This is a genomic window from Sphaerisporangium sp. B11E5 (genome assembly GCF_039871875.1).
Classification (GTDB): Bacteria; Actinomycetota; Actinomycetes; order Streptosporangiales; family Streptosporangiaceae; genus Sphaerisporangium.
The window spans coordinates 111445-160959 of record NZ_JBDPMD010000013.1; the positions used below are offsets into that span (position 1 = coordinate 111445).

Below are 49515 nucleotides of genomic sequence, written 5' to 3' on the forward strand. Positions count from 1 at the left end.
CCTCCACGGTGAGCACGACGCGGTCGCCGTCCTGCCAGACGGCCACGCGGATCAGCCCGCCGTCCGGCGAGTACTTGAAGGCGTTCTCCAGGAGCTGGCCGAGCAGGATGTCGGTGGCGAGTGTGTCGCCGTCCACCGGCGGCAGGCCGGGCGGGATGTCCACCTCGACCCGGTGCTTGTCCGACAGTGCGGGCATGCCGAGGGTGGCGGCCCGCACCCGTTCCCCGAGGTCGAAGCTCTCCACGCGGACCTTCAGCTCCTTGGCCCCGGCCCGCGCGCCGAGCAGCAGGTGGTCCATGAGCCGGCCCAGTGAGCGGGACCGCTCGGCGATGGTGCGCACCGCCGAGCGCCGCTCGACGTCCGACATCTTGTCCCAGCGGGCGTCCAGCGTGCTGGCGAAGCCCTGCACGACGGTGATCGGGGTGCGCAGCTCGTGGCTGGTCGTGGCGAGGAAGAGATCCTTGGCCTCCTCCAGCTCCTTGGCCCGCGTCACGTCGCGGAAGTCGACCACCACCTCGGCGGTCTCGACGATCTCGGCGCTCACGACGTCGAGCCAGCGGCCGGACGGCAACTGGGTGGTGAGCTTCTCGCCCGGCGCGGGCAGCGGGAACGGCGGGCGCCCGCCGATGACCTCGGCGGCGGGCAGGCCGGTCAGCTCCTCGGCGGCGGGGTTCCACTGGCGCACCGAGCCGGACTCGTCCAGCACCGCGATGCCGTCGGCGCTGGCGTCCACGACCGCGCGCTCGTGCGCCCGCTGCCGCACGGCGTCCTGGTAGGCCATGGCGTTGCCGAGCGCGATGCCGGCGTGCCCGGCGAGCAGTTCGAGCAGCTCCAGCTCGATGTGCCCGGCCTTGTGCTGGGCGAACAACGCGTACAGCGCACCGTACGGCCGCCCGCCCACCGCCGCGACGCCGAGGGCGATGGTGTGCAGGCCGGGCAGCTCCGACCAGATCAGCTCGTCCAGCATGGCCTGGTCGCCGGTCTCGAGCAGCACGGTCTTGCCGGTGCGCAGCAGCTTGCCCACCAGGCTGGTGCGCAGGTCGGCGGTGGCGCCGCGCAGGTCGCCCGGCAGGCCGTGCGTGCTGACCAGCCGCAGGCGGTCGTCCTCGATCAGCACGAAACCCCCGGCGTCGGCCCCGGTGAGCTCGGTCAGGCTCTCGGCGATGCGGTCGAGGACGTGCGGCAGCTCCAGCTCGGCGTTGATGTCCGCCACGACGTCGGTGAGCCGCCGCACCAGGCGGGCCCGGCGGGCGCCGCGTTCCCGCGCGGCGCGGTCGTCGTCGACCGGGTGGTAGACGCTGACGTACCCGAGCAGTGCCCCGCCGTCGGAGCGCAGGGCGCTGATGTCCACCCCGACGTCGAACAGAGCGCCGTCCTTGCGGAGCCGTTTGGTGCGCAACGAGACCGGGCCGCCGGTGCGGGCACGCTCCAGCACCGCGTTGAGCTCGGCCATCAGCTCGTCGGGGACGATCGGCGCCCGCCGTCCGGTCAGCTCAGCGGCGTGCCAGCCGAACAGGCGCTCGGCGGCGGGGTTCCACGACAGGACGGCGAGGTCGCGGTCGAGCGCCACGACGGCGCTGGCCGAACTGGCGACGACGGCGCGAGCGAGACCGTCGTCGGCGTTCGCCACGTTCTGCTCGCTGTCGTCGCTCATGACCTCCATCGTGCCTGTTTTCCGTCGCCGTCTCGCCAGGTTTCGTTGTGCGAATCTTCGCATTCCTCACGCTGATCACCCCGGGACGGCCACCGGGAAGGGCGGCGACATGCCGTCGGACGGCCGACGGCCGTCCACGGCCTCCGCTCCGCTACGCTGCCGGTAGCGGGGACCGGAAGGGGTGGTCATGACGGCGGGCGACCTTGAGGCCCTGGTGCGGCTGACCACCCCCGGCTACGTGGGCGAGACCCCGCCCGAGGTCGCGTTCGGCATGACCGACACCCCCGTGGGACGGCTGGCGCTGGCCGTGACGGCGCGCGGCCTGGTCGCGTGCAGCTACGAGGACGAGCACGTCGTCTTCGCCCGGGTCACGCGGGCCCTCGGCAACTTCATCGGGCCCGACCCCCGCCGGCTGGACCCGGTGCGGCGCGAGCTCGACGCGTACTTCTCCGGCCGGCTGCGCACGTTCACCGTCCCGGTGGACCTGCGGCTGGCCCCGCCGTTCGCCCGCACGGTGCTGCAGATGACCATGGCGATCCCGTTCGGCGGCCTCACCACCTACCCCGAGATCGCCGAGCGCATGGGCCGGCCGCAGGCGCTGCGCGCCATCGGCAACGCGCTGACGGCCGACCCTGTCTGCGTGATCGTGCCCTGTCACCGGGTCATCGAGGCGCCTGGTCGTCTTGGGGGGTACGCCGGCGGTCCCGCGGCGAAGGAGTTGCTGCTCCGCCTGGAAGGAGCCGTGTGAGGAACGTCACCAGCGCGGCGACGAGGAACGCCGCCAGCGCCGCGTTCATCCAGGGCTGACGCTCGAACCCGATCGCCTCACGCACCTGCGCCCACGCGGTGTCCCACCCGTCGACCGTCGGCGTCGCCGTGACCAGCCAGTACGCGACGAAACCCAGCACCCAGGGAACGATCATCGCCCACCGGGCGGGCGCGCCGGCCGAGGTGTCCCAGCGGGCGGCGCCGCCGAGCACGAAGTAGTCCACGGCGAGCACCGCGAACATCGGCACGAACACCGCGCCGATCAGGCCGAGGAACGCGCCGTAGGAGTTCACGTCGGCGAACAGGGCGATCACCGTGGTCAGAGCGCCGACCGCGGCGGAAAGCACCCGCCGGTCCACGCGCGGCATCAGGTTCTGCAGCGACATCGCGGTGGAGTAGACGTTGGCGAACGACTGATCGGTCTCGCGCAGCACCAGCACGCCGAAGAACAACCCGCCGAGCGGCACCGCGACGAACGCCTCCCACACCCGGTCGGGGTCGTTCCCCACCACGGCGAGCGCCAGGATGCCGAGCACCAGGCACGCCACCTGGGCGATCGTGTAGCCGGTGACCACCCCGCCGAACGCCGCCCGGCCGGACCGCGAATGGCGGGCGTAGTCGGCGGCGACCGGGACCCACGAGACCGACAGCGCGATCACGTAGTCCACCGCGGGCGCGAAGGAGTGCCAGCTCCCGGCACCGAGGCTCGGCGCCTGCCGCACCAGCGCGACCGTGAGCCAGATCATCGCGATCACCACGCCCGCGGTGACGAAGCGGCGCAGCAGGCGGATCACACCGAGCGGCCGGATGGTCAGCGCGACGGTCAGCGCCCCCGCCGCGACCACCCACGCCTGGTACGGCACCGCGTCCCCGAAGATCGCCTGTGCCCCGTTGGCGATCACCCACAGCTCGAAGGCCCCCCAGCCGAACATCTGCACGATGTTGAGCACGGTCGGCACATAGGACAGCCGCGCCCCGAACAGCCCGCGCAGCAGCACCATCGCCGGCGCCCCCGTCCGCGCGCCGGGCACGGCCGCCAGCCCGACCATCACCGTCCCGATGAGGCTCCCGGCCACGGCCGCGAGCACCGCCGCCCCCAGCCCGAGGGGAGCCCCGCCGAGCGGGTCGAGCAGCAGGAGGGCCCCGGAGAACCCGAGAAGGCTCACTCCGAGGTTCGCCCAGAACGCCCCTTGGTCGAACGCCCCGAGTGTCTTCGGGGGAGCCTCGTCAAGGGTCAGCGGAGCCTCGTCGACGGCAGGCGACATCACACACTCCCTACGCCGGCATTATCCGGACAGGTTCATGCGGTCGGCGGCGCGCCTGATGAAGGAGCCGCCCTCTCAGCCCGGTTTCGCCCGAGCTCCCGCGTTGGACTTCGTGTCGAGTTGGGAGGTCATCCCCCGCTCGCGCCCCAATGATGCCCTATTCGCCTGCGATCAGCTACCGGCAGGCAGGCATCCGGCACCCGGTGGGCCCCGGCCGGCTCAGGGGCGGCGGGCCCAGATCGAACCGTCGCGGCCGGAAGGTGCCGCGCCGACCGCCCAGATGGCACCGCCGCTCTCCAACTGGAGAGCGAGGTCACGGACGGACGCCTTCCGGTTCGGCGGAGCCGGGAAGGAGCCCGGCTCGACACTGTCGGGGCCGATGTGCAGGTACCTGCTGCCTCCGCCCTTGGCGTCGTAGACGATCCAGGCCCCGCCTCTGCCGTCGGGCTCCGCCTGGGCCCGCGGCTGGATGCCCGGTTCACCGCGGACCTCGAAGCCGAAGCTGCCCAGATAGCCGGTCAGCAGCAAAGTCTCACCGCAGAAGGAGCGCTTCGCGCCGCCGCAGGGCCAGGCGACCCAGCCGACGGCCATCACCCGGGCGGTCTCACCGTCGACCGCGACATCGGTGAGCTCCGAGATCTGGCCCGGGTGCGCGGACGGGACCGCCGGAAGCGCGACCGCGCGCCAGGCCGTGCCGGTCCAGCGGGCCAGAGCCGCCTTGCCGCGCACCGAGCCCGCCGCCCACTTGCCGTCGAGTCCTTTGACCACGATCGGCGTGCGCACCTTGCGCCACACCGACCCGGCCAGGCGCCGCAGCGTGGACTTCGCCTTCCACCCGGCCTTGCCGCCCGGCGGGAACGTGGTGGCGTTCTCGATGACCCACAGGTTCTCACCGATGGAATACGCCCGGTCCACCCGGCCGTGGTGCCATCGCTTGACCTGCCAGCGCTTGCCGTCCCACCGGGCGTAGCGTGACGCGCCGAACGCCCAGACCCTGGTGTCGGACGCCGACGTCAGCCGCTTGACCCGGAAGCCCGGCCCGGTCACACGCTTGAAGGCGGACCGGCCGCCCTTCAACAGGAGCGACTCGGTGCCGTTTGGTCCGCGCCTCGTCCCGGCGACCCAGACCGCCCCACCCGGCGTCACCGTCACCGCGTCGTAGGCGTCGCGGCGGTCGTGATGGACGACATTCCACTGACCGGCCGGCGCCACGGCGTCGGCGGTGGCGGGCCCCGCGCTGACGACAAGGGCGACGGCTGCGGCGGTGCCGCGAAGCAATAGTCCCATAAAAGGTAAGACGCGCCTTTCACGGAAAAGTTGGCATGCCGGCGACCATGAGTTTGACGAGTTTTTACCGGATCTTAACGTCTGTCCGTCAGGCGACGAAGGGATGCCCCCCGTGTTCGGCCACCATCGGACGGCCCGCGGCGGACCAGGAGAGCATGCCGCCGGCGACGTTGACGGCCTCGCGGCCGATGTGGTTGAGCCAGGCGGTGGCGTTGGCGGATCGGCCGCCCACCTTGCAGATGACGTAGACGGGAACGCCGGCGGGGAGCTCGTCCACACGCTGCTGCAGCGTGCCCAGGGGGATGTGGACGGCGGTGGGGGCGTGGCCGGCCTGCCACTCGTCGGGCTCGCGTACGTCGAGCAGGAAGACGTCGTCCGGCACCTGGCGGGCCTCGATCTCTGGCACGTTCATGTACACCATTGTCGCCGGTTCCCGGCACGGGCGGCGCGCGGGCACGCAGCGGCCGAAGGGCTACTTGAGCAGGCGGGACATGCGGCGGTCGGCCAGGGGCTTGCCGCCGGTCTGGCAGGTGGGGCAGTACTGCAGGGAGGAGTCGGCGAAGGAGACCTCTCTGATCGTGTCGCCGCAGACGTCGCAGGCCTCGCCGGTGCGGCCGTGGACCCGCAGGCCGGAGCGCTTCTCGGCCTTGAGATCCTTGGCGGCCATGCCGCGGGAGCGCTCGGTCGCGTCGCGCAGCGTCGTGACGATGGCCTCGTGCAGGCGCGCCGTCTCGTCCTCGGTCAGCGAGCCGGCGATCTTGAAGGGGGACATGCGCGCGGCGTGCAGCACCTCGTCGGAGTAGGCGTTGCCGATGCCCGCGATCACCTTCTGGTCGCGCAGCAGGCCCTTGACCTGGGTGCGGCTGCCGCCCAGGATGGCGCCGAGCGCCTCGGCGGTGAAGTCGGACGCCAGGGGGTCGGGGCCGAGGCTCGCGATGCCGGGGACGTCGGAAGGGTCGCGCGCGACGTACACGGCGAGGCGCTTCTGGGTGCCCGCCTCGGTGAGCTCGAAGCCGGGGGCGAGGCCCTCGTCGTCCGGCGCCAGGCGCACCCGCACCGCCAGGGGGCTCTTGCCGGGGCGCACCGGCTTGGCGCCGGTCAGGTCGTCGCGCCAGCGCAGCCAGCCGCCCCTGGCCAGGTGGGTGACGAAGTGCAGGCCGTCGCAGTCGAGGTCGAGGAACTTGCCGTACCTGGCCACGCCGGTCACCGTCAGCCCGCCGAGCGACGACACGGGCGGGTCCACCGTCTTCAGCGCCTGGAAGGCGACCACCTCGACCACCGCGATCTGGCGGCCCACGGCCCGCTCGCGGAGGAACTCCGCGAGCGACTCCACTTCGGGAAGCTCCGGCATGGCCTCACCCTAACCGCCGCGCGGGCGTGCCGCCCCCGCCGATCAGGCCTTCAGCGCGGCGGCGCCGAACGACACGGCGAACCGGCGGCACCAGATCGTCACGCTGGTGAGCTCGCCGAGGTCGGCGTCCGCCGGGATCGCGTAGTTGGCGTCGCCCTTGTTGCCCTTGAGGTCGCCGAGCTCCACCCAGGCGCCGTCGTCGAAGAGCCGCCACCCGGCCGTGCCCTCCTTGACCGGCTGGTCGCTGAGCCACACCCGCAGGTCCGGGCCGTCGGAGGTGTCGAGGTTCTCGATGCGCAGCACCCGCCGGCCGTCGGCGAGCTTCAGCACCTTCGCCGTACCCGAGGTGGCGTGCTCGTGCGAGATGAACCTCCCCGTGGCGATCACCTCGGGCCCGGCGGGCTCGGCGGCCGGCGCGGACGCATCGCCCTCGGCGGAGGGGTCGCCGTCGGCGGAGGGGTCGCCGTCGGCGGAGGGTGCCACCGCGGCGGCTGTCGGCACCGGCTCGGCCACGTGGACGGTCGTGAACAACCGCCAGGGCTGGAACAGGTAAAGGGCGCCGGCGAGGGCCAGCGCGAGCACGACGGCGGCCCCCCAGGTCACCGGGTGACGCGCGATTCTCCTGACGTCCATCCTGAGCCGCGTGCGCCCCTGACCCGGGACGCCCGCTCCCTCCCTCCGCGAGGCGCGAGCCGTACGTTCTCAAGAAGAGCACGTGACGGCCCGCGACCGGCTGGAGACGCGATTACGGAGTCCTTACGATGCCCGCGGGGCTACTTGCTGAGGACGTCCTTCGGCACGGGCTTGTCCGCGGCCAGGGAGTCGAACAGCCGCAGGGCGCGCTGGGTGTCCCACTTGACCACGGCCGCGCCGTTGACGGTGGGCAGGGACCCGATGGGCACCGCCGTGGTGACCGGGTCGCCGCTCATCGCGAGCCCGAGGGACAACAGGTCGAAGGCGCCGGTGCCGGGGTCAACCGCGACCGAGTCGGTGGCGCTGACGGCCAGCGGGACCGACCGGAACGGGTTGGCGAGCACGCCGGGGCTCGCGGCCTTCTTGACCACCGCGGAGAAGAACTGCCGCTGCCGCTGGGTGCGGTCGAAGTCCGGGATGTTGCCGGTCTTGCGGGTGCGCACGTACCCGAGGGCCGTGCCGCCGTCCATGTCCTGGCAGCCCTTCTTCAGGTTGATGCCGGCCTTGGGGTCGTCGATGTTCTGCTTGACGCAGATGTTCACGCCGCCGACCGCGTCGACGATGCCGACGAACCCCCCGAAGCCGATCTCCATGTAGTGGTCGAGCCGGATGCCGGTGACCTTCTCCACGGTCCTCGCCAGCAGCTTGGGCCCGCCGAAGGAGTAAGCGGCGTTGAGCTTGTCGCTGCCGTGCCCGTCGATCGGCACGTAGGAGTCGCGGGGCAGGCTGACCAGGGTGGGACGGCCGTCGCCGGCCGGCACGTGCAGCAGCATCATCGTGTCGGTGCGCTTGCCTGCCGTCTTGCCGGTGGCGAGCTTCCTGCGCTGCGCGGCCGTGAGGCCCGCCCGGGTGTCCGAGCCGACCAGCAGCCAGTCCTCGCCGGGCGTGGCGGCGGGACGGCCGTCGTAGTCGGTGAGCGCGTCGATGGTGCGCAGCCGCGAGTTGATCCAGAAGAAGCCGCCGACGCCGAGCACGATCAGCAGCACCACCAGGACCGCGACCCCCCGCAGCACGATGCGGCCGGTGCGGCGCGGCCTGCGGGGTCCTCCGCCGCGTACGGGCTGGTCGGGCGGCCGGGGCCCCCCGCCGCCGGGCAGCGGCCGCACCGGGGACCCGCCCGAACGCGGCTTGCCGTACACCCGGGACCTGCCGCGCGCCCCGTCGTCCCCCGGGGAGGCGAACGGCGGCGCCTCGTCCGGCAGGACACCCCGCACGGTGGGGTCCGCCCCGATGTCGCCGTGCCCCCGCCCGGAGCCCGCGGGCGCCCGGTACGCCGGCTGCCCGGCGGCGTAGGCGTCGCCCCGCCCGCCGGGGGGAACGGCCCACGGATCCGGGGCGCCCCCGCCCGCCGGGCGCCGCACCGCCCGGGTCGCTTCGCCGGCACCCACCTCGTCGGGCGTCCCCGGCCGATCTCCCGCCATATCGTCCACCTTGTCGTTCATCGTCCGGCGCCGGAGCCCCCCGTGCCGCGAACCCGTGCTTCGAAGCTACGCCGTGCCCCTGGTCCACGGGGCGCCGTCACCACAGTTTTCTCATGTAAAAGTACGCAGAGTCACACTAAGTCACCAACATTGCGCCCCCGGGAAACAATCACGTACCCCACGACCGTTACCGTTGACGACGACCTCTAGTGAAAGGACAGTCGTGTCCGCCTCGGACCCGTGGAGTACCCGCCCGTGCACAGGCACGGGTTCGATTCAACCGGGGGCGGCAGACCGGTGACCAGCATTCTCGGCCTGCCGGCCGTGTTACTCCTCACTCTCGCGACCGGATACTTCGTCGCCCAGGAGTTCGCGTACGTCGCCGCCGACCGCTCCGCGCTCAAGGAACAGGCCGCGGCAGGCGACACCGCCGCGGAACGCGCCCTGCGGGTCACCGGCCGCCTCTCCTTCATGCTCTCCGGAGCGCAGCTCGGTATCACCGTCACCACGCTGCTCGTCGGCTTCGTGACCGGGCCAGCGCTCACGCCCCTGATCAGCCCGCTCCTGTCGGGCGCCGGCGTGCCCGAGGCCGCGATCCGCGGCCTGGCGGTGGCACTCGGCCTGGTGATCGCCACGACCGTCCAGATGGTGCTCGGCGAGCTGGCCCCCAAGAACCTCGGCATCGCCCGGCCCGAGGCCCTCGCCAAGTGGCTGTCCCGTTCGACACTGGTGTACCTGACGGTGGCGGGACCGGTGATCCGCCTGTTCGACACGGCGGCCACCCGGCTGCTGCGCCGGGTCGGCGTCGAGCCGGTCGAGGAGATCGAGCACGGCGCCACGCCCGAGGAGCTCTCCCGCATCATCGCCGAGTCCGAGGCCTCGGGCGCGCTGTCGCAGCGGCTGTCGGACCTGCTGGAGCGCGCACTGGAGTTCGGCGACCGCACCGCGGAGGACGTCATGGTCCCGCGGCCCCGCGTGGTCTCGCTGCGCGCCGGGCGCCCCGCGTCCGACCTGCTGGAGGCCGTACGCACGGCCGGCCACTCGCAGTACCCCGTGCTCGGCCCGGACGGCGACGTCGTCGGGGTGACGGGCCTGCGCGAATGGATGCGCGCCCCCTCCCACGACGTGCCGATCGAGCGCATCAGCGTCGCGCCGCCGCTGGTCCCCACCTCGCTGCCGCTGCCGGAGCTGCGCGAGCGCATCCGCGCGGCCGGGGGCGCACTGGCCTGCGTGATCGACGAGTACGGCGGCCTGGCCGGCGTGGCCACCATGGAGGACCTCGCCGAGGAACTGGTCGGCGAGCTGATGGACGAGAACGACCCCGACGCCGCGGCCGCGGTGGAGCAGGGCGATGGAACGTGGGACGTGCCCGGCACGTTGCGGCTCGACGAGGTCGAGCGCGCGACCGGCCTGCGGCTGCCCGAGAGCGAGGACTACGAGACCGTGGCCGGGCTGGTCATGGCCAGGCTCGGCCGGCTGGCCGAGCCCGGCGACGAGATGACGGTGCCGCTGGTGCCGGACCACCACCTGCTGGACGAGGAGGACGGGCGGGACGACACCGGCGTCGTGCTCACCGTCCTCGAGGTGCAGCGCCGGGTGCCCGCCCGGGTGCGGCTGACACGACGGGTCGCCGACCCGGTGGTCACCGGGGGTGACGTCCGATGAACACCGCGGCCGCCCTGTTGCTGGGCGTGGTGCTGCTGATCGGCAACGGCCTGTTCGTCGCCGCCGAGTTCGCCGTGGTGTCCGCGAGGAGGCACCGCCTCGAGGAGGCCGCCGCAGGCGGCGGGCCGGTCGCCCGCGCCGCCGGGCGGGCGGCGCTGCGCAACGGCCGTGAGCTGTCGCTCATGCTGGCCGGGGCGCAGCTCGGCATCACGCTGTGCTCCCTCGGCCTCGCCATGGTCACCGAGCCCGCCATCGAGCACCTGCTCGAGCCGGTCTTCGGCTGGGTCGGCCTGCACGAGTCGGTGCGGGTCCCCGTGGCGTACGTGATCGCGCTGGCCGTCATCACGTTCCTGCACATGGTCGCCGGGGAGATGGCGCCGAAGTCGTGGGCGCTGACCCACCCCGAGCGGGCCGCGATGGGGCTGGCGCTGCCGTTCCGCACGTTCACGTGGGTCGTCCGGCCGCTGCTCGCCGCACTCAACGGCATCACCAACGCCCTGCTGCGGCTGTTCGGCGTGCACGCCAGGGACGAGCTGGCGACCACCCGCACGCCGCCCCAGCTCGCCATGCTGGTCGGGGAGTCGGCGCGCATGGGCCTGCTGGACCGGCACGAGCACGATCTGCTCATCCGGGCGCTGCGCGTGCAGTCCCAGCCCGTCGAGCGCCTGATGGTGCCGATCGCCCGCGCCGCCGCGGTGCCCGTGGGCGCGTCCAGCGCGGAGATCACCGACGCCGCCGCGCGCAGCGGCCACCTGCGCCTGGTGGTCAACGGCGGGCGGCCGGAGGACGCGCGGGGCGTGCTGCACGTCCGCGGCGCCGTCGTCGAGCCGGGCAGGACGGCGGAGGAGCTGATGATCCCCGCGCCGCGGCTCGCGGCCTCCACGACGATCCCTGAGGCGGTGGCCCGGCTGCAGGACGCCCGGGCGCATCTGGGGTTCGTCACCGACACGCGGGATCGGGTGACCGGGCTGGTCAGCCTCAGTGACCTGATCGGCGAACTGCTGGACACGCGGGCGCCGGAGAGCGTGCAAGCGGCCGGCAAGTGAGCTGAAAGTCCGGCCCACTAAACATGCGGCACGAGTGAAGCGGCCGAGAGCCAAGAGGGAGAAAGATCTTCGAGAGACCGGCGGCGGGAGGGGGTGAACCACTCGGCCGCCGGGAGACCGTGTGGGCGAGGAGGGATTTGAACCCTCACATCCTTTCGGACACACGGACCTGAACCGTGCGCGTCTGCCGTTCCGCCACTCGCCCCTTTTTGAGTGCGTGGAAAGGCTAGCACGGATCCGTGCATGCCACCGAACCCGGATACGATCCTCCTAGACGATGGAGGAAGGGAGGTACCCGGTGGGAGTCCTTCAGCGCTTCGAGCGACGGCTCGAAGGCTTGGTTGAGGGGGCCTTTGCGCGGGCGTTCAAGTCTGACCTTCAGCCGGTCGAGGTCGCCAGCGCGGTGCAGCGAGAGATGGACGAACGCGCCGCGATCGTCGCCCAGGGCCGCACTCTTGTGCCCAACGACTTCGTGGTGGAGCTGTCGCCGACCGACAGTGAGCGGTTGGAGGTGTACGCCGACAGCATCAGCCACGAGCTCGCCAACCTCGCCAGGGAGTACGCCAAGGAGCAGGGGTACTCGTTCGTGGGACCTGTCCGGGTTCGCTTCGAGACCGCCGACGACCTCGCGGTCGGGCTGTTCCGCATCCGCTCGGGGGTCATCCGGGGCGCCACGGTCGAGCAGGACGAGATCCGGCAGCCCGTGAGCGACCACGTCCCGGGCAGGCCGAGCGCGTTCGGCGGCCGCCCGCGCCTGCTGGTGTCCACACAGGACGACCCGCAGGGGCAGCGGTCCTACGAGCTGACCACACCCGTCACGCTCCTCGGCCGGGGCACCGACTGCGATCTGCGGCTGGTGGACCCCGGCGTCTCACGGCACCACGCCGAGCTCAGGGTCGAGGGCGACAACGTCTCCCTCGTCGATCTCGGTTCCACGAACGGCACCTTCGTCAACGGCCAGCCGGTGCGCAGGATCGAGCTCCAGGACGGCACACGTGTCACCCTGGGGCGCACGACCCTGGTGTTCCGGCGCGATTAAGGGTAGACAGACGGTCCATGTCCGAGCTCACGCTGCTGCTCATCCGGCTCGCGTTCCTCGCGGTGCTGTGGTTCTTTGTCATTGCCGCGGTCGGCGTGATCAGGACAGACTTGTTCGGATCACGGCAGCCCGCGCCGGTGGCGGCGCGCAAGCCGGCCAAACCCGCACGTCAACCGGCCAAGCCCAAGAAGGGGGAGCCGCGCCAACTGGTCGTTACCGGTGGTCCCCTGCAAGGAACCATCATCAACCTCTCGGAGACGCCAATCACTATCGGTCGGGCGAATGACGCCACGCTGGTACTCAGCGACGATTACGCTTCGAGCCGGCACGCCCGGCTGTTCCCGCAAGACGGTCAGTGGATCGTGGAAGACCTCGGCTCGACCAACGGCACATATCTCGACCGCTCCAAAGTCACCCGCCCGACGCCGGTGCATCTCGGTGTTCCGATTCGCATCGGCAAAACCGTCATCGAATTGCGCAAATGACAATCGCACTCCGCTACGCCGCCCGCTCGGACGTCGGCCTCCTCCGCGAAGGGAACGAGGACTCGGCGTACGCGAGCCCGCGCCTGCTCGCCGTCGCAGACGGCATGGGTGGGCACGCTCATGGTGAGGTGGCCAGTTCGGTCGCCATCACCGCCATGTCGTCCCTGGACCGGGACGCTTTCGGGGGGGACCTGCTCAGCGCCATCGAGGCAGCGGTGCGCGAAGCCAATCGCAAACTGCACGAGATGGTAGGCCGTGACCCCAGCCTCAAGGGCATGGGCACGACCCTCACGGCCATGCTGTGGTCGGGCACCCGCGTCGCTCTCGTCCACGTCGGCGACTCCCGCGCCTACCTCCTTCGCAACGGCGAGCTCTACCAGATCACCCACGACCACACCTTGGTGCAGTCGCTGGTTGACGACGGCAGGATCACGCAGGAGGAGGCCGCGAGCCATCCTCAGCGTTCCATCCTGCTGAGGGCGCTCGACGGCAGCGGCGAGGTCGACCCCGACCTCTCGCTGCGTGAGGCGCAGATCAACGACCGCTACCTGTTGTGCTCCGACGGGCTGTCCAGCGTGGTGAGCGCGGAGACGCTCCACCACACGCTGACCACGGTGGACGAGCCCGAGACGGTGGTACGCCAGCTCATCGACCTCGCCAACCGGGGCGGGGGCCCCGACAACATCACCTGCATCGTCGCCGACGTCGTGGAGATCGAGGAGGGGCAGGTCGTGGCGGGAGACGCCGCGGTGGTGGGGGCCGCCGGCTCCAACCGCCTGCGATCACAGCCTCCCGACACCCCGGCGGGGCGGGCCTCCACGATCACCGCACCGCAGCCGGTGATCGTGGACGTGGACACCGGTGAAGAACCCGTGGGCGGCCCGGCGGCGAGCGCCGTGGCCGCCCCGCGGCGTGTCAGGCGCCGGCGCCTGTGGCCGGTCGCGGTGACCGCGATCGTGCTGATGGCCGTGGTGGTGGGGGGCGGGGGGTACTACGGCTACCGGTGGACGCAGAGTCAGTACTACGTAGGCGCGCAGGGAGACGAGCTAGTGTTGTTCCGAGGGGTGGACACGAGCCTCGGACCGATCCAACTGAATTCCGTCGCGCAGAGCACGGGCCTCTCTCTGTCCTCCATCCCCGAGCCCGAGCGTGAGCAGGTACGGCGCGGCATCCCCGTCCCCAACCTCCAGGCAGGACAGATCAAGATCAACGACCTGAAGGCCAAATCGACCGCCGGCGGCGACCAGCCGTCACAGCCGACGGCCTCCCCCAGCGCCACGAGGTCCTCGTAAGTGAGTGCCGTCGACGTCGCGGCCGTGCCCATGACCGCCAAACGGCGGGGGGCGCAGCTCGTCATGCTCGCCTTCGCCGTCGCGATCGTCATGGTCGCCTACGCCAACGTCGGGCTCGGCAAGGACGGCCAGGTGCCCGCGGGCATGCTGGTCTACGGCCTCGGTCTCGGCGGGCTGATGCTGGCCGCCTATCTCGTGCTGGCCAAGTTCGCCCCCTGGGCCGACCCCCTGATCCTCCCGCTGGTGACGCTGGTCAACGGCATCGGCCTCGTCATGATCTACCGCCTGGAGCTCGACACCGATCTGGCCTCCGCCGGCAACCAGCTCTTCTGGACCGCCCTCGGCGTCGTCATGTTCTCCGTCACGCTGATCGTGCTGCGCGACCACCGCGCGCTGCAGCGCATGACGTACACCGCCGGCTTCGTCGGCCTCGGGCTGCTGGTCCTCCCTCTCGTGCCCCTGCTGGGCAAGGAGATCAACGGCGCCCGCATCTGGATCGGCATCGGCGGCTTCACCATCCAGCCGGGCGAGTTCGCCAAGCTGGCCCTGGTCGTGTTCTTCGCCGGCTACCTCGTGGCCAAGCGGGACGTGCTGGCCCTCGCCGGCCGCCGTCTGCTCTTCATCGACCTGCCCCGCGCCCGCGACCTCGGCCCTGTGCTGATCACCTGGGTGGTCAGCGTCGGCGTGCTGATCCTGGAGAAGGACCTCGGCACCTCGCTGCTGCTGTTCGGCGCCTTCATCGCGATGTTGTACATCGCCACGCAGCGCACCTCGTGGGTGCTGATCGGCCTGCTGCTGTTCCTCGGCGGCGCGTTCGTCGCCGGGCAACTGTTCAGCCACGTGGGCGCCCGCTTCAAGGTCTACCTCAACCCGAGCGACCCCGCGCTCTACGACCTCGAGTTCGGCGGCAGCTTCCAGCTCATGCAGGGCCTGTTCGGCATGGGGTCGGGCGGCATCCTCGGCACCGGCCTCGGCCAGGGCCACCCCGAGCTGATCCCGCTGTCGTTCTCCGACTTCATCTTCGCCGCCACCGGCGAGGAGCTGGGGCTCACCGGCCTCATGGCGCTGCTCATGGTGTACGCCCTCATCGTGGAGCGCGGCCTGCGCACCTCCGTGGCCGCCCGTGACCCGTTCAGCAAGCTTCTCGCGGGCGGACTGTCGTTCACCTTGGCGTGGCAGGTCTTCATCATCGTCGGCGGCGTGACCAACCTGATCCCGCTGACCGGCCTCGTCACGCCGTTCATGTCACAGGGCGGCTCGGCGCTGCTGGCCAACTGGATCATCATCGCGTTGCTGGTCCGCATGTCGGACGCCGCCCGCCGCCCGCCGCCGCAGGCGATCCAGGACGAGGGGCTCACCCAGGTGTTCCAGCGATGAACAACACCGTCAAGCGCATGGCCGTGGCCTGCCTGCTAATGTTCGGCCTGCTGATGGTCAACATCAACTACCTGCAGGCCGTCAAGGCCGACGATCTGCGCGCCGACAACCGCAACCAGCGCAGCTTCTACGCCCGCTACCAGAGCGAGCGCGGCATGATCACCGCGGGCGGCCAGACGCTCGCCAAGTCGGTCGACGTCGGCGGCACCTTCCGCTTCCAGCGCAAGTACACCGACGGTCCCGTGTACGCGCCGGTCATCGGGTTCTTCGCGCCCGAGAGCGAGCGCGGCATCGAGAGCGCGGCCAACAAGTACCTCGACGGCACCCACCCGGACCTCTTCGTCCGCCGCACCGTCGACCTCATCACCAACAAGCCGGCCCGCGGCGCGGCCGTGGACCTCACCCTGGTGCCGAAGGCCCAGGAGGCCGCCTACCGCGACCTGAAGCAGAGCGGCAAGCGCGGGGCGGTCGTGGCGCTCGACCCGAAGACCGGCGCCGTGCTGACCATGGTGTCGGTGCCGAGCTTCGACCCGGGCACCATGGCGATACCGGACAAGGCCAAGGCGGCCCGCGCGTACAACAAGCTCGACAAGGACGACAACGAGCCGCTGATCAACCGCGCGATCGCCAAGACGTACGCCCCCGGCTCGACGTTCAAGGTGGTCACCTCGGCCGCCTACCTCAGCGACGACGACTCCCGGGACGTCAACACCACCGTGAACGCGCCGGACGCCCTGCGGTTGCCCGGCACCAACACCCTGCTGCGCAACTACCACGGCGAGTCCTGCGGCGGGCGGGCCTCGCTGCTCGACGCGCTCACCATCTCGTGCAACACGGCGTTCGCCGAGATGGCGCTGGAGATCGGCTACGACAAGCTGAACGAGCAGTCCGCGAAGTTCGGCGTCGGGCAGACGATGAGCATCCCGCTGGACGTCGCGCGCAGCGACCTCGGCCCGGACGAGGGCAAGGCCGCGCTGGCGAAGACCGCGATCGGCCAGCAGAGCAACCAGATGACCCCCCTGCAGATGGCGATGATCGCCGCGGGCGTCGCCAACGAGGGCAAGGTCATGAAGCCCTACCTCATCAACAAGATCGTCAGCCCGGACGGCGACGAGATCGACGCCGCCCGGCCCCAGGAGCTGGACGAGGCGATCACCCCCGACGTCGCCGCCGAGCTGCGCCAGATGATGGTCAGCGTGGTGCAGAACGGCACCGGCACCGCGGCGCAGATCCCGAACGTCACGGTGGCCGGCAAGACCGGCACCGCGGAGACCGCCCCGGGTGCCCCCTCGCACGCCTGGTTCATCTCGTTCGCGCCCGCCGAGGACCCCAAGGTCGCGGTCGCGGTGTTCGTCGAGTCGGGAAGTGCCGGCAACGACGCGACCGGTGGCGCGGTGGCCGCGCCGATCGCGCGCGACGTCATGCAGGCGGTGCTCGGCCGGTGACCTTCGCCAACCGGGTGCTGAGCGATCGCTACCGGCTGACCGGGCGCATCGCGGCCGGCGGCATGGGCGAGGTCTGGCGTGCCGTGGACAAGCTGCTCGGCCGCGAGGTCGCGGTGAAGCTGCTGCGCCAGCACGTCGCGGCGCACCCGGAGTTCCGCGAGCGTTTCCGCAACGAGGCGCGCATCACCGCGGGCCTCGCCGACCCCGGCATCGCGCAGGTCTTCGACTACGGCGAGCAGGACGACGTCGCCTACCTCGTGATGGAGCTGGTCCACGGGGAGCCGCTGTCGGCCGTCCTCGGCCGCAACGGCACGCTGAGCGCCGAGGTCACCCTGGACGTGCTCGGGCAGACGGCCCGCGCGCTGCACGTGGCGCACCGGGCCGGGGTGATCCACCGCGACGTCAAGCCGGGCAACCTGCTGGTCACGGAAACCGGCGTGATCAAGGTCACCGACTTCGGCATCGCGCGGGCGCTGGAGGGCGCCCGCATGACCATGACGGGCACGGTGCTCGGCACCGCCCAGTACGTCAGCCCCGAGCAGGCGTCCGGCAGCGCCCTCACCCCGTCCACCGACGTGTACTCCCTCGGCGTGGTCGCGTACGAGTGCCTGGCCGGCCGGCCGCCGTTCACCGCGAGCAACCAGGTGGCGATCGCGCTGCTGCACCTGAACGAGCAGGTGCCGCCGCTGCCCGCCTCGGTGCCGAAGCCGGTGCGCGACCTCGTGACCGCCATGCTGGCCAAGAGCCCGGACCATCGCCCGCGCACCGCCCAGGAGGTCGCCGACCGCGCGATGGTGCTGCGCGGTTCCCTGGCCACCCCGAGCGCGACCCACCTGAGCACCCTCACCGACCCGGCCGGCACCCCCGCCGCCGACGACGCGCGGCCTCCCGCCGGGCCGCCGGCGGACTTGTTCGCCGAGGCCGGCGAGCGGATCGGCCCCACCCGCATCGGCCGGCCGCCCGGGGGCACCCGGGCCACCAGCCCGGCGGCCGTGCGGCGGCCGCGGCGGGGACGGCTCTCGGCGATCGGCCTGGTGGCGGCCGCGGGATGCGCGGCGGCGGTCGGCTTCGGCGCGATGACCGCGGGCGCGCTGCCCGAGTTCACGGTCGACGGCGGGCCGAGCACCACCGCCCAGCCGGTGACCGGCGCGGCCTCCCCCACGGCCTCCCGATCGGCGTCTGCGGCGGCATCTCGTCCACAACAATCGGTGACGCCTGTCAGGCCGTCGGTGTCACGGTCGGCTACGGTAAGCAGGACGGCGGTACCGTCCCCACGGCGCACGCCGAGCCCCACACCGACGCCCACACCGACCCCTACTCCGACGCCCACACCGGTCCCCACACCGAGTGAGACGCCAGGCCCCAGCTCCACCCCAAGCACGACAATCCCCCCGAACGGGGAGACGTAATGCGGCGTGGGGTCGATGATGGACACCGGCAGCCGCACCGCGGGCCGGTACCCAAGATGAACGGCAAGGGACAGTGCAGGAAATGACTCAGCCTCGGCTACTCGGTGGTCGATACGAACTCGACGGAGTCGTCGGGCGAGGCGGCATGGCCGAGGTGTATCGCGCCCGGGACATTCGGCTGGACCGCGTCGTCGCCATCAAGACGCTGCGTTCCGACCTGGCACGCGACCACACCTTCCAGGCCAGGTTCCGCCGCGAGGCCCAGTCCGCGGCGTCCTTGAACCACCCCTCGATCGTCGCGGTCTACGACACCGGCGAGGACATGACGGACGGCACCCCCGTGCCGTACATCGTCATGGAGTTCGTCGACGGCCGCACTCTGCGCGATCTGCTGCGCCAGGACCGCCGCCTGCTGCCCGAGCGGGCGGTCGAGCTGGTGGACGGCATCCTGCGGGCGCTCGACTACAGCCACCGCGGCGGCATCGTGCACCGGGACATCAAGCCGGCCAACGTGATGATCACCCTGAACGGCGACGTCAAGGTGATGGACTTCGGCATCGCCCGCGCGATGGCCGACTCCGCCGCCACGATGACCCAGACCGCCCAGGTGATCGGCACCGCGCAGTACCTCTCCCCCGAGCAGGCCAGGGGCGAGCGGGTCGACGCCCGCAGCGACATCTACTCCACCGGCTGCGTGCTGTACGAGCTGCTCACGGGCCACCCGCCGTTCACGGGCGACTCCCCGGTGGCCATCGCCTACCAGCACGTCCGCGAGGACCCCGTCCCGCCGTCCCAGATCGACCGCGAGATCCCCCGCTGGGCGGACGCGATCGTGCTGAAGGCCATGGCGAAGGACCCCGCGCAGCGTTACCAGAGCGCCGCGGAGATGCGGGCCGACATCCAGCGAGCCATGTCCGGCATGCCGGTGGACGCCGCGCAGACGATGGCCATCGGCAACAACGGCTACGCCCCGCAGGCCACACGCACCATGAACACCCCCGGCGGGCCGGCCACGCAGGGCACCCAACAGGTGCCCGCCTACGAGTACGCCCCCACGCAGACCGGCGGCAGGTACGAGCGGCGCCGGGCGAACACCGGCAACACCGCGTTGAAGACCGCGGCGTGGATCCTCATCCCGCTGCTCGTCATCGGCGCGTTCATCGGCATCGGCTACGCCTTCCTCAGCTCGCCGGGCACGCCGGACGCGGGCGGGAAGGTCGCGGTGCCGATGGTCGCCGGCCAGACCGCCAAGGGCGCGAAGACCGCCCTGGAGGCCCTCGGCCTGAAGGTCCAGGTGGCCGAGGAGTTCAGCGCGGACGTCGAGAAGGGCACCGTCATCGGCACCGACCCCGAGGGCGGCACCGAGGTCAACAAGGGCGACACGGTGACGCTCAACGTCTCCAAGGGCGTGAAGCAGGTGACCGTGCCCTCCCTGGTCGGGCTCACCGTGGACGAGGCCACCCAGACGCTGGAGGCCAACGGCCTGAAGGCGCAGGTCGTGGAGGCGCTGTCCAACAAGGAGCAGGACAAGGTCTTCCAGTCCAAGCCGGCCGCGGGCCAGAAGGTCGACGAGAACTCCATCGTCAAGATCTACGTGCCGAAGGCGCAGACCGAGGTGCCCGACGTCACCGGGCAGACCCTGCGGGACGCCAGGGCCACGCTGGAGGCCGCGAACTTCAAGGTCAAGGTCGTGCGCCAGGAGAGCGCCGACGTGCCTGAGGGCAACGTCATCAGCCAGAGCCCGCAGGCCGGGGCGAAGCTGACCGCCGGCATGACGATCACGCTGGTGGTGTCCTCCGGGCCGCCGGAGGAGCAGTTCCCGACCGAGGAGCCGACCGACCCGATCCCGACCGAGGAGCCGACGGAGGAGCCCACGGGCGACGACCAGTTCAGCGAGCCGCCGCCGGACTTCGGCAACTGAGGGACCCAGGCGAAACGAGAAGAGGGTCTCCGCCGCTCGGGGGCGACGGCGGAGACCCTCATCCATTAGTCGTCTCAGGCGGCGTGAACGTTACATCGTCTGGGCGAGCCAATTCCCGAGCAGCCGGTGCCCGTGTTCCGACAGCACGGACTCGGGGTGGAACTGCACCCCCTCGACGCGTGCCGACCGGTGGCGCAGCCCCATGACGACGCCTTCGGCGGTGCGGGCGGTGACCTCGAGCGCGGCGGGCACGGTCTCCGGCACCACCGCCAGCGAGTGGTAGCGCGTCATCGCGACCGGCGAGGGCAGCCCTTCGAACACCCCGCGGCCGTCGTGCAGGACGGGGCTGGTGCGGCCGTGCATGAGCTCGGGCGCGCGGGCGACCACGCCGCCATAGGCGACCGCGATGGCCTGGTGGCCGAGGCAGACGCCGAGCAGCGGCACGTCGCGGCCGGCGCAGTGGCCGACCAGCGGCACGCTGACCCCGGCGGCCTCGGGGGTGCCGGGGCCCGGGCTGATCACCACGCCGTCGAACCCGTCGGCGTCCCGCGGGCCCACCACGTCGCGCGGCCGGACGTCGCACTCGGCGCCGAGCTGCCGCAGATACTGCACGATGGTGTGCACGAAGCTGTCGTGGTTGTCCACCACGAGCACCCGGGTCATCGTGCGACGGTCCCCCGCTTCATCCTCCGACGACCCCCCGATCGACGGTCACGTACGGCTCCAGGATAGGGAACACGAAGTACCAGAGAAGGACCCCGGCCAGGACGGCAAGCGCCAGGATCACCGGCACCTTCACCGCGACGCCGCCGGGGATGATCCGCCAGATCCATCCGTACATGCGCACACCTCGCCGTTCCGCCGCGCGCGGCGGCTCAGTCCTCCCGGTCCCGGGTGCCGGACAGCACCCCGAAGACGATCAGCCGCTGCCGGTCGGAGTACTCCGGGTGGCAGGTGGTGAGCGTGATCATCGCCTTGGCGGGCCGCTTTCCCGGCCGGCCGGGCACCGGGGCGGTCACTCCGATGTTCGCCGGGTCCACCACCTTGGTGGACGACACCCGGTAGGTGTACCGGCCGGCGGGGGCGTCCACGACGATCTCGTCGCCGCGACGCAGCTCGTCGAGCCGGTTGAACGGCGCGGCGTACGTGGTGCGGTGCCCGGACACCACGAAGTTGCCCACCTCGCCGGGCATCGCCGTGCCCGGGTAGTGCCCCGGCCCCTTGCGCAGGTCGGCGGGGTCGACGCCTTCGAGGACGGCGAACTCGTAGTCGTGGCCGAGCCGCGGGATCCTGATCAGCCCGACGGCGTCGCCGAGGTCGAGCTTGCCGAGCTTCTTGGCGACCTTGGCCTGCCGGGCGCTCTCGGCGAGCCTGCGTTTGAGCAGCTCCTGGTGGTGCTCGGTGTAGGACCCGGTGCCCCACAGCAGGTAGGCGCAGAACAGGAGCATGACGACACCACAGGTGACACTGAGCTCACCGAAGGTCCGCAGCACCACCCTCACCGGGCTTACGGTAGTGCCGCCCTACCGCGCGGCCGGGGCCGCCGGGCGGGTCCTTGACCGAGACTTTGCCCAGCCGCCGCGGGGGCGGCCGGGGCGTTCCGGACAGCCTTGGAAGGTACGGAAGGGACAGCCTGACCGTTCCGGAATGGCCGTGTACCGGTCATGCCGACTAGGCTTACACAGGTCTTCTCACCCCAGCCGTTACGCTGGCTGCCAGAGCCCGCGTCCGCGGGTCCCCACCAGGAGAGCTGCCGTGCCCAAGTCCAACACCCGCAAGAAGGCGGTCTACACGCCGCCGCAGAAGTCGCAGCAGGTCAAGGTGAGTCCGCGATGGCTGGCACCGGTCATGGTCGCCGCGTGGATCATCGGCATCCTGTGGATCGCGCTCTTCTACGTCGCGCCGAACATGCCGTTCATCTCGACGCTGTCGAACTGGAACCTCGCGATCGGCTTCGGCTTCATCATCTTCGGCGTGATCCTTTCCACGCGCTGGCGGTAGCGGCCCCCGGGTCCTGCCGCACGGGAGCCGCCCGCGGTGAGCGCGGCATTTCCACAGGTTTTATCCACAACCTGGGGAAGCAGTCTCACCCGCCGCCGGCAAGCGGCAACGCCAGCGGCGGCAGGACCATCACGGCCGCGACCAGCACGACCAGCACGACGAGCGTCGTGCCGAGCTGGAACGCCTTGCGGTTGCCCTGGGGCGAGTAGGCGTACAGCCCGGTGACCAGGGCCCCGACGACCAGGCCGCCGAAGTGGCCCTGCCAGCTGATGCCGGGGATCACGAAGGTCAGCACCACGTTGATGCCGATCAGCCAGAGCACGCCGCGCATGTCGTAGCCGAGGCGGCGGCTGACCACGAACATCGCGCCGAACAGGCCGTAGATCGCGCCTGAGGCACCCACCGCGACGCTGCCGAAGAGGTACACCGCCACCGAGCCGCCGAGCGCGGCCAGCAGGTAGACGGCGCTGAACCGCAACGAGCCGAGCAGCCGTTCGAGCTGCGGGCCGATGGCGAACAGCGCCCACATGTTGAACAGGATGTGCCAGTAGGACGGCGGCGGCGAGTGGAGGAACGCCCCGGTGAGCAGCCGCCACCACTCGCCGTAGTAGACGTCGCCGGCCGACATGGCGAAGCGGTTGAGCACCTGGGCGGGGCTCGCCACCTCGGCGAGGTAGGCGAGCACGTTGAGCGCGAGCAAGGTCCAGGTGACCACCGGCGTGGTGACCGGGCGCCCGCCGAACGCCGCCTCGGCGCGCCGGACCGTCTTGTTGCCCTCGCGCACGCACTCGACGCACTGGTGGCCGACCGACGCGACCCGCATGCAGTCGGGGCAGATCGGCTTGTCGCAGCGCTGGCAGCGTACGTACGTCTCGCGGTCGGGGTGGCGGTAGCAGGTCGGGATGTGGTCGCCGGGCGCCTCGTCGCGGGGCACCGGGGGTCCCGGGTGGTCTGGCTGAGTGGTCATCGCCGGTGGAGGCTCCTTACGCCTGTGCGCTTATCCACAGACTGCCACCCTAATGACGGCGTCGGGTACTCGGGCGGCACGACGGCCCGAAACCGGGCCCGCCGTGCCGTGCCGCGCCGTGCTGTGCTGTGCGGCCCTTCCGCCGGTTCGCTCAGGTGGTGACGCGCTCGATGACGACCTCCTCCAGGACGATGTCCACGACGGGACGGTCCTGGCGGGTCTGGGTCTTGGCGATGGCGTCCACGACCTCGGTGCCCTCGACGACCTCGCCGAAGATGGTGTGCTTGCCGTTGAGGTGGGGCGTCTGCGTGACGGTGATGAAGAACTGCGAGCCGTTGGTGCCGCGCCCGAAGCGCTTGCCCGCGTTCGCCATGGCCAGCAGGTACGGCCGGTTGAACTGCAGGTCGGGGTGGATCTCGTCGTCGAACGCGTAGCCGGGGCCGCCGATGCCCTGCCCGATCGGGTCGCCACCCTGGATCATGAAGCCTTCGATCACCCGGTGGAAGATCGTGCCCTTGTACAGGCTCTCGTTGGACTTCTCGCCGGTCTCGGGGTGGGTCCACTCCCGGGTGCCCTCGGCCAGTTCGACGAAGTTGCGCACGGTCTTCGGCGCGTGGTTCGGGAGGAGCCGGACCTTGATGTCCCCGAGGGTCGTCTTGAGCTTCGCGAACAGGTTCTCGGCCATGATCGGGCCCCCTTCTATCCGCCCGGGTGAACGGGCACAAACGGTCGTTTTCTACCTGGTATCGCTGGTCAGCCTATCGGGCATCCTCCCACGGGCCGCAGGATTGAGGCGCTATCGAGCGGGAAGGTGAGCCTGCGGGGCCCCACGGATAGGGGAGGTTGTCGTGTCCCTGACACTGAGAAAACGCCGTGTCTCACTGGCGATGCCGAGAACGCGGATGGCGCGGGTGAAGTCCCGCGCGTTGCGGACGGCCGAGCGGATCGGCCCGATGGCGAGCACCGCTCGTGAGACCGCGGCACACCGCATCGAGGACGCACGGGTCTGGGCCGCGCCCAGGCTGGACCGGGCGGCGCACTCGGTCGAGGAAGACATCGCGCCGAAGGTCAGCGCGTTCCTCGCCACGGCCGCCGAGCGGATCGATCCGGCGCCCTCGACGCGCCGGCGCGGACGCTGGTCGACGGTCGCGCTGCTCGCGGGCTGCGCGGCGTGCGCGGTGGGCATCGTGTTGTACCGCAACAACACGCGCCGGTGGGCCGACTCGATGAAGGACTCCGCGGCCGACGCCAGCCGGTGGTCCGCCGCCCGCGCCGGCGAGGACGCCGAGATGAGCGGCACCCGGAGCGACGACGGCACGCCGCGGGCGTACTGACCCACCCGCCGGACGGTGTGCCGGTCGAGAAGGACGACGGTGGGTGCCCCCGGTCAACCCGGGGGCACCGCTGCGTCCGGGGATCAACGCCCCCATTTCCGCCCTAATAAGCTGATTTATCGATATCTGCCGCGACTATTGAGCCGCCACGTGGGCAGCGAGAAAGCGTGCCCGACACCCCTTCCCCCGACGCCTCTCCCTCTGACGCCCCAGAGCGCCCGGAGAGCCCGGAGAGCCCGGAGGGCTCCACAGGCTCGCGCCACCCCGGCGGCTTCCCCGCCCTCGATGACGCGCCGCTCCCCGTCGACCGGGAAGGCGGCCAGGCGCCCGCCGTCCGCACCCTGAGCCACGACGACGAGCTGCCGTTCGGGCAGCCCGGGCGGCCCATGCGCGGCAACCCGTTCATGTTCGGGCTGACCGCCGCCTTCGGCGTGCTGACGGCCTGGCTGCTGGTGCAGGCGATCGCGAGCGCGGGCTCCGCCGTCGTGCTGATCATCATCTCGCTGTTCCTCGCCGTCGGGCTGAACCCCGCCGTACAGGGCCTGCAGAACAGGAACGTGCCCCGGCGGATCGCGATCGCCGTCGTGTTCCTCGGGGTCAGCGGGGTGTTCGTCGGCTTCGGGCTGGCGATCGTGCCCCCGCTCACCGAACAGACCACGGGGTTCGTCCAGCAGTTGCCGGACTACGTGCAGCAGTTGCAGAACCATCCGCTGATCCGCTCGGTGGACGAGCGGTACCAGGTGCTGGACAAGGTGCAGCAGTACGTCACCAGCGGCGGCCTGGCGAGCCAGATGTTCGGCGGCCTGCTCGGCGTGGCGAGCGTCGTGATCAGCGCCCTGTTCAGCGGGCTCACCGTGCTGGTGCTGACCCTGTACTTCCTCGGGTCGCTGAACTCCATCAAGGAGACGGGCTACCGCCTCGTGCCGCGCTCACGGCGTACCCGGGTGCGGCTGCTGGGGGACGAGATCATCAAGCAGATCGGCGGCTACGTCGCGGGCAACCTCATCATCTCCGTGATCGCCGGCGTGGTGACGTTCGTCTTCCTGACGATCCTCGACGTGCCGTACGCGCTCGCGCTCGCGTTGTTCGTCGCGCTGACCGACCTCATCCCCATGGTGGGGGCGGTGATCGGCGCGGCGGTGGCGACCGGCGTGGCGTTCCTCACGTCGTGGCAGGCGGGCATCGCGTGCCTGATCTTCTTCGTGATCTACCAGCAGATCGAGAACTACGTGATCTCGCCACCGATCTTCAAGTCGTCGGTGGACGTGCCGCCGATCGCGGCCATCCTCGGCGCGCTGATCGGCGGCACCCTGCTCGGTGTGGTCGGCGCCCTGCTCGGCATCCCGCTGGCCGCCGCCCTGATGCTCATCGTCCGCGAGGTCGTCTTTCCCCGCCAGGAACGGCTGTGACCCGCCGGTCCCACTTGTACGGCGGCTGCTCCTGCGGACGCTCGGCGGCCCGCCGGCGACGTTTGCGCATCACGAGCCATCCGACGCCGAGCACGGCCAGGCCGAACGGCGTGCGGGCCAGCCATCGCGTGACGACGAGTTTCAGAATCCGCTTCACGGTCCCTCCTCGTTGCGTCCCGTCCCTCTACCCGCCGCGCCCGTGAACATGCCGGGGCCTCCGCGTGCCCGTCAGGACGCCCGCGCGCTCAGATGGTCCACTTCTGGTTGGCCCACCCGTTGCAGTCCCAGAGCTGCGCCTTGGCGCCGTTCCCGCCGATGCCGCCGAGGTCGGCGTCCAGGCAGCGGCCGTTGTAGAGGCTGTAGACGGTGTGGCTGATCGCGTCGTAGACCCACTTCTGGTTGCTCCAGCCGTTGCAGTCCCACAGTTGCACCTTGGTGCCGTTGCGGCCGATCGTGTTGAGGTCGGCGTCCAGGCAGCGGCCGTTGTACTCGCTGCGGATCGTGTGGGTGCGCACGTCGTAGGTCCATTTCTGGTTGTTCCACGAGTGGCACTTCCAGAGCTGCACCTTGGTGCCGTTGCCGGCGATGGTGTTGAGGTCGGCGTCCAGGCACTGCCAGTTGGAGTGGTTGCGGATCGGCCCGGCCGCACGGGCGGCGGCGACCCCCGCCGAGCCCACGACGATCACAGCGCAGCCGGAAACAGCAGTGAGCACCTGGGCCGCCCTGACGAGGTTGCGTCGCACGATGCCTGATCTCCCCTCAGACGACTACTGTCGGTAGCCGAACCTACACGCGCGGGCAGGGGATCACGGCGATGACACGTCGAGAAGATCACCGGGCCGCTCACGGGGCGGCCCGGCGGCCTCACATGTTGATCATGTGGCCGGCGAGCCCGTGCACGGCCTCCTTGATCGCCTCGCCGAGGGTCGGGTGGGCGTGCACGTTGCGCGCCACCTCGTGCACCGTGAGGTCCCACTGCTGCGCGAGCGTCAGCTCCGGCAGCAGCTCGGTGACCTCGGGCCCGATCAGGTGGGCGCCGAGCAGCTCGCCGTACTTCTCGTCGCTGAGGAGCTTGACGAAGCCGGTGGCGTCACCGAGGCCGTGCGCCTTGGCGTTCGCGGTGAACGGGAACTTCGCGACCTTCACCGCGAAGCCCTTCTCCCTGGCCTGCGCCTCGGTGTAGCCGAAGCTCGCGATCTGCGGCTGGCAGTAGGTCGCCCGGGGGATCATCACGTAGTCGAGCTCCATCGTCTCGGCGCCCGCGATGGTCTCGGCGGCGACGATGCCCATGGCCTCGGCCGCGTGCGCGAGCATCAGCTTGGCGGTGACGTCGCCGATGGCGAAGATGTGCGGCACGTTCGTACGGCACCGGCCGTCCACGTCGATGGCGCCCCGGTCGGTCAGGCGCACGCCGGTGGCCTCCAGGCCGTAGCCCTCGACGCGCGGCTGGAAGCCGATCGCCTGCAGCACCTTGTCCGCCTCAAGAGTGCGCCGCTCCCCGTCGCGCGACACCTCCACCTTCACCTTGCCGCCCGACTCGTCGATGGACTCCACACGGGTGGAGGTCAGCACGTCGATGCCGAGGCGCTTGTAGCGGCGGGCCAGCTCGGCGGACACCTCCTCGTCCTCCAGCGGGACGAGCCGGTCGAGGAACTCCACGATCGTCACCTTCACGCCGTAGGCGCTCAGCACGTAGGCGAACTCCACGCCGATGGCGCCGGCCCCCGCGATGACGATGCTCTCCGGCAGGGTGTCGCTGAGGATCTGCTCCTCGTAGGTGACCACACGCTCACCGACGGACGTACCCGGCAGCAGCCGCGTCGTGGCCCCGGTGGCGATGACGCAGTTGTCGAACGTCACGGTCTCCACGCCGCCCGCGGTGGCCACCTGGAGGGAGTTCGGGCCGGTGAAGGTGCCGCGGCCGTCGTACTCGGCGATGCCGTTCTTCTTCATGAGGTAGTGCACGCCCTTGACCCGCCCGTCGGCCACCTTGCGGCTGCGGGTGAAGGCCTCGGCGTAGTCGAAGGTGACCTGGCCCTCCACGCGGATGCCGAAGGTCTTGGCCTCGCGGGTGAACAGGTGGGCGAGCTCGGCGTTGCGCAGCAGCGCCTTGGAGGGGATGCAGCCGACGTTGAGGCAGACGCCGCCCCAGTAGCGTTCCTCGACCACCGCGACGCTGAGCCCGAGCTGGGCGGCCCGGATCGCGGCGACGTACCCGCCGGGGCCCGCCCCGACGACCACGACGTTGAAATGAGCACTCATGCACCGGACGATATGGCCTGCCGGGCCGCCGTACCGCATCGGGGTGCGGGTCGCTCGCAGCGCGACGGCGCCGCGGCTCCGGTCGTGACGCGGGCCCGGCCGCCACGCCTGGCAAGTCCGGCTCTTTCCGTGGATGAGATGCCTTTTATCGCCTTAACCGGCTCGCCATTCCTCAAGCGCCTTTATCAGAGTAAACCGCTCAAGTTCTCGATGACGGACAAGACGGGAAATAGTGATTTTCCGGCATCCGCCGACCTGCCCGTGCACGGGCCCTGCCACCTGCGCCTATGTGGACGTATCACCCGTCACGGCCGGGGCATCTGGCTGATCCATCGGCATCAGGAGCAAGATCGTGCGATGTGTCCGGTGAAGTCCGGAAATACAGATCTGAAGACTACAACAACAGATTAACCGGCTTGCAAAACGCTGCGATCGGCGTTTGTCCGACCTCGCATCAGGAAAACTAGACAAGCGGGAGACCCACCCAGTCATCTAGAGATTCACCGAAAAAACGGTGTGAATACCGCCAGCCAGATAACTCGCTGTCGTCCAAAAGGGAGATGCAATGCCCAACTTCGCGAAATTCGTGGGCACGCTTACCATCGGCGCCGTACTGACCGGCGGTTTGGCCGGCCTGGAACTCGCGACCACCGCCACCGCCGCCGGCGCGGCCGCCGGGATCACCATGAACGGCGGGAACGATTACGACGACGTGTTCCGCAACCGGAACCGCAGCTACAACCGGAACCGCACCTACGCCCGCAACTGGGCCCGCCACTGGAACCGGGCCGCGGCCCGTAGCTGGGCCCGCAACTGGGCACGCCACCTGAACCGCAGCCACAGCATCACCCGCGCCACCAACCGGCAGGCCCAGACCGTCAACATCAACCTGGTCTTCCCTGACAGCCTGGCCGCGCCGGTGACGGCCACGGCCACCATCCCGGCCCTGAACAACACCAAGTAGCCCTCCCGCCCTCGCGACCCACCGCCACCGCCGCGCGGCACCCCGGGCCCGGGCACGGCACCCCGCCGTGCCCGGGCCGCACCCGTACACCCCTACGCACCCCTGTCCTCACCCCAGTTCCGCCGCCACGCCCGCGATCCGCGCCCGCGGCGTGGCCGTGTCCCCGATACTGGAACCTGCGGCTAGCGAGGCCAGGGAGGTCCGCCCATGGGCAGCACAGAGGTCGACGAGTTCGTGAGGACCAAGGTCCTCCCGCAGCACCAGCCAATCGTGGAGATGCTCCGCGCGCTCATGAAGGAGAACGCCCCCGGCTCGACCGAGGTGATCAGCCGCGGCTCGCCGGCCTGGCAGGGCGACAAGATCCTCGCCATCATCAGCACCAGCAAGACCCACATCACCTTCGCGTTCGCCCGCGGCGCCGAGTTCGACGACTCCTACGGGCTGCTGGACGGCATCGGCAAGACCACCCGTCACATCAAGATCAAGAAGGTCGACGGGGTGGACCAGGCCGCGCTGCGCGACTACATCAAGCAGGCCGTCGCGCTCGACTCCGGCAAGTGAGCCTGGGCCGCCGGCGTCGCCGGCGGCCCAGGTCCCCGTGCGTCAGGCCGTGACGGCCCGTTCGAGCAGTGCCCGGTTGCGGATCATCCACGCGGCGGCCCTCGACCGCCACGCGAGCGCCCACAACGGCGCGGGGTCGGTGGACTCCCACGTGACGCCCGCGTAGGTGGCCTCGGCGGCGCAGTCGCGGATCGCGAACTCGATCATCCGGGTCACCAGGCCCTCCCGGGCGGCGGCGGGCAGGCCGTAGCCGTCCAGGAACATCGCGAGCCACCGGGCACGGGTGGCCGCGTCCGGCAGGCCGTTGCGCTCGGCGACGTCGTCGTCGTGCAACTGCGCGTGCCACCACGCGGTGCCCGCCACCTCCTCCAGCGGGTCGACCGGACCGGCCAGGGTCCAGTCGATGAACGCCACAGGGAGCCCGTCCCTGATGACGGTGTGCCAGGGGCCCGCGTCGCAGTGCCCGATCACCGAGCCGGGGCCGTCCCGGTGCGCCCACCACGGCTGCCACGACAACCGCGGCGGGAGCCGGAAGCCGGCGGTGGCGGCGTGCAGGTCGCCCAGCAGGCGGCCGGCCTGCCAGATCGCCTCGCCCGGCAGCGGGCGCGGGTGCACGACGGTTCCCTCGATGTAGGTCAGCACCTCGTTGCCGTCGTCGTCGAGCCCGGTGCCGACGAGCCGGGGGGCGCCGGCGAAGCCGGTCTCCTCCAGATGGCGCAGCAACGCGTGGACGGCGCCCGTCCAGGGCCGTGCGGCACGCCTGACGGTGCCGCCGGAACGGGTGACATTACTGGGTCCTCCCTCGGCCGCGGTCAACGGCTCGAAGGACGATGGGGTTCCCACGATCTCTCCTCGTGTCAGCGTGTGAGCGGTGCCGGTGTGCCGTCGATCGGCACAGCGCGGCACGCGGCGGCGGTACGGACCGCGGCCGCGCGGAACCCGCTACGCGGTGAGGAGACACGCGTCCCGCCGGGTGACTCACGGCGGGAGGAGGCTCAGGCTCCGGTGTGCTCCCGCGCCGTAGCGGTGACAGCCACCTCACGCCGGACCACGCACGCCATCATCGACCTCCTGGGGTAGGTGCTCGCGCCACGCTAACCGCGCGCGGCCGGGCACCGCACCGGGTTTTCCCGCCCGCACGGCGGACGGCCGCCTCCCCGCGATCGGGGAGACGGCCGCCGGACGGGCCACGTCGGCCCTGGGGGTGACCGGGCCGCTGTACCGCTGCCCGGGAGGGGTTCGAGCCCCTACCTGCGGACGGTGAGGAGGGCGTCGTAGGCGGGCTTGGGCGCCAGGTTCTCGTCCATGATGGTGGCCGCGCCCTCGCCCTCGAACCAGCCGGGGACCCACGAGTGGCGGTCGGTGAAGCTCCAGACGGTGTACTCCACGCAGCGGCGGTTGTCGACGCAGGTGTCCAGCATGCGCTTGTAGTAGTCCGCCTGGGTGGCGAGCTTCTCCGGGGTCACCGGCAGCACCATGCGGACGTCGGCCTCGGTGATCGCGGCCTCCAGCCCGAGGTCGGTGAACTGCTTCATGACGGTGGGGAAGTCAGCGGGGTAGTCGTACTGGATGCCGAGGTGCCCCTGGAAGCCGATGCCGTGGATCGGCACCCGCTTGGCCTTGAGGTCCTTGACGATGTTCAGGGTCTGGTTGATCTTGGCCGTGTTCCACTCGAGGTTGTAGTCGTTGATGTAGAGCTTGGCGTGCGGGTCGGCCTGGTGCGCCCAGCGGAACGCGTCGGCGATGTAGCCAGGCCCGAGCTTCTCCAGCCAGATGCTGTTGCGCAGGTTGCCCTCGTCGTCCACGACCTCGTTGACCACGTCCCAGGCGCGGATCTTGCCGCGGTAGCGGCCGGCCTCCTTGAAGATGTGGTCGCGCAGGATGCCGCGCAGCTCGGCGGCGTCGATGCTGCCGTCGGCGACCCCCGTGGTGAGCCACTCGGGGAGCTGGTTGTGCCACACCAGTGTGTGCCCGCGCACCTTCTGGTGGTTGCGCTGCGCGTTGCGGACCACCGCGTCCGCGCCGTCCCAGGTGTACTGCCCGCGCTGGGGCTCCACCTCCGCCCACTTCATCGCGTTCTCGGCGGTGACGTGGGTGAACTCACGGTTGAGCGTGCGGCGGTAGTCCTCCTCGTCCGCGAGGGGGGTGACGGCCACCGCGGACCCGATGTACACCTTGATCTTGTGCGACAGCTCCCGCAGGTTGTCCGGAGTCCTTCCTCCGTGCTGACCCGGGTGCGTCTGCGCGGCGGTCGCCGGCAGAGGTACGGCCACCGCGAGCGCGATGGCGGCAAGGCCCAGTAGGACGCGTTTCATCGATTGCCTCACTTGGGGTCATGGACGACGATCTGCTGGTCCCCCGAATACGGTCACTCGGTCTTTGAAACTTTCGAGTTGGCGCCGAGATGTTTCGTGTGATGAAACGTAGATGTAACGCTGGCACGCGTCAACGGTCCGAAAGTTTTCGGACACATCACTCCAGGTAACGTCGGTTTTTCCATTCCGGCCGACCGGAGGGCCGTAAATCGGAAAGCCACCTCCCCGATCGGAGAGGTGGCCCGGGGAACGTTCCCGCCGCGCTCAGGCCGTTCGCGGGTACCGGTAGGACAGGTCGGCCTGGATCCAGCCCGGGTACTCGGGGGGCGGCGCGCTCGCGGCGCCCAGCTCGGCGAGGTCCTCCCCGGTGAGCTCCAGCTCCACGGCCGCGAGGTTCTCGGCGAGCTGATCGGGGCGCCTGGCGCCCACGATGGCGCTGGTCACGCCGGGCTGGGCGAGCACCCAGGCGAGCGCCACCCGGGAGACGCCGGTGTCGTGGCGGTCCGCCACCTTCCGCAGCACGTCCACGACGTCGTAGGCGCGCTCCAGGTCCACCGGGGGGAACTCGGAGCTGACGCGCCGCGCCGCGCCGTCCCGCGCGCCGTCCCTGCCGAACTTGCCCGTCAGCAGGCCGCCGGCCAGAGGGCTCCACACCAGCAGGCCGAGGTTCTGGTCCCGCACCACGGGCAGCACCTCCCGCTCGATGTCGCGGCCCGCGAGGGAGTAGTACGACTGCAGGGAGGCGAACCGCGCGAAGCCGCGCCGCTCGGAGACGCCGAGGGACTTCATGGTCTGCCAGGCGGTGAGGTTGGACGCGCCGACGTAGCGCACCTTGCCCTGGCGCACGGCGTCGTCGAGGGCGGACAGCGACTCCTCGAACGGCGTCAGCGGGTCGTAGTTGTGGATCTGGTAGAGGTCGATGTGGTCGGTGCGCAACCGCCGCAGGCTGTTCTCCAGCGACCGCATGATGTGCAGCCGGGACTGGCCGGCGTCGTTCGGTCCCGCGCCCGCCCGCGCGGTCATCTTGGTGGCCAGCAGCACGTTCTCGCGCCGGGCGCCGAGCACCTGGCCGAGGATCTCCTCCGACTCGCCGCTCGCGTAGATGTCGGCGGTGTCGATGAGGTTGACGCCGTGGTCGAGCGCGAGGCCCACCAGGCGGTCGCTCTGCGTGGCGTCCAGCGCGCCGACCACGCTCCAGACCTGGTCGCCGCGCCCGCCGAAGGTCATCGCGCCCAGCGAGACGCGGGACACGAAGACTCCGGTGCTCCCGAGCTGCGCGTATTTCATGGTTCATACCTTCCGAAGGAATGGGGTCACCGGCACGGTACAACCCGACAAATGAGACAATCCATGAGAAATAATCCGGTTTTCCTGCGCGATCGTCCGGAGGCCCCGTGGACCCGATGTCCGACGTGCTGACCCTGCTGAACATCCGCGGCGCGTACTCCACGCGCTTCGAGGCGGGAGGCCGGTGGGCACTGGGCTTCCGTTCCATCCAGCACATCAAGATCGGCGCGGTGGTGTCCGGCACCTGCTGGATCACCGTCGAGGGCGTGCCGCCGGTGCGGCTGGCGGCGGGCGACTGCTACCTGCTCGCGGGCGGACGGCCGTACCAGGTGGCCGGCGAACTCGGCGTCGAGCCGGAGGACGGCCACGCGGTCTACGAACGGGCACCCGACCTCCGCGACGTGCGCCACGGCACCGGCCAGGGCCCCCGTACGGTCCTCATCGGCGGGAGCATCACGCTGGACGACATGACGGCGGCGCTGCTGCTCGACTGCCTGCCGCCGGTCGCCCGCATCCCGGCGCGGGGGACGCACGCGCGGGCCCTGCGCCCGGTGTTGCGGATGCTGGCCGAGGAGACCGGGAGCGAGCCGCTCGGCTCGGCCGTGATGATCGGGCACCTCACCCAGATCCTGTTCGTCCAGGCGCTGCGGGCGCACCTGGCGGAGGCCGAGCACGTCCCCGGGTGGCTCGGGGCGCTGAACGACCGGCAGATCGGCGCGGCGCTCACCCTGATGCACCAGCAGGCCACCCGGCGCTGGACGGTCGCCGGCCTCGCCACCGCGGTGGGCATGTCCCGGTCGGCCTTCGCGCTGCGGTTCAAGACCCTAGTGGGCCTCGCGCCACTGGACTACCTGCTGCGCTGGCGCATGCGCTCCGCGGCCGAGGCGCTGCGCGGCGGCGACCGCACGGTGGCGTCGGTGGCCGCCGAGTGGGGCTACGCGTCCGAGAGCGCCTTCAGCAACGCCTTCAAACGCGTCACCGGCCTGCCCCCCGCCCGCTACCGCGCGTCCCCGCCCGCCCCTCCCCTGGTGCCCGTGCCGCACGACTGACCCCGATCCTCGGACCGCGGCTCCGGTGAGCGGTGCGCACAGGTGATCCGGCGGGTGGCCGCGAGGCGGGGTCGTGGAAGTTTCACCCCACCGCCGGGCCGCCCCGGGGGTGGCCGGTGGGTTCGCCCGGCCGCGATGTCCGGATACGGCGCCGATCTTGACACCCCCGCGCCGCTTGGGAGACTGCCGTCCAGCCGATCACCGCGGACCCTGGAGACACCTTGCCGATCCTCCGCACGCTGACCGCGCTCGTCGCGGCCGTCGTGCTGCTCGTGGCCGGCGCGCCCGCGCACGCCGGCGCGGCGCACGGGAGCGGCGGGGAGTGGCGGGGCACCCCGGTGCGGCTGGAGCCGCTGGCCGAGCCGCTGCGGCTCGCCGGCGCCGGGCGGTCGTGGTCGCTGCGGTACCTCTCCACCTCCTGGAACGGCGGGCCCGCGGTCGTCGGCGGCACTCTCTCCCTGCCGCCGGGCCGCGCACCGTCCGGCGGCTGGCCGGTGGTGTCCTTCGGGCACGGCTTCAGCGGCGTCGGCGACACCTGCGGCCCGTCCCACACCGGGCCGAGCCCCTGGGAGCGGGCGGTGCAGGAGTCGCTGATCGCCGCCGGGTACGCGGTCGCGGTCACCGACTACGAGGGCCTCGGCACCCCGGCGGAGAGCCCCGGCGTCAACGGCGCGTCCGAGGCGTACAACCTGATCGACATCGTGCGCGCCGCCCGGAACGTCGCCCCCGTCTCCCGGTCGTGGGTCGCGGCCGGGTACTCACTGGGCGGGCACGCCGCGCTGTTCGCCGGGGCGCTGGCCCACCGGTACGCGCCCACGCTGCGGCACGCCGGCACCATCGCCATGGCCCCGGTCACCCAGTGGGGTGTGCAGCTCGCGAGCCCGGTGTTCCGCGACCCGGCCGCGCCACTCGCCTTCACCGTGCCCTACACCGCGCGCGCCCTCGCGCTCACCGAGCCCGGTTTCCGGCCGGCCGACTGGTTCACCCCCGCCGGGCTGGAGCTGGTGCGCCTCGCCGGGCAGGCCTGCGTGGACGAGATGCTGCGGGCCGCGGCCGGGCACACCAACGGGGAGATGGTGAAGGACCCCGCGGCGCTGGCGGACGTGATGGCCCGCGCCCTCGCCGACGACGAGGTCATCGCGGCCCGCTACCCGAAGCCGGTGTACATCGCGCACGGCACCGCCGACACCGGCGTACCCATCGCCCTCACCGAGCTGACCGTGAGCCAACTGTCCGCCGCCGGGACCGACGTCACCTTCGTGCCGGTGCCCGGCGCCGACCACATCACGCTGCTACCCGGAATCGCCCGGCAGGTGACGGAATGGACCGGCACACTCCTGCGGTAGCCCTCACGGCACGCCGGGTCGTGGTGCGCGAAAACCCCCGCGCGAGAGGTGCGGCGCGCGGGCTATCCTCCCGGCATGGCACGTGACGACCGCGGTGTGACCCCTCAGAGTGAGGACTTCTCGGCCTGGTACAACGAGCTGGTGGCCAAGGCCCGGCTCGTGGACCGGGGCCCGGTGAAGGGCACCATGGTCATCCGACCGTACGGCTACCGGATGTGGGAGCTGCTCCAGCAGGAGCTCGACCGGCGCATCAAGGACACCGGGCACGAGAACGCCTACTTCCCGCTGCTGATCCCGGAGAGCTACCTGCGGCGGGAGGCCGAGCACGTCGAGGGCTTCGCCCCCGAGCTCGCCGTCGTCACCCACGCGGGCGGCAAGGAACTGGAGGAGCCGCTGATCGTCCGGCCGACCTCCGAGACGATCATCGGCGAGATGATGGCGAAGTGGATCTCGTCGCATCGCGACCTGCCGCTGCTGCTGAACCAGTGGGCGAACGTCGTGCGCTGGGAGTTGCGGCCCCGCTTGTTCCTGCGCACGACGGAGTTCCTCTGGCAGGAGGGCCACACCGCGCACGCCGGCGAGGCGGACGCGATGGCCGAGACGATGCTCGCGCTCGACCTGTACACCGAAGTGGCGCGGGACATCGCCGCCCTCCCGGTGGTGCCGGGGGAGAAGACGGCGAGGGAGCGCTTCGCCGGGGCGGTGCGCACCTTCACCATCGAGGGCATGATGCGGGACGGCAAGGCGCTCCAGGCGGGCACGTCCCACTACATGGGCACCAACTTCGCCCGCGCCTTCGAGATCGAGTACACCTCGGACGCCGGGCGGCTGGAGCTCTGCCACACCACGTCCTGGGGCATGTCCACCCGCATGGTCGGCGGCGTGATCATGACTCACGGCGACGACAAGGGGCTGGTGCTGCCGCCGAGGCTCGCGCCGTACCAGGTGGTGATCGTGCCCATCGGCCGCGGCGAGCAGGCGGAGCGGACCCTGGCGGCGGCCCGGGACCTCGCGGCGCGGCTGGCCGCGGCCGGGGTGCGCGCCCATGTGGACGACCGCGACCATCTCTCCCCCGGCTACCGGTTCAACGACTGGGAGCTGCGCGGCGCGCCGGTCCGCCTTGAGCTCGGGCCGCGTGACCTGGAGGCGGGCACCGCGCTCATGGTGCGGCGCCTCGGCGACGAGGGCAAGGTGCCCGTCTCGCTGGAGTCCGCGCCGCGGGAGCTGCCCGGCGTCCTCGACGACTTCCAGGCGTTCCTGCTGCGCCGCGCCACCGAGTTCCGCGACGCCCACACGGTGGTGACCGACACCTGGGACACGTTCGTCGAGGCGGTGGGGTCGGGCTGGGCCCTCGCCCCGCACTGCGGCGACGCCGTGTGCGAGGAGGAGATCAAGGCGAGCACCGGCGCCACGCCGCGTTGCGTCCCGCTGGACGGGCCGCCGGCGACGGGCACGTGCGTGCGCTGCGGGGCGCCGTCGGCGTACGGCAAACGAGTGATCTTCGGACGGGCCTACTGACGCGGCTCAGAAGAGGGTGAGCGGCTCGGCCGGCATGGGATCGGGCAGCGGCTCCACCTCGGGCAGCAGGGCGCGCACCTCGTCGTGGAACCGGCGGGTGAGGGGGAGCGCGCCCGCGTTGTCCGGGGTGTGCACGAACACGGTGGGCGAGCGGCCCTCGCGCAACCACGCGGCGACCGTCTCCACCCAGTAACGCCAGCCCTCGACGGTCGGCGCGGTGGCGTCCCTGCCGATGTAGCGGACGACCGGCCGGTCGGTGAGCGCGAACGCCCGCCGCGGCAGGCGCGGCTTCTTCGTCCACGCCTCGCGCTCGGCGGCGCTCGTGGGCGGAGTGCGGAACAGCGCGGTGGTGTCGAACGGCACCCACTCGGCGCCCGCGCCGGTGAGGACCTCGGTGAGCATGCCTTCGGCCCGCCGGTCCTCGAAGAACGCGCGGTGCCGGACCTCGACGGCGTACCGGTGCGAGCGCGGCAAACCCCGGAGGAACGCGGCGAGCGTGCCGAGGTCGCCCGGGGTGAACGACCCCGGGAGCTGGATCCACAGCGTGTGGGCGCGCGGCCCGAGCGGTTCGACCGCGGCCAGGAACGCGCGCAGGTCCTCCTCGGCGCCGGTCATGCGCCTCTCGTGCGTGATGGTCTTCGGCAGCTTCACCAGCAGGCGGAAGTCCGGCGCGGTCTGCCGCACCCACGACTCCACCGTGGCGGGCGGCGGCGTCGCGTAGAACGTGGTGTTGCCCTCCACCGCGTTGCACCAGGTCGCGTACGCCCGCAGCCGCTCTCCCGGGGGCAGCGGATGCGGCAGGTACCTCCCCTGCCACGGCGTGTGCGCCCACATCGCGCATCCCACATGAAGCCGCATGACCCCGACGTTATCCGAGGTGATCGCCGGACCGATACCCGAGATCGACCACCCCGTGACCCCCGGTGACCAGGATGGGCGCACAGAACCACCCGCCCTCGCGACGTGGAGCCCCCCGTTGAACCAGCAGCAGATCCCCTACGACCGCCCCGAGCAGCTCCAGCAGATCCAGAGCGGCCTGATGCAGGGCGAGCAGATCATCGCCGTCTACGACGCCATCGGCGCGGGCACCGGCTTCCTCGGCCTCACCGACCGCCGCGTGATCATCCAGGACAAGTCGTTCATCGGCAAGAAGGTCGCCATCACCAGCATCCCCTACTCGAAGATCACCAGCGTCAGCGTGGTCAGCAACAAGTCCATCGCCGGCTCCTTCTTCTCCTCGGGAGCCATCGCCGTCAACGTGGGCACCCACGTCTACGAGGTCGAGTTCCGCGGCGACCAGAAGGCCCACCACGTCCACAACGTGATCCTCCACTTCATCGCCCGGCCCTGACACTTGCCCCGGACCGGCATCCGATTAGGGTGTCGTCATGAGCCTTCGTGATCTTCCGGTCCGCACGCTGGCCGACACGCCCACCACCCTGGGAGAGCTGGCCGGCGACGCCGCGATCCTGGTGGTCAACGTGGCGTCGCGATGCGGCCTCACGCCCCAGTACGCCGGCCTCGTCCGCCTCCAGGAGCGCTACCGCGACCGCGGCTTCACCGTCGTCGGCGTGCCCTGCAACCAGTTCGCCGGGCAGGAGCCCGGCTCGGCCGAGCAGATCCAGGACTTCTGCGTGACGACGTACGGCGTGGACTTCCCCCTGCTGGAGAAGACCGACGTCAACGGCGACGCCCGCCACCCGCTCTACACGGCGCTGACCGGGACCCCGGACGCCGAGGGCGCCGCGGGCGACATCCAGTGGAACTTCGAGAAGTTCCTCCTCGACCGCGAGGGCAACGTCGTCGCCCGCTTCCGGCCCCGCACCGAACCCGAGGACCCCGCCGTCGTCGAGGCCATCGAGAAGACGCTCGGCTAGGTTCACCACCGGCGGCGAGGAGCTAGATTCCTCGCCGTGACCGATACCTCCCACCTGACCGTGACCGCCGGGGCCTACGACGCGATCGCCGTCCTTTACGCCGAGTACGTCCAGGGCTATCTGGACCGCTTCCCCCTGGACCGGGCGATGCTCGCCGCGTTCGCCGCGTCTGTCCCCCCGGGGCCGGTCGCCGACCTCGGATGCGGCCCCGGCCACATCACCGCGCTCCTGCACGGGCTGGGCCGGGACGCCTTCGGCGTCGACCTGTCCCCGGTGACGATCGACCTGGCCCGTGACGCTCACCCGGGGCTCCGCTTCGAGGTCGGCTCGATGCACGAGTTGCCCCTGCCGGAGGGCACGCTGGCCGGTGCCGTCTCCTGGTACTCGGTCATCCACACCCCGCCCGCCGAACTGCCGCGGTACTTCGAGGAGTTCCAGCGGGTCCTCGCGCCGGGCGGGTTCCTCCTGCTCGCCTTCTTCGAGTCCGAGGGCGGCCCGGTGACCGCGTTCGACCACAGGGTGACCCTCGCGTACCGGTGGCCCATCGACGAGGTCGCCGCGCTGGCGTGCAGGACGGGCTTCGTCGAGGTGGGCCGGATGCTGCGGGAACCCGGCGAGGACGAACGGTTCCGCCGGGGGCACCTGCTGATGCGCAAGCAGTAGGGCCGGATCACGACCGCAGACCGATTCCCGCATTGGGGTTGCTGCCCGCTATGTCCGGTCCCTAGCCTGTTGGGCCGTGCGATACGCCTTGATCACCCTTGCTGTTTCGACCGCTGTGGCCGTGCTTCCCCTCGGCTCCGCCGAGGCCGCGGCCTACCCCGTGAACAACAAGACCCTGACCGACAACCCGTTGTACGAGTCCGGGCGCCTCCCCTCCACCTCCTGCCCAGAAAAGCCCATCAAGAGATTGAGCCCGAGTTCCGCGAAGACCTATCTCACCGGTGTGCTGACATGCCTCAACCGCACCTGGGAGTCCCATCTGCGCAAGGCAGGTGTGAAATTCTCCAAACCGAAGGCCACCTTCTCCACCAAGCCGCCGGCGAGATTCTGCGGCACGAAGTGGGACAAGGACTGGGTGGAGTACTACTGCGACGATTCGAAGTCGCTGCACATCGTGCTTGACAAGAGCCTCCTCAAGGAGCCCGAGGACCTCTATTTGTTCAACCTGATCTCGATGGACTACGGCCAGCACGTCCAGAACCTCACCGGCATCTGGCGCGCGTACGAGCGCACCCCGTACCGCAACAAGGCCGAGGAGGCCGAGCAGAACCGCCGTTACAACCTCCAGAGCGACTGCCTCGCCGCCACTTTCATCAAGAGCGTGTGGCCCTCACTCGACCGCGACAAGGAAGACTGGGCCGACCTCCTTTACTACCTGCGCGACTGGGCCGGCAAGTACAACGGCTCCCGCAAGAACATCACCTACTGGGCCGACCGCGGCTTCAAGTCCGCCGACCCCGCCTCCTGCAACACCTGGGCCGCCCCGTCCTCCAAGGTGGCCTGACGTCGTGTGAGCCCGGCGGGCCGGACCCCGGCCCGCCGGTCAGTCGTCCGGGGTTCCGGCGGCGAAGCGGCCGTAGCGCCCGTTGTAGAACACCAGAGGGCCGCTGATCGACGAGATCTCCAGCAGGTGCACCCGCGCCACCACGATGTCATGGTCCCCCGCGGGGTGCTCGGCGGCGATCGAGCACTCCAGCCAGGCGATCGCGCCGTCGAGCACCGGCGGTCCCGACGGCGCCGCCGACCATGACAGGTCACGGAACTTGTCGTGCCCGCTGACCGCCAGCCTGGCGGCCACGGCGCGCTGATCCTCGCCCAGGATGCTGACGCACAGCCGGGGGGCGAGACGCAGGAGTGGCCATGTCCGGCTGGTGCGCGCCACGCAGAAGGAGACCAGCGGCGGGACCAGTGACACCGACGCGAACGAGTTGACGGCGAGGCCGGCGGGCTGCCCGTCGACCAGCCCGGTGACCGCGACCACGCCCGTCGCGAAGCGGCCCAGCACCTCCCGGAACGTGGCCGAGTCAGGTTCGGTGAGCGAATTGCGTGAGCTGCTCGATCTCACCGGGCCAGCCTTCAGCGCAATTCTAAAGCCACACCAAAGACCCTGCCGCGCCTCCCGCGGTACTTCACGGCGCGCGGCCGCGCACTTCTCTCACCGCCGTCACACCGCGAGAGGCCCCGGCACAACGCGGACCGATTCTGTTTAGCGGCTCTTAGTACTGCTTTAGCAACGCTCGTTAACGTTCCGCCGCAGAAAACGAAACCCCAGGTCAACACGCGGAAACGGCCGGCTGAGCACAGCTCGCCGTAAAAAGAAGTGCCAGGCGCGGATGTGGCTATGGAGGAGCGCATGGGCGACAGCCCGATACGAATCCTGTCGGTGGGAACGGCTTTACCGGGGCCGCCCGTCGACACGGCCAGGCTGGCCGAATGTTTCGGAATGGACCAGCTCTGGCGGCAGTGGGTGGACACCTTCATCGGTACCCGCACCCGGTACCTTTCCGTCGATCTCGCATCGGGCGAGGTCCGCCACGACCTGGCGGACCTCGGCGAGTCGGCGGCCACCCAGGCCCTCGCCCGTTCCGGGATCTCCGCCGAGGAGATCGACGTGATGGTGCTCGGCACCGCCACGCCGGACACCCTCATGCCGGCCACCGTGAACGTGATCGCCGACCGGCTGCGCATCGACGGCGTGCCGACCTTCCAGCTCCAGTCGGGCTGCTCGGGGGCCGTCCAGGCGTTCGACGTGGCGAGCGCGCTGCTCGCCACAGGACGCCACCGCACGGCATTGGTGATCGGCGGCGACGTGATCGCCAAGCACTACAACGTCAAGGCCGACCTGTCCGCGTTGCCGCCGAGCGAACTGGTCAACTACCTGCTCTTCGGCGACGGCGCCGGCGCCGCCGTGCTCACCGCGGGCGACCGGCCGGGCGCGCCGGTGGTCCGCTCGGTGCTCACCCGCCTGTCCGGCCTGGACCGCCGCCCCGGGCAGACCCTGCGGTGGTACGGCCTGGCCGACCGGGACTCGGCCGAGGCCCCGGCGAGCGAGGACTACAAGGCCATAGAGGAGCTGGTGCCCGTCCTCGCCGAGGAGGTCGCCGAGGAACTGCTGGACGACCTCGGCTGGGACCGCGGCGAGGTGGACTACCTGCTGCCCCCGCAACTGTCCGTCACCATGACGGAGAAGATCGCCAAGCGGCTGGACTTCCCCCGGGCCACGGAGATCTCCTGCGTGGGCGACACCGGCAACAACGGCAACGCCCTGCTGTTCTTCCAGCTCGACCGGCTGCTGCGGGAGATGACGATGCCGTCACGGGCGATCGCGGTGGCCATCGAGTCGAGCAAGTGGATCAGGTCCGGCCTCGCCCTGGAGCGTGTCTGATGGCGGACGTGCTCTCGCGGGAGGAGTTCGTCCTCCTGCTGCAGGACGAGATCGGGTTCGACATCACCGCCGACGACCTGCGGCTGACGTTCGACGAACTGCCCGAGTGGGATTCCGTGCATCTGCTCACCATGCTCGTCCTGCTGGAGAGGCGGGTGCACAGGCCGCTGTCGCTGCCCGACTTCCTGGACGCGGCGAGCCTTGAGTCGATCTACGAAATGGTGACCCGTTGACCGAGCAGCCCTTCCCCACCCAGCGCCGGCACACCCTCTTCTTCCTCGACCAGATCCGCGACTTCTCCCCGGTCTTCCTCGACACCGAGGTGGACGCCTCGGCCATCGTGGTCGCGCGTGAGCGGGCGCGGCGGGCCGGTGAACGCCGGTCGGTCGTGGCCTACGTGGTGCACGCGGCCGCCGGCGTGCTCCGCAAGCACCCGGAGGCCAACGCGGCGATCCAGGGCCGGCTGAACCCGGTCGTCGCCACCTACGACACCGTCGCGGCCAAGGTCACCCTGGACAAGACGCTGGACGGCCGCCGTGCCGTGCTGGCGACCGTGATCCCGGGCCTGGAGAGCGCGACCCTGGCCGACGTGCAGGCGCACCTGGACCGGGCGATCGAGGCCGACCCCGACACCGGCGAGGAGTTCGCCGGCATCAGGGCCCTGCGGCGGCTGCCCTGGCAGGAGGCACTCGACCGTTTCCGCGCGGCGGCACGGCTGCTCGACCGCCGCCCCGAGGTCACCGGCACGTTCAGCGTCACCTCCCTCGGCCACCGGGCGGTCGACGGCTTCCACTCGGTCGGCGGCACCACGATCACGCTGGGGGTGGGACGGATCACCGAACGCCCGATCGCCAGGGACGGCGAGGTGCTGATCGCCCCCGTCATGCGGCTCTCCCTGACGTTCGACCACCGCGTCATCGACGGGGCCGAGGCCGCCGACGTGCTCACCGAGATCAAGGACGCGCTGGAGGGGTACGGCGGATGAACGACCTGTCCGAGCTCAAGCGGTTCGTGGTGGCGCACGCCATCTCCCAGAACCTGCCCGCCGGCCACTATTCGAGCCTGCTCGACCGGATCACCGCGGACGCCGGGGACGAACCCGGCTCCTGGGCGTACGAATGGATCCGCGCCGGGGAGGAACTGGAGGCCGCGGGCGAGATCCTCGCCGCCTGCCAGTACTACGTCATGGGCCGGTTCCCGTTCGCCGACGGCCCGGGCCGCAAGCGGGCGCTCGGCCGCCACCTGGCGGCGTTCGACCGCTGGCGGCGGACGCAGCCCGGGATCGAACCGGTCACGGTGGAGGCCGACGGGGTGCCGGTCCGGGTGTGGGCGGCGGGCCTGTCGGCCGAGAAGCCCCGGCCGCTGCTGGTGATGACCGGCGGCATCGTGAGCCCGAAGGAACAGTGGGCCGCCGTGCTGCCCCAGATCGCGGCGTCCGGCATGGCGGGCGTCGTCGCCGACCTGCCCGGGGTCGGCGAGAGCCCGCTGCGGTACCACAGGGAGAGCTGGCGGCTGTTCCCCGCGATCCTCGACGCGCTCGCCGGGCGGGCCGCGGTGGACGAGACCTACCTGCTCGCGCTGAGCTTCAGCGGTCACATGGCGATCGAGGCCGCGCTGCGCGACCCGCGCGTGCGCGGCGTCGTGGCCAACGGCCCGCCCGTGCACGACTTCTTCACCGACGCCGCCTGGCGGGCCCGGGTCCCCGGGATCACCACGAGCACTCTGGCGCACCTGACGGGCGTGCGGCCCGAGTCGCTGTTCGGCCACCTGCGGGACTGGGCCATCGACGACGGACGGCTGCGTGCGCTGAACGTCCCGCTCGCCGCGGTCACGGCGCTGCGCGACGAGATCATCCCGCCGGGGGACGCCGAGCGGCTCAGGCGTTGCGTGAGCGACCTGAGGCTGCTGGAGCACGACGACGTGCACGGGGCGCCGTCCCACCTGGCCGAGACCCGGGTGTGGAGCCTGCTCGCGGTGCAACGGATGCGGCCGGACGCCGACCCGGCGGCACTCGAAGCGCTGAACGGCGCTCTGGAGGCGGCCAGGGCGGGAGCCGTCCGATGACCATCACAGGGACGACGCCGGTCAGGAGCGACTGGCTCCGGCAGTTCGTTCCGGCCGCCGCCGGCGCCCCCTGCCTGGTGGTGTTCCCGCACGCGGGCGGGTCGGCCGGTTTCTTCACCCCGCTGGCCCACGCGCTCGCCCCCGCGGTGCGCGTGCTCGCCGTGCAGTACCCCGGCCGCCTGGACCGGCGCCCGGAACCCGCCGTCGAAGACGTGCGCGCACTGGCCCGCGCCGCCATGGAGGCGATCGCCGAGGAGCCCGTCACGGCCCGCCTCGCCTTCTTCGGGCACAGCATGGGCGCGCTGGTGGCCTTCGAGGCCGCACTGCTCGGCGAGCGCGGGTCCGGCACGGCCCCGGACCTGCTTCTCGCCTCCGGGGCCCGTGCTCCGCACCTCACCCGGGTGAATCCGGCGATCCTCGGTGACGACCGCGCCCTGATCGAGGAGGTGCTGTTCCTCGGCGGCACGTCCCGCCAGGCGCTGGAGGACGAGGACCTTCTCGACCTGGTGCTTCCGCCGCTGCGCAGCGACTACCGCGCGCTGCGGGCGTACCTCCCCGAGCCGGGCGCGCGGGTCCGCTGCCCGATCACCGCGCTGCTCGGCGACCACGACCCCCGGGTCGGCCTCGCCGAGGCGGACCGCTGGCGGGACCACACCCACGGCCGGTTCCGGCTCCTGACGTTCCCCGGCGACCACTTCTACCTGACCCCGAGGCGGCACGAGGTGGCGGACGCCGTACGGCTGGCGCTCGCCGAGCCCGCCTGAGCCCGCCACCTCCGCGGCTCCACGCACCACTCCCGGTTGCGCCAAGCGTCACGAGTGAGAGTGAGGCAGTAGTTGAGCGTCAATGATCAGCAGGTCTCCCGTCCGATCGCCGTGATCGGGGTCGCGTGCAGGCTGCCCGGGGCCCCGGACCCGAGTGCGCTGTGGCGGCTGCTGGACGACGGGCGCGACGCCATCCGCGAGGTCCCCGAGGGGCGTGGCTCCTCCGCGGCCCTCGCCGGGATCGCCGAGGAGAACCCCGGCGTCCGGTACGGCGGCTACCTCGACGACATCGCCGGGTTCGACCCCGAGTTCTTCGGTATCGCGCCGCGGGAGGCCGCGGCGACGGACCCCCAGCAGCGGCTGGTGCTCGAGCTGAGCTGGGAGGTGCTGGAGGACGCAGGACTGGTGCCGGCCACGCTGCGCGACACGGCGACCGGCGTCTTCGTGGGCTCCATCGCCGACGAGTACGCCGCGCTTTCGCGGTCGTCGGGTGCGAGCCGGCACACGCTCACCGGCACCACGCGGGGCATCATCGCCAACCGCGTGTCCTACACCCTCGGCCTGCGGGGGCCGAGCGTCGCGGTCGACACCGCGCAGTCCTCGTCGTTGGTGGCCGTCCATCTCGCCGCCGAGAGCCTGCGGCGCGGCGAGTCACGCCTGGCGCTCGCCGGAGGCGTGAACCTCATAGTGGACCCGGCGGGCACGGCCGCCGTGGCGCGGTTCGGCGGGTTGTCCCCCGACGGGCGCTGCCACACCTTCGACCGCCGGGCCAACGGGTACGTCCGGGGCGAGGGCGCGGCGCTGGTCCTGCTCAAGCCGCTCGACGCGGCCCTGGAGGACGGCGACCACGTCTACGCCGTGCTCCTCGGCAGCGCGGTCAACAACGACGGCGCCACCGACGGGCTCACCGTTCCGAGTGCCACGGCGCAGGCGGAGGTGATCCGGCGGGCGTGGGCCGCCGCCGGGGTGTCGCCGTCCGAGGTGCAGTACGTGGAACTCCACGGCACCGGCACCCCCGTCGGCGACCCGGTGGAGGCACGTGCCCTCGGCCTGGTACGCGACGGCGGCCCGGTCCTGCACGTCGGGTCGGTCAAGACGAACATCGGCCACCTGGAGGGCGCGGCCGGTGTGGCGGGCCTGCTGAAGGCCGTGCTGGGCATCGACCGGCGACGCCTGCCCGCGAGCCTCAACTACTCCGAGCCGAACCCCGAGATCGACCTCGCCGCCTGGCGCCTGACCGTCCGCCGCGAGAGCGGCCCCTGGCCCCGCCCCGACGAGCGCCTGGTCGCGGGCGTCAGCTCCTTCGGCATGGGCGGCACCAACTGCCACGTCGTACTGACCGAACCCCCCACCCACCCGGCACCACCCCCCACAAAGGAAACGACTCCCCTGGTGCTCGGCGCGGCACCGCCGTCCACCCAGGAAGCGGGCCCGCTGGTGCCCAGCGCGCACCCGGCACCGTCCCCCGTCCAGGAAACGGCTCCCCTGGTGCTCGGCGCGGACCCGGGACCGCCGTCCCCCCAGGAAGCGGGCCCGCTGGTGCTCAGTGCGAGGACCGGGGCCGCGCTGCGGGAGTTGGCGGCGCGGTTGCGCGATCTGGTCGCCGAGCGCGGAACGCGTGGCTTGGCGCGTGCCCTCGCCACCACCCGGACTGCCTTCGAGGAGCGGGCGGCCGTGACCGGGGACGCCCTGAGCGGGCTCCGCGCGCTGGCCGAGGGCCGGGCCGCCGCAGGGGTGGTGCGGGGCCGGGCACGGAACGGCCCGGTCGCGGTGATGTTCCCCGGCCAGGGCAGCCAGCGGCTCGGCATGGGCCGCCGGGCGTATCGCGACTTCCCGGTCTGGCGGTCGGCGTTCGACGAGGTCGCCGCCGCGTTGAACGAGCGGCTGCCGCACCCGATCGAGGACGTCGTGTGGGCCGAGCCCGGCGGTGCCCGGGCCGCGTCGCTCGACCGGACGGCGTTCACCCAGCCCGCGATCTTCGCCGTCGAGGTGGCGGCCTTCCGGCTGCTCACCTCGCTGGGCGTCGAGCCGTCCTTCGTCGCCGGCCACTCGATCGGCGAGGTGGCCGCCGCGCACGTCGCGGGCATCCTCGACCTGCCGTCGGCGGCCGAACTGATCGTCGCGCGGGGCCGGCTGATGGACGCGCTGCCCGAAGGCGGTGGCATGCTCGCCGTCGGCGCCGCCGAGGCCGAGACCGCCGAACTGCTCGGCCAGGTGGAGGGGACCGTGGTGATCGCCGCGGTCAACGGCCCGCGGTCGGTCGTCGTGGCCGGCGAGACGGACGCCCTGGACGCGGTGGCCGCGCTCTGCGCGTCGCTCGGCCACCGCACACGGCGGCTCTCGGTGAGCCACGCGTTCCACTCCCCGCTGATGGACCCGATGCTCGGCCGGTTCCGGGACGTCCTCGCCGATCTTCCGTACCGGGAGGCCCGGATCCCCTTCGTGTCCACGGTGACCGGCGAGCCCGTCGAGACCACCGACGCGGACTACTGGGTGCGGCACGCCCGCCGCCCGGTCCGGTTCGCCGACGCCGTGGCCCGGCTGCGCGCCCTCGGCGCGGGGATCTTCGTGGAAGCGGGCCCCGGTTCCGCTCTGAGCGCCATGGGCCGCGAGTCCGAGGGACGCGCCGCGGAGTTCATCCCCCTGCTGGGCGGGAACGACGAGATCGAACTCGCCACCGGCCGGCTGTTCACCAGCGGCGTCCACCTGGACTGGGACACGATTCTCCCCGCCGCAGGCCCGAGGGCGAGCCTGCCGACCTACCCGTTCCAACGCGAACGCTACTGGCTCGACCTCGCCACACCTCCGGCCGGCCAGACGATCCCGATCACCGCGGCTGTCCCCGACGTCTCGGCGACCCCGGCCGCCCCGGCGACCCCGAAGGCGCTGAGGGCTTCCGCCGAGGTGGGGGCCGGGGCCGAGCGGCGGGTGCTCGAAGAGGTCGCGGCCGTGCTGGGCTTCGCGGACCCGGGCCGGGTCGATCCGGAGGCGACCTTCCGGGAGCTGGGCATCGACTCGCTCGGGCTGGTCGAGTTGCGCGACCGTCTCGGCACGCTGTTCGGCGGTGAGCTCTCCACCGCGACGCTCTTCAGCCACCCCACCGCGGCCGCCCTGGCCCGGCACCTGACCGGTGCGGAGGCGGGGGCGACGGCCACCGTCGCGGGGGAGCGTGACGACGATCCGGTGGTGATCGTGGGGATGGGCTGCCGCTTCCCCGGCGGGGTGACCTCGCCGCAGGAGCTGTGGGACCTGGTGGCGTCCGGCACGGACGCGATCGGGGAGTTCCCCCGTGACCGCGGCTGGGACCTGGACGCGCTCTACGACCCCGATCCCGACCGCCCCGGCACCTCCTCCACGAGGCACGGAGGCTTCCTCCACGACGCCGCCGGGTTCGACGCGGAGTTCTTCGGCATCAGCCCACGCGAAGCGCTGGCCATCGACCCGCAGCAGCGGTTGTTGTTGCAGGTGGCGTGGGAGGCGCTGGAGCGTGCGGGCATCGACCCGACGTCGCTGAAGGGGAGCGACACCGGCGTGTACGTGGGGGTGTCGGCCTCGGAGTACACACCGCGCCTGCAGGAAGACGGCGGGGCCGGCGGCTACCTGCTCACCGGGGGCAGCGTCAGTGTGGCGTCGGGGCGGATCGCGTACGTGCTCGGTCTGCAAGGCCCCGCGCTGACGGTGGACACCGCCTGCTCCTCCTCACTGGTCGCACTCGACCTGGCCGTACGCGCCGTCCGCTCCGGACAATGCACACTGGCACTGGCCGGCGGCGCCGCCATCATGGCCACCCCCGGCATGTTCATCGAATTCTCCCGCCAACGCGGACTATCCCCCGACGGACGCTGCCACGCCTTCTCCGCCAACGCCAACGGCACCGGCTGGGCCGAAGGCACCGCCATCATCGCCATCGAACGCCTCTCCCAAGCCCACCACCACAACCACCCCATCCTCGCCATCATCGCCGGCACCGCCGTCAACCAAGACGGCGCAAGCAACGGACTCACCGCACCCAACGGCCGCGCCCAACACCACGTCATCACCCAAGCCCTCACCGACGCCAACCTCACCCCCAACGACATCCACGCCATCGAAGCCCACGGCACCGGCACCCGCCTCGGCGACCCCATCGAAGCCCACGCCCTCATCACCGCCTACACCCAAAACCGCACCACACCCCTCTACCTCGGCACCCTCAAATCCAACATCGGCCACACCCAAGCCGCAGCCGGCATCGCCGCCGTCATCAAAACCGTCCTCGCACTCAACCACCCCACCCTCCCCCCCACCCTCC

Annotated in this window: 49 protein-coding genes, 1 tRNA gene and 1 riboswitch (1 of these 51 only partly in view); of the genes, 29 read left to right on the plus strand and 21 right to left on the minus strand. The window is 71.4% G+C overall.

The annotated features are described in order from the left end of the window. Positions 1-1654, minus strand: partial view of a PAS domain S-box protein gene (locus tag ABGB17_RS15510; RefSeq protein ID WP_347629882.1) — the 5' portion only. It extends 242 nt beyond the left edge of the window; the window shows 1654 of its 1896 coding nt (coding positions 1-1654); its start codon is at positions 1652-1654; its stop codon lies off the left edge, out of view. 187 nt (positions 1655-1841) lie between these two features. On the opposite strand from ABGB17_RS15510, the gene ABGB17_RS15515 reads away from it, so the two are divergent. After that, complete coding sequence (locus ABGB17_RS15515) at positions 1842-2402, plus strand: methylated-DNA--[protein]-cysteine S-methyltransferase (RefSeq protein ID WP_347629884.1); 561 nt, start codon at positions 1842-1844, stop codon at positions 2400-2402. Here the strand turns inward: ABGB17_RS15515 and ABGB17_RS15520 are convergent. The 6 genes from ABGB17_RS15520 to ABGB17_RS15545 form a co-directional block, all read right to left on the minus strand. After that, the gene (locus ABGB17_RS15520) at positions 2317-3687 is read right to left on the minus strand and encodes a cytosine permease (RefSeq protein ID WP_347629886.1); all 1371 of its coding nucleotides are present in this window, start codon (positions 3685-3687) and stop codon (positions 2317-2319) included. The two genes, ABGB17_RS15515 and ABGB17_RS15520, sit on opposite strands and share 86 nt — an antisense overlap. Continuing rightward, a riboswitch (TPP riboswitch) is annotated at positions 3678-3799 on the minus strand. Its footprint overlaps the gene before it by 10 nt. A 107-nt stretch (positions 3800-3906) precedes the next feature. Further along, positions 3907-4965, minus strand: a complete 1059-nt coding sequence (locus tag ABGB17_RS15525) for a hypothetical protein (RefSeq protein WP_347629888.1) — start codon at positions 4963-4965, stop codon at positions 3907-3909. Between the two features lie 97 nt (positions 4966-5062). After that, positions 5063-5395 carry a rhodanese-like domain-containing protein gene (locus tag ABGB17_RS15530; RefSeq protein ID WP_347629890.1) on the minus strand — a complete coding sequence of 111 codons (333 nt, stop codon included), beginning with the start codon at positions 5393-5395 and terminating at the stop codon, positions 5063-5065. 51 nt (positions 5396-5446) lie between these two features. After that, on the minus strand, positions 5447-6325 hold the full coding sequence (locus ABGB17_RS15535; RefSeq protein ID WP_347629892.1) for a DNA-formamidopyrimidine glycosylase family protein: 879 nt from the start codon (positions 6323-6325) through the stop codon (positions 5447-5449). Positions 6326-6367: 42 nt separating this feature from the next. Continuing rightward, positions 6368-6958 (minus strand): DM13 domain-containing protein, encoded by a 591-nt coding sequence (locus tag ABGB17_RS15540; RefSeq protein ID WP_347629894.1) that lies wholly within the window; start codon positions 6956-6958, stop codon positions 6368-6370. A 140-nt stretch (positions 6959-7098) separates the two neighbouring features. Then, on the minus strand, positions 7099-8439 hold the full coding sequence (locus ABGB17_RS15545) for an LCP family protein (protein ID WP_347629896.1): 1341 nt from the start codon (positions 8437-8439) through the stop codon (positions 7099-7101). Positions 8440-8736: 297 nt separating this feature from the next. Here ABGB17_RS15545 and ABGB17_RS15550 point away from each other — a divergent pair, with 297 nt between their 5' ends. Further along, positions 8737-10104, plus strand: a complete 1368-nt coding sequence (locus tag ABGB17_RS15550) for a hemolysin family protein (protein ID WP_347629898.1) — start codon at positions 8737-8739, stop codon at positions 10102-10104. Then, positions 10101-11150 (plus strand): hemolysin family protein, encoded by a 1050-nt coding sequence (locus ABGB17_RS15555; RefSeq protein ID WP_347629900.1) that lies wholly within the window; start codon positions 10101-10103, stop codon positions 11148-11150. The genes ABGB17_RS15550 and ABGB17_RS15555 overlap by 4 nt, the downstream gene beginning before the upstream one ends. Before the next feature lie 122 nt (positions 11151-11272). Here ABGB17_RS15555 and ABGB17_RS15560 read toward each other — a convergent pair. Continuing rightward, positions 11273-11355, minus strand: a tRNA-Leu gene (locus tag ABGB17_RS15560). 93 nt (positions 11356-11448) lie between these two features. Here ABGB17_RS15560 and ABGB17_RS15565 point away from each other — a divergent pair. From ABGB17_RS15565 to pknB, 7 genes are all read left to right on the plus strand, one after another. After that, the gene (locus tag ABGB17_RS15565) at positions 11449-12189 is read left to right on the plus strand and encodes a DUF3662 and FHA domain-containing protein (protein WP_347629902.1); all 741 of its coding nucleotides are present in this window, start codon (positions 11449-11451) and stop codon (positions 12187-12189) included. A gap of 17 nt (positions 12190-12206) precedes the next feature. Continuing rightward, positions 12207-12674, plus strand: coding sequence for an FHA domain-containing protein (locus ABGB17_RS15570; RefSeq protein WP_347629904.1), 468 nt, complete (start codon positions 12207-12209; stop codon positions 12672-12674). Beyond that, complete coding sequence (locus tag ABGB17_RS15575) at positions 12671-13966, plus strand: Stp1/IreP family PP2C-type Ser/Thr phosphatase (protein WP_347629906.1); 1296 nt, start codon at positions 12671-12673, stop codon at positions 13964-13966. Before ABGB17_RS15570 ends, ABGB17_RS15575 begins: the two co-directional genes overlap by 4 nt. Positions 13967-13996: 30 nt before the next feature. After that, the gene (locus tag ABGB17_RS15580) at positions 13997-15343 is read left to right on the plus strand and encodes an FtsW/RodA/SpoVE family cell cycle protein (protein ID WP_347629983.1); all 1347 of its coding nucleotides are present in this window, start codon (positions 13997-13999) and stop codon (positions 15341-15343) included. Continuing rightward, on the plus strand, positions 15340-16788 hold the full coding sequence (locus ABGB17_RS15585; RefSeq protein ID WP_347629908.1) for a penicillin-binding protein 2: 1449 nt from the start codon (positions 15340-15342) through the stop codon (positions 16786-16788). The genes ABGB17_RS15580 and ABGB17_RS15585 overlap by 4 nt, the downstream gene beginning before the upstream one ends. After that, on the plus strand, positions 16785-18197 hold the full coding sequence (locus tag ABGB17_RS15590) for a protein kinase (protein WP_347629910.1): 1413 nt from the start codon (positions 16785-16787) through the stop codon (positions 18195-18197). The genes ABGB17_RS15585 and ABGB17_RS15590 overlap by 4 nt, the downstream gene beginning before the upstream one ends. Before the next feature lie 82 nt (positions 18198-18279). Further along, a complete protein-coding gene (gene pknB, locus ABGB17_RS15595) occupies positions 18280-20118 on the plus strand; it encodes a Stk1 family PASTA domain-containing Ser/Thr kinase (RefSeq protein ID WP_347629912.1) in 1839 nt (612 codons plus the stop codon). A 90-nt stretch (positions 20119-20208) separates the two neighbouring features. Here pknB and ABGB17_RS15600 read toward each other — a convergent pair whose 3' ends face one another. From ABGB17_RS15600 to ABGB17_RS15610, 3 genes are read right to left on the minus strand one after another with little or no spacing between them, the layout of a single operon-like run. Further along, positions 20209-20781 carry a gamma-glutamyl-gamma-aminobutyrate hydrolase family protein gene (locus ABGB17_RS15600; protein ID WP_347629914.1) on the minus strand — a complete coding sequence of 191 codons (573 nt, stop codon included), beginning with the start codon at positions 20779-20781 and terminating at the stop codon, positions 20209-20211. Positions 20782-20800: 19 nt separating this feature from the next. Beyond that, positions 20801-20959 carry a hypothetical protein gene (locus ABGB17_RS15605; RefSeq protein ID WP_347629916.1) on the minus strand — a complete coding sequence of 53 codons (159 nt, stop codon included), beginning with the start codon at positions 20957-20959 and terminating at the stop codon, positions 20801-20803. A 34-nt stretch (positions 20960-20993) separates the two neighbouring features. Beyond that, on the minus strand, positions 20994-21620 hold the full coding sequence (locus tag ABGB17_RS15610) for a class E sortase (RefSeq protein WP_347629918.1): 627 nt from the start codon (positions 21618-21620) through the stop codon (positions 20994-20996). Positions 21621-21873: 253 nt separating this feature from the next. Here ABGB17_RS15610 and ABGB17_RS15615 point away from each other — a divergent pair, with 253 nt between their 5' ends. Further along, positions 21874-22119, plus strand: a complete 246-nt coding sequence (locus ABGB17_RS15615) for a cell division protein CrgA (RefSeq protein ID WP_347629920.1) — start codon at positions 21874-21876, stop codon at positions 22117-22119. A gap of 85 nt (positions 22120-22204) precedes the next feature. On the opposite strand, the gene ABGB17_RS15620 is transcribed toward ABGB17_RS15615, so the two are convergent. Further along, entirely contained in the window at positions 22205-23086 is an 882-nt protein-coding gene (locus ABGB17_RS15620) for a rhomboid family intramembrane serine protease (RefSeq protein WP_347629922.1), read from the minus strand. Between the two features lie 151 nt (positions 23087-23237). Continuing rightward, the gene (locus tag ABGB17_RS15625) at positions 23238-23771 is read right to left on the minus strand and encodes a peptidylprolyl isomerase (RefSeq protein ID WP_347629924.1); all 534 of its coding nucleotides are present in this window, start codon (positions 23769-23771) and stop codon (positions 23238-23240) included. 163 nt (positions 23772-23934) lie between these two features. Here ABGB17_RS15625 and ABGB17_RS15630 point away from each other — a divergent pair, with 163 nt between their 5' ends. Both ABGB17_RS15630 and ABGB17_RS15635 read left to right on the plus strand, forming a co-directional pair. Continuing rightward, entirely contained in the window at positions 23935-24420 is a 486-nt protein-coding gene (locus tag ABGB17_RS15630) for a hypothetical protein (RefSeq protein ID WP_347629926.1), read from the plus strand. A 167-nt stretch (positions 24421-24587) separates the two neighbouring features. Further along, positions 24588-25829 (plus strand): AI-2E family transporter, encoded by a 1242-nt coding sequence (locus tag ABGB17_RS15635; protein ID WP_347629928.1) that lies wholly within the window; start codon positions 24588-24590, stop codon positions 25827-25829. Here the strand turns inward: ABGB17_RS15635 and ABGB17_RS15640 are convergent. The 3 genes from ABGB17_RS15640 to lpdA all read right to left on the minus strand — a co-directional run bounded on the left by ABGB17_RS15640 (position 25786) and on the right by lpdA (position 28091). Further along, positions 25786-25986, minus strand: a complete 201-nt coding sequence (locus tag ABGB17_RS15640; RefSeq protein WP_347629930.1) for a DUF6203 family protein — start codon at positions 25984-25986, stop codon at positions 25786-25788. The two genes, ABGB17_RS15635 and ABGB17_RS15640, sit on opposite strands and share 44 nt — an antisense overlap. A gap of 88 nt (positions 25987-26074) precedes the next feature. Then, on the minus strand, positions 26075-26572 hold the full coding sequence (locus tag ABGB17_RS15645) for an RICIN domain-containing protein (RefSeq protein WP_347629932.1): 498 nt from the start codon (positions 26570-26572) through the stop codon (positions 26075-26077). A 121-nt stretch (positions 26573-26693) separates the two neighbouring features. Then, positions 26694-28091: a dihydrolipoyl dehydrogenase gene (gene lpdA, locus ABGB17_RS15650; RefSeq protein ID WP_347629934.1), complete on the minus strand. Its 1398-nt coding sequence runs from the start codon at positions 28089-28091 to the stop codon at positions 26694-26696. 129 nt (positions 28092-28220) lie between these two features. Between lpdA and ABGB17_RS15655 the strand changes: the two genes are divergently transcribed. The 3 genes from ABGB17_RS15655 to ABGB17_RS15665 all read left to right on the plus strand — a co-directional run bounded on the left by ABGB17_RS15655 (position 28221) and on the right by ABGB17_RS15665 (position 29616). Next, on the plus strand, positions 28221-28502 hold the full coding sequence (locus ABGB17_RS15655) for a hypothetical protein (RefSeq protein ID WP_347629936.1): 282 nt from the start codon (positions 28221-28223) through the stop codon (positions 28500-28502). A 154-nt stretch (positions 28503-28656) separates the two neighbouring features. Then, the gene (locus tag ABGB17_RS15660) at positions 28657-29055 is read left to right on the plus strand and encodes a hypothetical protein (RefSeq protein ID WP_347629938.1); all 399 of its coding nucleotides are present in this window, start codon (positions 28657-28659) and stop codon (positions 29053-29055) included. Between the two features lie 207 nt (positions 29056-29262). Next, a complete protein-coding gene (locus ABGB17_RS15665; protein ID WP_347629940.1) occupies positions 29263-29616 on the plus strand; it encodes a DUF1801 domain-containing protein in 354 nt (117 codons plus the stop codon). Between the two features lie 42 nt (positions 29617-29658). Here the strand turns inward: ABGB17_RS15665 and ABGB17_RS15670 are convergent, their stop codons facing one another. From ABGB17_RS15670 to ABGB17_RS15680, 3 genes are all read right to left on the minus strand, one after another. Next, the gene (locus ABGB17_RS15670; RefSeq protein ID WP_347629942.1) at positions 29659-30459 is read right to left on the minus strand and encodes an aminoglycoside phosphotransferase family protein; all 801 of its coding nucleotides are present in this window, start codon (positions 30457-30459) and stop codon (positions 29659-29661) included. A 404-nt stretch (positions 30460-30863) separates the two neighbouring features. Beyond that, complete coding sequence (locus ABGB17_RS15675) at positions 30864-31931, minus strand: endo-1,4-beta-xylanase (protein ID WP_347629944.1); 1068 nt, start codon at positions 31929-31931, stop codon at positions 30864-30866. A gap of 264 nt (positions 31932-32195) precedes the next feature. Then, positions 32196-33218 (minus strand): aldo/keto reductase, encoded by a 1023-nt coding sequence (locus tag ABGB17_RS15680; protein WP_347629946.1) that lies wholly within the window; start codon positions 33216-33218, stop codon positions 32196-32198. A 116-nt stretch (positions 33219-33334) separates the two neighbouring features. Here ABGB17_RS15680 and ABGB17_RS15685 point away from each other — a divergent pair, with 116 nt between their 5' ends. The 3 genes from ABGB17_RS15685 (at position 33335) to proS (ending at position 37131) form a co-directional block, all read left to right on the plus strand. Continuing rightward, on the plus strand, positions 33335-34267 hold the full coding sequence (locus tag ABGB17_RS15685) for an AraC family transcriptional regulator (protein WP_347629985.1): 933 nt from the start codon (positions 33335-33337) through the stop codon (positions 34265-34267). A gap of 221 nt (positions 34268-34488) precedes the next feature. Continuing rightward, entirely contained in the window at positions 34489-35613 is a 1125-nt protein-coding gene (locus tag ABGB17_RS15690; protein ID WP_347629948.1) for a lipase family protein, read from the plus strand. 75 nt (positions 35614-35688) lie between these two features. After that, positions 35689-37131 (plus strand): proline--tRNA ligase, encoded by a 1443-nt coding sequence (gene proS, locus ABGB17_RS15695; protein WP_347629950.1) that lies wholly within the window; start codon positions 35689-35691, stop codon positions 37129-37131. 6 nt (positions 37132-37137) lie between these two features. Here proS and ABGB17_RS15700 read toward each other — a convergent pair whose 3' ends face one another. Next, positions 37138-37989 (minus strand): DUF72 domain-containing protein, encoded by an 852-nt coding sequence (locus ABGB17_RS15700; RefSeq protein ID WP_347629952.1) that lies wholly within the window; start codon positions 37987-37989, stop codon positions 37138-37140. Here ABGB17_RS15700 and ABGB17_RS15705 point away from each other — a divergent pair. From ABGB17_RS15705 to ABGB17_RS15720, 4 genes are all read left to right on the plus strand, one after another. Beyond that, positions 37988-38482: a PH domain-containing protein gene (locus ABGB17_RS15705; RefSeq protein ID WP_347629954.1), complete on the plus strand. Its 495-nt coding sequence runs from the start codon at positions 37988-37990 to the stop codon at positions 38480-38482. The genes ABGB17_RS15700 and ABGB17_RS15705 overlap by 2 nt on opposite strands. A gap of 37 nt (positions 38483-38519) precedes the next feature. Continuing rightward, positions 38520-39008 (plus strand): glutathione peroxidase, encoded by a 489-nt coding sequence (locus ABGB17_RS15710; RefSeq protein WP_347629956.1) that lies wholly within the window; start codon positions 38520-38522, stop codon positions 39006-39008. A 36-nt stretch (positions 39009-39044) separates the two neighbouring features. After that, positions 39045-39671: a class I SAM-dependent methyltransferase gene (locus ABGB17_RS15715; RefSeq protein ID WP_347629958.1), complete on the plus strand. Its 627-nt coding sequence runs from the start codon at positions 39045-39047 to the stop codon at positions 39669-39671. Between the two features lie 76 nt (positions 39672-39747). Next, positions 39748-40515, plus strand: coding sequence for a neutral zinc metallopeptidase (locus ABGB17_RS15720; RefSeq protein WP_347629961.1), 768 nt, complete (start codon positions 39748-39750; stop codon positions 40513-40515). A gap of 39 nt (positions 40516-40554) precedes the next feature. Here ABGB17_RS15720 and ABGB17_RS15725 read toward each other — a convergent pair whose 3' ends face one another. Beyond that, the gene (locus tag ABGB17_RS15725) at positions 40555-41076 is read right to left on the minus strand and encodes a flavin reductase family protein (protein WP_347629963.1); all 522 of its coding nucleotides are present in this window, start codon (positions 41074-41076) and stop codon (positions 40555-40557) included. Between the two features lie 288 nt (positions 41077-41364). Between ABGB17_RS15725 and ABGB17_RS15730 the strand changes: the two genes are divergently transcribed. The 6 genes from ABGB17_RS15730 to ABGB17_RS15755 form a co-directional block, all read left to right on the plus strand. After that, positions 41365-42396 (plus strand): 3-oxoacyl-ACP synthase III family protein, encoded by a 1032-nt coding sequence (locus ABGB17_RS15730; protein WP_347629965.1) that lies wholly within the window; start codon positions 41365-41367, stop codon positions 42394-42396. Continuing rightward, on the plus strand, positions 42396-42629 hold the full coding sequence (locus ABGB17_RS15735; RefSeq protein ID WP_347629967.1) for a hypothetical protein: 234 nt from the start codon (positions 42396-42398) through the stop codon (positions 42627-42629). Before ABGB17_RS15730 ends, ABGB17_RS15735 begins: the two co-directional genes overlap by 1 nt. Beyond that, complete coding sequence (locus ABGB17_RS15740) at positions 42626-43381, plus strand: 2-oxo acid dehydrogenase subunit E2 (protein WP_347629969.1); 756 nt, start codon at positions 42626-42628, stop codon at positions 43379-43381. Before ABGB17_RS15735 ends, ABGB17_RS15740 begins: the two co-directional genes overlap by 4 nt. Further along, complete coding sequence (locus ABGB17_RS15745; protein ID WP_347629971.1) at positions 43378-44460, plus strand: alpha/beta hydrolase; 1083 nt, start codon at positions 43378-43380, stop codon at positions 44458-44460. The genes ABGB17_RS15740 and ABGB17_RS15745 overlap by 4 nt, the downstream gene beginning before the upstream one ends. Continuing rightward, positions 44457-45224, plus strand: a complete 768-nt coding sequence (locus tag ABGB17_RS15750; RefSeq protein WP_347629973.1) for an alpha/beta fold hydrolase — start codon at positions 44457-44459, stop codon at positions 45222-45224. Before ABGB17_RS15745 ends, ABGB17_RS15750 begins: the two co-directional genes overlap by 4 nt. A 72-nt stretch (positions 45225-45296) precedes the next feature. Next, positions 45297-49515 (plus strand): beta-ketoacyl synthase N-terminal-like domain-containing protein (locus ABGB17_RS15755; RefSeq protein WP_347629975.1); only part of this gene is annotated, 4219 nt, incomplete at its 3' end.

Excerpts from the sequence above, each read along its gene's own strand:
- ABGB17_RS15515 (WP_347629884.1), top strand. The coding sequence starts at position 1,842 with ATGACGGCGGGCGACCTTGAGGCCCTGGTGCGGCTGACCACCCCCGGC.
- ABGB17_RS15520 (WP_347629886.1), bottom strand. The coding sequence starts at position 3,687 with ATGTCGCCTGCCGTCGACGAGGCTCCGCTGACCCTTGACGAGGCTCCC.
- ABGB17_RS15530 (WP_347629890.1), bottom strand. The coding sequence starts at position 5,395 with ATGGTGTACATGAACGTGCCAGAGATCGAGGCCCGCCAGGTGCCGGAC.
- ABGB17_RS15535 (WP_347629892.1), bottom strand. The coding sequence starts at position 6,325 with ATGCCGGAGCTTCCCGAAGTGGAGTCGCTCGCGGAGTTCCTCCGCGAG.
- ABGB17_RS15540 (WP_347629894.1), bottom strand. The coding sequence starts at position 6,958 with ATGGACGTCAGGAGAATCGCGCGTCACCCGGTGACCTGGGGGGCCGCC.
- ABGB17_RS15545 (WP_347629896.1), bottom strand. The coding sequence starts at position 8,439 with ATGGCGGGAGATCGGCCGGGGACGCCCGACGAGGTGGGTGCCGGCGAA.
- ABGB17_RS15555 (WP_347629900.1), top strand. The coding sequence starts at position 10,101 with ATGAACACCGCGGCCGCCCTGTTGCTGGGCGTGGTGCTGCTGATCGGC.
- ABGB17_RS15570 (WP_347629904.1), top strand. The coding sequence starts at position 12,207 with ATGTCCGAGCTCACGCTGCTGCTCATCCGGCTCGCGTTCCTCGCGGTG.
- ABGB17_RS15575 (WP_347629906.1), top strand. The coding sequence starts at position 12,671 with ATGACAATCGCACTCCGCTACGCCGCCCGCTCGGACGTCGGCCTCCTC.
- ABGB17_RS15580 (WP_347629983.1), top strand. The coding sequence starts at position 13,997 with ATGACCGCCAAACGGCGGGGGGCGCAGCTCGTCATGCTCGCCTTCGCC.
- ABGB17_RS15585 (WP_347629908.1), top strand. The coding sequence starts at position 15,340 with ATGAACAACACCGTCAAGCGCATGGCCGTGGCCTGCCTGCTAATGTTC.
- pknB (WP_347629912.1), top strand. The coding sequence starts at position 18,280 with ATGACTCAGCCTCGGCTACTCGGTGGTCGATACGAACTCGACGGAGTC.
- ABGB17_RS15600 (WP_347629914.1), bottom strand. The coding sequence starts at position 20,781 with ATGACCCGGGTGCTCGTGGTGGACAACCACGACAGCTTCGTGCACACC.
- ABGB17_RS15605 (WP_347629916.1), bottom strand. The coding sequence starts at position 20,959 with ATGTACGGATGGATCTGGCGGATCATCCCCGGCGGCGTCGCGGTGAAG.
- ABGB17_RS15620 (WP_347629922.1), bottom strand. The coding sequence starts at position 23,086 with ATGACCACTCAGCCAGACCACCCGGGACCCCCGGTGCCCCGCGACGAG.
- ABGB17_RS15625 (WP_347629924.1), bottom strand. The coding sequence starts at position 23,771 with ATGGCCGAGAACCTGTTCGCGAAGCTCAAGACGACCCTCGGGGACATC.
- lpdA (WP_347629934.1), bottom strand. The coding sequence starts at position 28,091 with ATGAGTGCTCATTTCAACGTCGTGGTCGTCGGGGCGGGCCCCGGCGGG.
- ABGB17_RS15660 (WP_347629938.1), top strand. The coding sequence starts at position 28,657 with ATGCCCAACTTCGCGAAATTCGTGGGCACGCTTACCATCGGCGCCGTA.
- ABGB17_RS15665 (WP_347629940.1), top strand. The coding sequence starts at position 29,263 with ATGGGCAGCACAGAGGTCGACGAGTTCGTGAGGACCAAGGTCCTCCCG.
- ABGB17_RS15675 (WP_347629944.1), bottom strand. The coding sequence starts at position 31,931 with ATGAAACGCGTCCTACTGGGCCTTGCCGCCATCGCGCTCGCGGTGGCC.
- ABGB17_RS15680 (WP_347629946.1), bottom strand. The coding sequence starts at position 33,218 with ATGAAATACGCGCAGCTCGGGAGCACCGGAGTCTTCGTGTCCCGCGTC.
- ABGB17_RS15685 (WP_347629985.1), top strand. The coding sequence starts at position 33,335 with ATGTCCGACGTGCTGACCCTGCTGAACATCCGCGGCGCGTACTCCACG.
- proS (WP_347629950.1), top strand. The coding sequence starts at position 35,689 with ATGGCACGTGACGACCGCGGTGTGACCCCTCAGAGTGAGGACTTCTCG.
- ABGB17_RS15705 (WP_347629954.1), top strand. The coding sequence starts at position 37,988 with ATGACCCCGACGTTATCCGAGGTGATCGCCGGACCGATACCCGAGATC.
- ABGB17_RS15700 (WP_347629952.1), bottom strand. The coding sequence starts at position 37,989 with ATGCGGCTTCATGTGGGATGCGCGATGTGGGCGCACACGCCGTGGCAG.
- ABGB17_RS15710 (WP_347629956.1), top strand. The coding sequence starts at position 38,520 with ATGAGCCTTCGTGATCTTCCGGTCCGCACGCTGGCCGACACGCCCACC.
- ABGB17_RS15730 (WP_347629965.1), top strand. The coding sequence starts at position 41,365 with ATGGGCGACAGCCCGATACGAATCCTGTCGGTGGGAACGGCTTTACCG.
- ABGB17_RS15735 (WP_347629967.1), top strand. The coding sequence starts at position 42,396 with ATGGCGGACGTGCTCTCGCGGGAGGAGTTCGTCCTCCTGCTGCAGGAC.
- ABGB17_RS15745 (WP_347629971.1), top strand. The coding sequence starts at position 43,378 with ATGAACGACCTGTCCGAGCTCAAGCGGTTCGTGGTGGCGCACGCCATC.
- ABGB17_RS15750 (WP_347629973.1), top strand. The coding sequence starts at position 44,457 with ATGACCATCACAGGGACGACGCCGGTCAGGAGCGACTGGCTCCGGCAG.